We start from the raw sequence: 56,509 nt of genomic DNA on the forward strand, positions 1-56,509 counted from the left end.
CGGGGCCCACGCCGACCTTGATGCCGTCGACACCGGCGTCGATCAGGGCCTGGGCGCCGTCGCGCGTGGCGACGTTGCCGCCGATCACGTCGACGTGCACGCTCGACTTGATCTTCGACATCCAGCTGAGCGCGTTGCTGTTGTGGCCGTGCGAGGTGTCGACGACCAGGAAGTCCACACCGGCCTCGGCGAGCGCCTGGGCGCGCTCCAGCGCCTCGGGGCTGGCGCCCACGGCCGCACCGACGATGAGCCGGCCCTCGGAGTCCTTGGCCGCGTTCGGGTACTGCTCGGCCTTCACGAAGTCCTTGACCGTGATGAGGCCCTTGAGGATGCCCGCGTCGTCGACCAGCGGCAGCTTCTCGATCTTGTGGCGGCGCAGCAGCTCCATGGCGTCCGCGCCGGAGATGCCGACCTTGCCGGTGACCAGCGGCATCGGGGTCATGACCTCACGCACCTGGCGGGAGCGGTCGCTCTCGAAGGCCATGTCGCGGTTGGTGACGATGCCGAGCAGCTTGCCTGCCGGGTCGGTGACCGGGACACCGCTGATCCGGAACTTGGCGCACAGGGCGTCGGCCTCGACGAGGGTCGCCTCCGGGTGCACCGTGATCGGGTCGGTGACCATGCCGGACTCGGACCGCTTCACCAGGTCGACCTGGTTGACCTGGTCCTCGACGGAGAGGTTGCGGTGCAGCACGCCGACGCCGCCCTGGCGGGCCATCGCGATCGCCATGCGGGACTCGGTGACCTTGTCCATGGCCGCCGAGAGCAGCGGGATGTTCACACGGACATTGCGGGAGATACGGGACGAGGTGTCGACCGCGTTGGGGAGCACCTCGGATGCGCCCGGCAGCAGCAGCACGTCGTCGTAGGTCAGCCCGAGTGTCGCGAATTTTCCGGGCACTCCGTCGACGTTGGCAGTCATGACACCTTCCCCAAATGGCCTTGATCGGTGCGGATGTCCATGCTAACGGGAAGCATGGGTCGCAAATTCCACGGTCCTGGGTGACCCGGGGCTTCGTATGTTCGTACGGAGTGCAGGGGCCGTCTGCTCAAAAGGGTGCGGCCGAACGGGCTCCTACTGCTCGGCGAGTGCCCTCAGCCTGCTCAGCGCGCGGTGCTGCGCCACTCGGACCGCACCGGGTGACATTCCCAACATCTGACCCGTCTCCTCCGCAGTCAACCCCACGGCGATACGGAGCAGGAGCAGCTCCCGCTGGTTCTCCGGCAGGTTGGCCAGCAGTTTCTTCGCCCACTCGGCGTCGCTGCTCAGCAGCGCGCGCTCCTCCGGGCCCAGTGAGTCGTCCGGGCGCTCCGGCATTTCGTCGGACGGAACCGCCGTGGAGCCGGGGTGGCGCATGGCCGCCCGCTGGAGGTCGGCGACCTTGTGGGCGGCGATGGCGAAGACGAAGGCCTCGAAGGGGCGACCGGTGTCCTTGTAGCGCGGAAGGGCGAGGAGGACGGCGACACAGACCTCCTGCGCAAGGTCCTCGACGAAGTGCCGGGCGTCGCCCGGAAGGCGGGACAGACGCGTGCGGCAGTAGCGCAGGGCCAGCGGATGGACATGAGCGAGCAGGTCGTGAGTGGCCTGCTCGTCCCCGTCTACGGCGCGATGAACGAGCGCTCCGATCACCGTCGTTTCGTCATCGCGCATCGGTCCATGGTGCCTTGCGGCCGTGCGGTCCGTGGCACCGCGTCCGTTGTTGTGCACCGAAGCGTTATGAGCAGGTGCGCCGGAACTCATCCCCTGCGCCCTCCCCTTTTGCTCGACCGACTCGTCCCCGAGAGACTCCACACCTCAAGGATGCGGCATCCGCGGCGAAACAAGCAGCGGTCACCCGGCGGGCCCTGTTGCCGGCCCCGCCCACCATGAGGTAGGCGGGGATTTCAGGGGCCCCGCTACGACACACCCAACACGCCTAGCGAACCAGGCCCCACCGGAAGCCGAGCGCCACGGCGTGCGCCCGGTCCGAGGCGCCGAGCTTCTTGAACAGGCGTCGGGCGTGCGTCTTGACGGTGTCCTCGGAAAGGAACAGCTCGCGACCGATCTCGGCGTTGGACCGGCCGTGGCTCATGCCCTCGAGGACCTGGATCTCACGCGCGGTGAGCGTGGGCGCGGCGCCCATCTCGGCCGAACGGAGACGGCGAGGAGCGAGGCGCCAGGTCGGGTCGGCGAGGGCCTGGGTGACCGTCGCGCGCAGCTCGGCCCGGGAGGCGTCCTTGTGGAGATAGCCCCGGGCGCCGGCGGCGACCGCGAGGGCCACGCCGTCCAGGTCCTCGGCGACGGTGAGCATGATGATGCGCGCACCCGGGTCGGCGGACAGCAGCCGCCGGACGGTCTCGACGCCGCCCAGACCGGGCATGCGTACGTCCATCAGAATCAGGTCCGAGCGGTCGGCGCCCCAGCGGCGGAGGACTTCCTCGCCGTTGGCCGCGGTCGTCACGCGCTCGACGCCGGGCACGGTCGCAACCGCTCGGCGGAGCGCCTCTCGGGCAAGCGGGGAGTCGTCGCAGACGAGGACGGATGTCATGGCCGTCCTCCGCAGCTGATGCACGTCACCTTGAGCCTCCAGGCTGGTACGAAATCGTCACCTGTGCGGTCGACCGCCTCGGACGCCTGCCCGAGCGCTGGTTGGTTCAACCGCCTCCGCACTCTCAACGACGGTCACTCGAAAGAGTTACGGGGCCGTGCGCCGTCTTCGGCACTCTACGTGAGGGGGCGGACACGGTGCAGACGCGCGCAGCAGACCCACAACGTTTCATCACAACCATGCCCCATTTAGCCCTATTTCTTCCCATCAGCTGGCGTTTGAGGCTAGATTCGCAATGAGTCATATTTTCATCTTGTTAGATCGTAGATGTACGGTCGTGGACACCGTATCCGCCCAGAACGGCTACAAGGGGTCACGTAATGGCAGATTTCTCCCGCCTTCCCGGACCGAACGCGGACCTGTGGGACTGGCAGCTGCTGGCTGCCTGTCGCGGGGTGGACAGCTCCCTCTTCTTTCATCCGGAGGGTGAGCGCGGTGCGGCGCGGAGTGCTCGCGAGAACTCGGCCAAGGAGGTCTGCATGAGGTGCCCGGTCCGCGCGCAGTGCGCGGCACACGCCCTGGCGGTGCGCGAGCCGTACGGCGTGTGGGGCGGCCTGACCGAGGACGAGCGCGAAGAACTCATGGGGCGGGCACGCAACCGACTGGTGTCGGCATCACCGGCCGGCGGCCACGCCTCATCAAGCGGCTGACCACTCTGAAGGAACGTTTCTGCACAACTTCTGCACAAGTGCAGCCCGCACAACCCGGCACGCGCACGCGTGCCCCTACCTCTTGACCGCCCGCGCAAGCTGCTCAAGCGTCGCCGCCACCGCAGGCACCTGCGCGAGGTCGGGCAGCGTGAGCGCGACGATCTCCCGCCGGACCGCCGGTTCCAGCGTCACCGTGCGCGCCCCCCTGGGCCGTACGGACTCGATGGCGAGCTGGGGCAGGACGGCGACGCCCAGACCCGCGCCCACCAGGCCGACCACCGCCGGATAGTCGTCGGTCGCGAAGTCGATGCGGGGTGTGAAGCCCGCACCCTCGCACACCTCGACCAACTGGCCGCGGCAGCGCGGGCAGCCCGCGATCCAGGGCTCGGCGGCGAGTTCACCGATGGCGACGGAGTCCGCGCGCCCGAGCCGGTGGCGTTCCGGCACCAGCGCGACGAGCCGGTCGCGCAGCAGCGGTCGTACGACGAGGTCGTCCCACTCACCGGCGCCCGCCGCGCCCTCGTAGCGGAAGGCGAGGGCGATGTCGCAGTCGCCCTCGCGCAGCATCTCGACGGAGCGCGGCGGTTCGGCCTCCTCCAGGGAGACACGGGTGCCGGGGTGGGCGGCGCGCAGCGCGGCGAGGGCGGTGGGGACGAGGGTGGAACTGCCGCTGGGGAAGGAGACCAGGCGGACGCGGCCCGCGCGCAGGCCGGCGATCGCGGCGACCTCCTCCTCGGCGGCGGTGAGTCCGGCGAGGATGCCGGAGGCGTGCCGGACGAGGGCGTCGCCGGCCTGGGTCAGGCGCATCTCGCGGCCGGTGCGGATCAGCAGGGGGGTGCCGACCGACGCCTCCAGGGCCTTCATCTGCTGGCTCACCGCGGGCTGGGTGCAGCCCAGTTCACGGCCGGCCGCGGAGAAGGAACCGGTGGCGGCCACGGCGCGCAGGACTCGGAGATGACGGGCCTCGATCACCTCTTGAGCATAAGTGATCCTTGGACAAGGTGCCGAATACCCCGTCGACACTTTGGGTCCCGGTCGCCTAGCGTGCCGTCATGAAGATTCTGTCTGTGAATCTGGGCCGTCCGAAGTCCGTGCCGTACACGGACCAGGCGGAGGGCGTGACCGGAATCGACAAGCGGCCGGTGGACGGGCCGGTGCGGGTGGCGGCGCCCGGGCCCAAGGGAGTCGGGGCGAGCGGGGTGGCCGGGGACGCCGTGTGCGAGACCCGCCACCACGGCGGCGACGACCAGGCCGTCTACGCGGTGGCGCGCGAGGATCTCGACGACTGGGAACGGGAGTTGGGGCACCCGCTGGGCAACGGCGCCTTCGGCGAGAACCTCACGACGGTGGGCCTGGACGTGTCCGGGGCACTGATCGGTGAGCGCTGGCGCATCGGCGCCGAACTGGTGCTGGAGGTCACCTGCGGGCGGATTCCCTGCGAGACCTTCCAGGCCCACATGGGTGAGCGAAGGTGGGTGAAACGGTTCACGGCGAAGGGGGCGCCGGGCGCGTATCTGCGGGTGATCGAGCCCGGGGAGATCCGTGCGGGCGACCCGGTCGAGATCGTGCACCGGCCGGATCACGACGTGACCGTCGCCGTGCAGTTCCGGGCGGTGACGACCGAGCGGGAGCTGCTGCCCCGGTTGCTCGCGGCGGGCGCGGCCCTCCATCCGGAGTCGCTGGACAAGGCACGGACGTACGTGGAGAAGTACGGGGCCTGACGTGCTCTCACCGGCCTGTCCTTCGCCTGCGCTTCACCTTCCGGGAGGGGCTGTGCAGAGAGCGGACGGACATGCCCCGGGTGTTTAACCTTGCGCCATGACAACGGCTCTCATCACCGGATCCACCGCGGGCATCGGCGCCGCGTTCGCGCGGCGGCTGGCGGCCGACGGGCACAACCTCGTCCTGGTCGCGCGGGACACCAAGCGGCTCGCGGAGCAGGCGACGGAACTGCACGACCGGCACGGCATCGAGGCCGAGGTGCTGGCGGCCGACCTCGCCGAGGACGCCGGCATCGACGCGGTGGCCGCCCGACTCGCCGACCGCAAGAACTCCGTCGACCTGCTGATCAACAACGCGGGCTTCGGCAACAAGGGCCGCTATCTCGACGTATCCCTGGCCGACGAGCTGAAGATGCTCAAGGTGCACTGCGAGGCCGTGCTGCGGCTGACCTCCGCCGCTACGGAGGCGATGCGGGACCGCGGGCGGGGCGGTGTCGTCAACGTCGCCTCGGTCGCCGCCTTCGTGCCGCGCGGTACGTACGGGGCGTCCAAGGCGTGGGTCGTGCAGTTCACGCAGGGCGCGGCGCGTGATCTGGCGGGCAGCGGTGTGCGGTTGATGGCTCTCTGCCCCGGCTTCGTCCGTACGGAGTTCCATCAGCGGGCCGGGATGGGCACGGACAACGTTCCTGGCTGGATGTGGCTGGACGCCGACAAGCTGGTGACGTCGGCCCTCGCCGACCTGGCGCGGGGCAAGACGCTGTCGATTCCCGACCCCAGGTACAAGGTGCTGATGGGCATGGCGAAGGTGGCGCCGCGGGGGTTGCTCGGTGGGGTCACCTCGAAGTCGGGGCGCAAGTACGGGCCGCAGTAGGGCGCGCGTTCGCGCAACCGGAGGAGAATGGAGCTGTTCCACCGGACCTTCGGGGGACGGAGGCGGCGCCATGACGTTCGTACAGCTCATCGACTGCAGGACGAGCCGGTTCGACGAGATGAACCGGCTGATGGACACATGGGTCGAGCAGACCAAGGGGAAGCGGACCGCGACGCACAGTGTGATCGGCAAGGACCGGTCCGACGCGTCGCACTTCATCGAGATCGTGGAGTTCCCGTCGTACGAGGAGGCGATGCGGAACTCGAATCTGCCGGAGACCGACAAGGTGTTCCGGGAGATGGTCGCCCTCTGCGACGAGATGCCGACGTTCACGGATCTGGACGTGGTGCGCGACGAGCAGTTGTACGCGACCACCGCGCGGCGCTTCTTCGACATGGTGGCGGGGAAGGCCGATGCGCCCACGTTCAACGACGTGCTCATCGAGGACTACCACGACCACGATCCGAGCAACCCGCAGGACGTCATCGGGCTCGACGCGATCCGGCGTGAGGTGGAGATGTGGCGGGGTGGCTTCGACTTCTCGTTCACCGTCGAGGACCAGGTGGCCCAGGACGACCGGGTGTGCACCCGGTGGACGTGGAACGGCCTGCACAAGGGCGACTTCCTCGGGATCGCGGCCACCGGCAAGCGGATGTCCATGACCGGGACGACCATCCACCGGTGCACGGGGGACGGGAAGATCGCCGAGGGCTGGTGGCAGTACGACCGGCTGGGGCTGATGGAGCAGTTGGGCGCGCTGGACACACTGGAGCAGTAGGGCAACGCGAAGGCCCGGCACCCATGGGGTGCCGGGCCTCGGTGCTGACGTACGTCAGTGGGAGTGGCCGTGGCCGTGGCCCGCGGCGGCCGGCTCCTCCTCTTCCTTCTTCTCGACGACCAGGGTCTCGGTCGTGAGGAGGAGGGAGGCGATGGAGGCGGCGTTCTCCAGGGCGGAGCGGGTGACCTTGACCGGGTCGATGACGCCGGCCTTGACCAGGTCGCCGTACTCGCCGGTGGCGGCGTTGAAGCCCTGGCCCTTGTCGAGCTCCGCGACCTTGGCGGTGATGACGTAGCCCTCAAGGCCCGCGTTCTCGGCGATCCAGCGCAGCGGCTCGACGACCGCGCGGCGGACGACCGCGACACCGGTGGCCTCGTCGCCGGTCTTGTCGAGGTTGCCCTCGAGGACCTTGGCGGCGTGGACCAGCGCGGAGCCACCACCGGAGACGATGCCCTCCTCGACCGCGGCGCGGGTCGCGGAGATGGCGTCCTCCAGACGGTGCTTCTTCTCCTTCAGCTCCACCTCGGTGGCGGCGCCGACCTTGATCACGCACACGCCGCCGGCCAGCTTCGCGAGGCGCTCCTGGAGCTTCTCGCGGTCCCAGTCGGAGTCCGTGGCCTCGATCTCGGCCTTGATCTGCGCGACGCGTCCGGCGACGCCGCCCTTCTCACCGGCACCGTCGACGATCGTGGTGTCGTCCTTGGTGACGGTGACGCGGCGGGCGGAGCCGAGGACGTCCAGACCGGCCTGGTCGAGCTTGAGGCCGACCTCCTCGGAGATGACCGTGGCGCCGGTGAGGACCGCCATGTCCTCCAGCATCGCCTTGCGGCGGTCGCCGAAGCCGGGGGCCTTGACGGCCACCGCGTTGAAGGTGCCGCGGATCTTGTTCACGACGAGGGTGGAGAGGGCCTCGCCCTCCACGTCCTCGGCGATGATCAGCAGCGGCTTGGAGGAGTTGGACTGGATGACCTTCTCCAGCAGCGGCAACAGGTCCTGGATGGAGGAGACCTTGCCCTGGTTGATCAGGATGTACGGGTCGTCGAGGACGGCCTCCATACGCTCCTGGTCGGACACCATGTACGGCGACAGGTAGCCCTTGTCGAAGGCCATGCCCTCGGTGAAGTCCAGCTCCAGACCGAAGGTGTTGGACTCCTCGACGGTGATGACGCCGTCCTTGCCGACCTTGTCCATCGCCTCGGCGATCAGCTCGCCGACCTGCTGGTCCTGGGCGGACAGCGCGGCGACCGCGGCGATGTCGGACTTCTCCTCGATCGGACGGGCGGTCGCGAGCAGCTCCTCGGAGACCGCGGCGACAGCGGCGTCGATGCCCTTCTTCAGGGCGGCCGGGGAGGCGCCGGCGGCGACGTTCTTCAGGCCCTCGCGGACCAGCGCCTGGGCGAGCACGGTGGCGGTGGTGGTGCCGTCACCAGCGATGTCGTTGGTCTTGGTCGCCACCTCCTTCACCAGCTGGGCACCGAGGTTCTCGTACGGGTCCTCGATCTCGACCTCGCGGGCGATCGTGACACCGTCGTTGGTGATCGTAGGGGCGCCGAACTTCTTGTCGATGACGACGTTGCGGCCCTTGGGGCCGATCGTCACCTTGACCGTGTCGGCAAGCTTGTTGACGCCGCGCTCGAGGGCGCGACGGGCGTCCTCGTCGAACTTCAGGATCTTCGCCATGGGAGCGTGAGCCCTCTCGGGAATCTAGGTGAAATTAGCCGCGCCCCTGGCACCCGGCTCATTACGTCGCGGGGGGCCAGGGGCGCAGCTCAAAGCAATTTGCTTCGAAGTGGATTACTTCTCGATGATCGCGAGCACGTCGCGAGCCGAGAGGACGAGGTACTCCTCGCCGTTGTACTTCACTTCGGTGCCGCCGTACTTGCTGTACAGCACGATGTCGCCGACGGCGACGTCGAGCGGAAGACGGTTACCGTCCTCGAAACGGCCCGGGCCCACCGCAAGGACGACGCCCTCCTGGGGCTTCTCCTTCGCGGTGTCCGGGATGACCAGGCCAGAGGCCGTGGTCTGCTCGGCGTCGAGCGGCTGGACCACAATGCGGTCCTCGAGCGGCTTGATGGCAACCTTGGAGCTGGCGGTCGTCACGATCCGACCTCCCCCTTCGGAGATCTCACGGGGTTAACTGTCTGAGGTGGCGACCAGGTGGATCCGTCGTCGCGGGTGCCGGACCTGCCCGTCGCGTGTTGGCACTCTCCAGTGGGGAGTGCCAGAGCCGAGACTATGACCGGGATTAGCACTCGGTCAAGCGGAGTGCCAATGCCTGCGGCGCGTCGGCGGGTTTCCTGTGTACGTCCGCTGCCTGGAACCCGGCGTTTGCGCCTCCTGGGGGCTGCGCCCCCAGACCCCCGCTTCGGCCTGAACGGCCTCGTCCTCAAACGCCGGACGGGCTGGGATGCCTGGACCGGCATCGAGAAGCGGCCGCCCCTGAACAGGGTGGTCCCGCTACAGGTAATCCTCCAAGCGCCCCACCGACAGCCCCGCCTCCGCCACCCTGTGCAGCAGTTCCTCCGTTCGCTCCCACAGGGGTGGGCCGGTGGGGTCGTCGGGGGCGATCAGGATGATGTCGCCGGGGTGCAGGGGGGCGGCGTCGGTGTCGGTGGAGGTCCAGAGGACCACGGAGGAGAGGCCGCAGTCGGCGGCTGCGCGCAGGGTCGTCGTGTCGTAGCGGCCGTGGGGCGGGCGGAAGAGGCGGGGGCGGATGCCGAAGCGGGACTTGAGTTTGTCCTGCTGGCCGCAGATCTCGGCGCGCTGGCCGGCGTAGGGCAGGCCGGGCAGGGCGGCGTGGTCGAGGGTGTGGTTCTGGATGCTCGCGCCGACCGACTGGAGGCGCGCGAAGTGGCCGTAGCCCGGGCCAACGACGCTGTCCGTGAGGAACATGCTGACGGGGAGGCGCCGTTCGCGGACCAGGTCGACGAGGTGGGGGTCCTTCTCCGCGCCGTCGTCGTAGGTCAGGAAGACGACCTTGTCCCTGGTCCGGACCCGGTCCACCACGGGCGCCGGACTCCGGTCCGCCCCGGGGCCGTGCAGGCTCACCCGGCCGGCCGCCTTCATGCCGAGGCGTTCGATGGGGTCGACGGACTGGGCGCAGCCGGTGAGCAGCGCGGCGGTCAGCGCGAGCGCCCCGGCCGCCCGCAGCCTCACAGGTAGTCCTCCAGCCGTGCCACCGCGTACCCCTTCGCCGTGACCTTCTCCAGGAACCGTCGGACCATGTCGGGCATCGTGCCCTTCCAGTCCTCCTTGCCGCGGAAGTGGCTGAGCACGATGTCGCCGGGATGCAGGTCCCGGTCCCACTCGCGGTACTCCCAGTGGTCGGCGAAGACCTCCTCGTTCCAGAGCGGCGCGTACTTGATGCCGCAGGCCCGCGCGGCGTACAGGGTGTCCGCGTTGTAGTTGCCGTAGGGCGGGCGGAAGAGGACCGGGCGTTTGCCGTAGTGCTTCTCGATCACGTTCTGCATGCCGCAGATCTCGCGCTTCTGGCGGTAGTACGACAGGCCCGGGAGGTAGGGGTGGTGGAGGGTGTGGTTGTTCAGGGCCACGCCCTCCCGCTGCATGCGCTTGAAGTAGGTGTAGTCCTCCTTCACCAGGTAGTCGCTGAGGAACGCGGTGTACGGGATCCGCAGCTCGCGCATCATGCGCAGGAACGCCGGGTCCTTCTCGGCTCCGTCGTCGATGGTGAGGAAGACGACCCGCTGCTTGGTCGGGATCGTGGTGAAGATCGGGGGGAGGTCCTCATGGCCGTCCACCTCGAAGCCCTCGCGGGTCTCGATCTTCGGTTTCGTGACCGGCGGCGGTGGGGCCGTCAGGGGGACCTTGGACAGGCCCCAGCGTTTCGCGGCGGCGACGCGGGCGGCCTGCAGTGCGGCGCGCTTGGCGCGCTGGTCATGGGCCTTGGCGCCGGGTGCCTCGCGTGGCTGCTGGCCGGCGGCGGGCGGTGCCGTGGAGGCGTCGTCCGCGCAGCCCGAGGCGATGGCCGTGGCGGCGAGCACGGCGATTCCGGCACGGATCCGCCGCTTCCGATACGCCCCACATTTGTCATTTTGTACGACTACTCGCATGGGGTCGGATCCTCCCAGCCACCCGCCCCGAACCCGGGCCGACACCGCCGCGACGCGTGCACCATCCACCGACTGGCCCACAATGAACCGGTGAACGACCTCGCCCCTCTCCTCACCCCCGAAGGCCGCGCCCTCCTCGACGAGGTGCGCGGCACCGACCCCGCGCAGGAGCTCGCCGTCGCCACCCGGCTGCGCCGTGAGCACCCGGCCGAGCTGGTGTCGGCGGCGCTCGGACAGGCGCGGCTGCGGCAGCGGGCGGTGGCGAAGTTCGGGGCCGAGGACGCCGGGCGGATGTTCTTCACGCCGAACGGGGTCGAGCAGTCGACCCGGGCGAGCGTGGCGACGTATCGGGCCGAGCGCTTCGGGGCGATGGGGATCCGGTCGGTCGCGGACCTGTGCTGCGGTATCGGCGGTGACGCGATCGCGTTCGCCCGCGCCGGGATCCGGGTGCTGGCCGTCGACCGTGATCCGCTGACCTGCGAGGTGGCCCGCGCCAACGCGGCCGCCCTCGGCCTCGCCGACCTCATCGAGGTGCGCGAGACGGACGTCACGGAGGTCGACACGGCCGGGTACGACGCCGTGTTCGTCGACCCCGCCCGGCGTGGCGGCCGGGGCCGGATCTTCGATCCCGAGGCCTACTCGCCGCCCCTGTCCTGGGCGGTCGCCACGGCCCTCAAGGCACCTCGCGCCGCCCTGAAGATCGCGCCCGGAATCCCCCATGACGCCATCCCGTCGGAGGCCGGGGCCGAGTGGATCTCGGACGGCGGGGACGTGAAGGAGGCCGTGCTGTGGTTCGGCACGGAGCCGGGCGCGGTACGCGCGACGCTGCTGCCGGGGCCGCGGACCCTCCTCGGAAGGGGGCTGCCGGATCCCCGGGTCCGGCCCGTCGGGCGGTACTTGTACGAGCCCGACGGCGCCGTCATCCGCGCCCATCTGGTCGCGGAGGTCGCCGAGGACCTGGAGGGCGGCCTGATCGACCCCACCATCGCGTACATCACCGCCGACGACCATCACGTGACCCCCTACGCGACGGCGTACGAGATCACCGATCAACTCCCCTTCAACGTGAAGAAGTTGAAGGCGCTGCTGCGGGAGCGGGGGGTCGGGACGCTGACCGTGAAGAAGCGGGGGTCGGCCGTGGAACCGGAGGAGCTGCGCAAGAAGGTCAAGCCGCAGGGACCGGGCGCCGCCACGGTGTTCCTCACCCGGGTCGCGGGGGCGCCGACCATGCTCGTCGGCGCCCCCCCACGGCCGCCTGCTACTGCCGGTGGACCGTCTTGAGCGGGTCCAGATGGGGGTCGGCGCCGACCGGGCCGGTCCGGGCCACAGTGGCGGGCTGACCGCCGTTCATACGGGCCGAGAAGGTGCTCGCCTGCGCGCTCGTGGGCACCACGCCGTTGTAGAAGTCGCGGTACACGAACTGGGTGCCGCTCGCGCTGATCGAGGAGCCCGCCGTGTTCAGCGCGCCCACGGTGACCGAGGCGGTGGGACCGAACGCGACCGCGGTGTTCGTGCTCGCGGATTCACGCAGCAGGTAGCTCTTGGTCTCGTCCGACAGGGCGGGACGTGAGGTCCACAGGACGGGCCCGAAGATGTTCATCGCCCCTGCGGCGGACAGGCCGTCGCGCCAGGCGCCGGCGTAGGCGAGGGCCACGTTGCTCGGCGCCGTCCACCAGAACTTGGCTACGGCAACCGACAGCGCCGCGTCGGTGGTTCCCGTGATCGGGTAGTAGTAGTACGTCGACGGCCACCTGGAGAAGCCGGTGTGGGTCAGCGCGTACTTGGCGTCCGAACCGACCGTGATGACCATGGTCTTGTCGGGGTTCAGGCTGTTGAGATACGACTTCACGGACGCGCTCATCGTCCTGCCGCTGGTGAGCACCAGGCTGCCCGCGCTGCCCGTTCCGTCGGCGCCGGCCGCGGCGGCGGCCGGGAGGGCGGCGCGGTAGTCGGTGCCCGAGGCCAGGAACACGTACTTCGGGGCGCCGCTGACGACCTTCGCCACCTTGACCGACGTCTCGTAGCGGTCGGTGCCGGACACCCGCTTGGGGACGTAGCCGAGCGTCCGCAGCTGGGCGGCGACGTTGCTGCTGAGGATGGAGGTGCCGCCGACGAGGTACACATTGGCGTTCGGCTTCAGCGCCCGCTTCAGCTCGTTCTTCACGGCCGTGGACAGCCCGCTCTTCGGGGTCGTGAGCACCGGCCCCTGCTTCTTGCCGGCCAGGGCGGGCGCGGTGAGCGAGTACGCCGCGTCGTCCTGGTTGACCAGCACGGCCGCCTTGGCGTCCAGCAGGCCGGGCACGCTGGTGCCGACCTTGTTCCAGGTCCAGCGGGAGGAGGCGACGTTGGTGTTGTAGGCGTCGCTGCCCCAGACCCGGCCGGTGGTGTTCTTGCGCAGCGGCTGCCAGCTCGGGTTGCTGCCCTGCGGAGTGCTCGGCACCCGGGTGAGCTCACCGGTGGCCAGGTCGACGTACTCGGTGGTGTGTACGTCGTCGCTGTTCGGCGAGGTGTGGGCGTCGAAGACGATCCGCTCGCCGGTGGGCGACCAGGACGGGTTGGCGTACCTGCGGGGGCCGTAGGTGTGCTGTTGGACGTCGGTGCCGTCGGCGTTCGCCGTGAGGATCTGCGGGTTGCCCTCGGCATCCTTGCGGACGAAGGCCAGCTTGGTGCCGTCGGGCGAGAAGGCGGGCTGCTCGGCGTTGGCCAGGACGCGCTTGAGCGTGTTCGTGGTCCCGTCGTAGGAGTAGATCCACGCGCTGTCGGAGCAGCCGTTGATACGACGGGAGAAGGCGACCAGGCCGGACGGGCTCACCGTGGGGTCCTCGTCGCAGACCTGGGCCGGCTCCAGGGCGTTGGACAGCAGCGGGACGGGTGCCCACGAGCCGTCGGAGGGCCCGTAGGCGAGCTGGCCGCCGGAGGCGAAGACGACGTAGCGGCCGCCCCACCAGAACGCGAGGTCCTCGTACGCGGCACTGGACCGCATGCCCTCCGCCCAGGGCAGGGTGATCTTGGCGGAGCCGCTGGGCCGGACGCTGGAGATCTGGCCCGCGGCGGTGACCAGACGGCTGCCGTCCGGCGCCCAGGCGGCGTGGTCCCCGAAGGTGCCCGGGATCTGGCTGCCCTGTCCCGTGGCCGGGTCGACGAGTACCGGGCCGTCGGTGAGGATCTTGCCCTCGGTGCCCGGCCAGGGTCCTGCCTCGTCGGCGGTGGCGCCCGGCGCGGTGGCCAGGGTGCCCACGGCGGCGAGCACCGCCGAGGTCGCGAGCGCCGCGGCACGGCGGCGCGTGAACATTCTCAAGGTCGATCCCCCCATGGATCTTCACAGCCTCTGCACAGAGGCCGAGTCACTGTAGTGGGCAACGAGCCCTGGAGGGAACAGAGTTACGAGTGAACAGATGTGTGCGATCAGATTACGGACGGCACTCTTCCGCCCGGGCCAGCAGCAGCTCCCGCTCGCGTTCGTTGCGCGCGAGACCGGCCGCCCGTACGAACTCCTCGCGGGCCTGCGCCGTACGCCCCAGGCGGGCCAGCAGGTCGCCGCGGACGCTGGGCAGCAAGTGGTAGTCGCGCAGGGCGGGTTCGGCGGCCAAGGCGTCGACGATGGCGAGCGCCGGCTCCGGGCCGTCCGCCATCGATACGGCGACCGCGCGGTTGAGTTCGACGACCGGGGAGGGGGCGCGGGCGGCGAGCAGGCCGTACAGCGTGGCGATCGTGCGCCAGTCGGTCTCCTCGTAGGTGTACGCGTGCGCATGGCAGGCGGCGATCGCGGCCTGGAGGGCGTACGGACCGGGGGTGCCGGTGCCCGTGGCGTCCGCGCGGCCCAGCGCGGTGATGCCGCGGGCGATGAGGGGGCGGTTCCAGCGGCCGCGGTTCTGGTCCTTGAGCAGGACGGGCGCGCCGTCCGGACCGGTGCGCGCGGCCATACGGGACGCCTGGAACTCCAACAGCGAGGCCACCCCGTGCACTTCGGGCTCCTTGGGCATCAGGCCGGCCAGCTGCCGGGCCAGCCGGAGCGCATCCTCGCACAGGGACGGGCGCAGCCAGTCGTCGCCGGCCGTGGCGGCGTAACCCTCGTTGAAGATCAGGTAGATGACATCGAGGACCGAGCCGAGCCGGGCCTCGCGGTCCGGGCCGTACGGCACCTCGAAGGCGACGTTCCTCGTGGCGAGCGTGCGTTTCGCACGGACGATGCGCTGGGCGACGGTGGCCTCGGGGACGAGGAACGCACGGGCGATCTCGGGCGTGGTCAGGCCCCCGAGAAGGCGCAGGGTGAGGGCGATACGGGCCTCGGCGGACAGGACCGGGTGGCAGGCGGTGAAGACCAGACGGAGCAGGTCGTCGTCGATGTCGTCGGGGTGCGCGGGCTCCTCGGGCTCGACCACCGTCGACAGGTCCCGGCCGATCTCCGCCAGCTTGCGGGCGTAGTTCTCCTTGCGGCGGATCAGGTCGACGGCACGGTGCCTGGCGGTCGCCATCAGCCAGGCGCCCGGGTTGTCCGGGACCCCGTCCCGCGGCCACTGCTCCAGCGCGGCGACCAGCGCGTCCTGGGCCAGCTCCTCCGCGATGCCGACGTCGCGGACGATACGGGCGACGGCGGCGATCACGCGGGGCGACTCGATACGGAAAACGGTCTCGACGGTGGCGCGCGGGTCGGCGGAGGGCTGCGAGCTGCTCACAGCCCCCCATTGGACACCCGTACCGCCGCGCCACCAAAGACCGGAGGCTCAGCCCTCCATGATCTCCCGGACCTCGCAGGTCACCGTCCAGAAGTCCTCGTGCACCTTCAGGAACCGCTTGGTCCACTCCAGCGCCTCGGCCAGGTCCTTGCACTGCGTGATCGCATACCCGCCGACGGCCTCCTTGGTCTCGGTGAACGGACCGTCGGTCACGGAGATCTTCCCGCCCTCCCAGTGCACCCGGGTGCCCTGCGCGGTGGGTGTCAGCCCCGCGGTGTCGAGCATCACCCCGGCCTTGGTCATCTCCTCGATCAACTCCCCCATCCGCTGCATCAACTCCGGGCTGGGGCCTCCGGCCGCCTGGCCCTCTTCGATCTTCACCAGCGACAGGTAGCGGGGCATGGTGACTCCTCGGGGTCGAACGAGCCGGGTCCTTCCCGGCCTCTCAACCCTGTGTCGATCGGGAGACGGCCGGATCGACATGCTCGCCGAATTTCTTCGAGGAATCTTCTCCGGCGGGCTCTGCGGCATACGTTTCGGCCGACCGACGTGCTCCGACCGCCGACACCCTCACCGCAACGACTCCCACAACTCCCCCGCCTCCGGCTCCTCGGCCACCACCCGGTTGGCGTTCGAGGGGGCTGTCACCACCGGCATGGTCACGGTCGTCGTGTCGTCGGCCGAGAGGCCCTTCAGGCTCTGGCCCAGTGAGATGAGTTCGGTCAGTGAGTCCAGGCCGGTGTCCGTGGTGAGGCTGGCGGTCACGGCGTCGGCGACGGAGTAGAGGCGGGTGGGGCTGATGTCGGAGAGCTGGTCCAGCAGGGCCTTCACCAGGGTCTGTTGGAGGCCGATGCGGCCGAGGTCGCTGCCGTCGCCGATGCCGTGCCGGGTGCGGGCGAGGGCCAGGGCCTGTTCGCCGTCGAGGTGGTGGGTGCCGGCTGCCAGGGTCAGGTGGCTGTCCTCGTCGTCGATGTCCTCGTCCGTGGTGACGGTGACCCCGCCGAGCGCGTCCACCAGCTTTGCGAAGCCGGAGAAGTCGATCTCGATGTAGTGGTCCATGCGGACGTTCGTCATCGACTCGACGGTCTTCACGGCGCAGGCCGGACCGCCCACCGCGTACGCGCTGTTGAACATCACGCCGTACGCCTCCTCCGTCGACTCCCCGGACGACAGCGGGCAGGACGGCCGGGTGACGAGCGTGTCGCGCGGGATGCTGACGACGGTGGCCTCGGTGCGGCCGGCGTCGAGGTGGACGACCATCGCCGTGTCGGAGCGGGCGCCGCCGCTGTCACCGCCGCCGAGTTTCTGGTTCTCCTCGCCCTCTCGCGAGTCCGAGCCCAGGACCAGGATGTTCAGGGCCTCGGTGGGCAGCGGGGACGCGGACACCGAACCGTCGGGCGTCGTCATCGACTTGGCCGGTCGGTCGTCGCCGAGCGCGCTGTCGATGTCGACGCTCTTGATGTTGTCGTTGAGATGCCAGTAGACCCAGCCCGTCCCTGCGGCGCCGAGCGCCAGGAGCCCGGCCACGGCGAAGCCGACGGCCTTCAGCGGGCCGGACCGCCGGCGTATGTGTCTGTCGGTTCCCCCGTTGTCGTCCCCGTGCTCGTCTTCTCCAGTCACGGAGAGGAACGTAAGTCCGAATTATTACGGGGAACGCCTCCGGGGCCGTTTTCTGCGGAAAATCTAAGACTTCTCAGCCCTGCCTCAGCCCGCAGGCACCGTAGACACCGGATTCGAGGCGGATCCGCGGCGGATCCAAGGTCCGACCATCGGGCATTCGAAAGTTTCGGGCGCGCTACCGACTCGCTTCGGAGGGCGCCGCCGTACTGCTGCGCACCACCAGGCTGGTCGCCAGCTCCACCCGCGTCGCCGTCGACGCCCCGTCCTCGCGCGCGAGATCGAGGACGAGCCTGGCCGCCGCCTCGGCCATCTCGGTCAGCGGCTGTCGTACGGTCGTCAGCGGCGGCCCCACCCAGCGCGCCACCGGCAGATCGTCGAACCCGACGACGCTCAGGTCCTCCGGGATGCGCAGCCCCAGTTCGCGCGCCGCCTCGTACAGGCCGAGCGCCTGGAGGTCGTTGCCGGCGAAGACCGCGGTGGGCCGGTCGGGGGCGCGCAGCAGTTCCAGGCCGCGCCGGTAGCCCGCCTCGTGATGGAAGTCGCCGTTCTTGATCAGCTCGGGGTCGACCGGCAGCCCGGCGGTCTCCAGCGCCGCCCGGTAACCGTCCACCCGGGCGCGGCTGCACATCATCCGGGACGGTCCGCTGATCGCGCCGATCCGGGTGTGCCCCAGCTCGACGAGATGGCGCGTGGCGGCAAGCCCGCCCTGCCAGTTGGTGGCGCCGATGGACGGCACGTCGGCGCCCGGGTCGCCCGCCGGGTCCATCACCACGAACGGGATGGAGCGGCTGGTCAGCAGAGCACGCTGGGACTCGTCGAGGCCGGACAGCACGAGGATCACGCCGTGCGGGCGGCGGGCGGCGACCTGGTCGGCCCAGGTGCGGCCGGGCGTGAGCCGACCGGCGCTCTCGCTCAGCACCACGCTCAGCCCGGCGTCCCGCGCCACGTTCTCCACACCCCGGATGACCTCCATCGCCCACGCGCTCTCCAGTTCGTGGAAGACGAGGTCGATCAGGGGGGAGCGGCTCGCCTCGGCACGGCGGCGCCGGTAGCCGTGGGCGCGCAGCAGTTCCTCGACGCGGGTGCGGGTCGACGGGGCGACATCGGCCCGGCCGTTGAGGACCTTCGAAACAGTCGGCGCGGACACGCCGGCCTCGCGGGCGATCTCGGCGAGCGTCGCGGTCTGCGTCGAGCGTCCTGCCGTCCTGGTTTGAGCGGGCTCGGAGGGTGTCATGGCGGCGATCGTATCCCTGCACCCCCTCTTGACGAACCCTTCCGAGCGCCATAGCGTCCCGGAACATTCGATATGCGCATCGAAACATTCGTGAGACACCCGACAGGAGTTTCATGACCACCGCCCCCTGGCGCGACCCCGCCCTGCCCGCCGCCGCCCGCGTCGACGACCTCCTTGCCCGGATGACCCTGGAGGAGAAGACCGCCCAGCTGTACGGCGTCTGGGTGGGCGCCGCCACGGACGGCGACGGAGTCGCCCCGCACCAGCACGACATGACCTTGGGCTCCGCCGACGATTTCGTCGAGCTGATCACCCACGGCCTGGGCCAGCTCACCCGCTCCTACGGCACCGCCCCCGTGGACCCGGCGTTGGGCGCGCAGGCACTGGCCCGCGCCCAGCGCCGGATCAGCGCGGCCGGCCGCTTCGGCATCCCGGCCGTCGCCCACGAGGAGTGCCTCGCCGGCTTCACGGCCTGGGGCGCGACGGCCTACCCGGTCCCCCTCGCCTGGGGCGCGACCTTCGACCCGCCCCTGGTCGAGGAGATGGCCCGCCACATCGGCCGCGACCTCCGCGCGGCCGGCGTCCACCAGGGCCTCGCGCCCGTCCTGGACGTCGTACGCGATCCGCGCTGGGGCCGGGTCGAGGAGACGATCGGCGAGGACCCGTACCTGGTCGGCACGGTCGGCGCCGCCTACGTCCGGGGCCTGGAGTCGGCCGGGATCGTCGCCACGCTCAAGCACTTCGCCGGGTACGCCTCCTCGGTGGGCGCCCGCAATCAGGCCCCCGTGCGGGCGGGCGTCCGCGAGATCGCGGACGTGATCCTCCCGCCCTTCGAGATGGCGCTGCGCGAGGGCGGAGCCCGCTCGGTGATGGCGGCCTACAACGAGACGGACGGCGTCCCGGCCTCCGCGGACACCGCCCTGCTGACCGAACTCCTGCGGCAGGACTGGGGGTTCACCGGCACGGTCGTCTCCGACTACTTCGGCATCACCTTCCTCGAGACCCTGCACCGGGTCGCGGGCTCCCCCGCCGAGGCGGCGCACGCGGCGCTCGCCGCGGGCATCGACGTGGAGCTGCCGACGCTGAAGTGCTACGGCCGTCCGCTGCCGGAGGCGGTGCGGAAGGGCCGCGTCCCGGAGGAGCTGGTGGACCGGGCGGCCCGCCGCGTCCTGCTCCAGAAGTGCGAACTCGGTCTCCTGGACGCCGACTGGAACCCGGAGCCGAACGGCCCGATCGACCTCGACTCGACGGCCAACCGTGCCCTCGCCCGCCGGCTGGCCGAGGAGTCGGTGGTCCTGCTGGACAACCCGGACGGCGTGCTGCCGCTGGCCCCGGACGCGCGGATCGCGGTCGTGGGCCCGAGGGCGGCGGACGCGCTGGCGATGCTCGGCTGCTACTCGTTCCCGTCCCATGTGCTGACGCACCACCCCGAGGTCCCGATGGGCATCGAGATCCCACCGGTCCTCCAGGCCCTGCGCGACGAACTCCCGGACGCCAAGGTGACGTTCGCGGAGGGCTGCGACACCTCGGACCCGGACACCGCGGGCTTCGAGGAGGCGGTGGCCCGGGCATCCGAGGCGGATGTGTGCGTGGCGGTACTCGGCGACCGGGCGGGCCTCTTCGGCCGCGGCACGTCGGGCGAGGGCTGCGATGTGACGGACCTCCGACTACCAGGCGTACAGGGTGAATTGCTCGACGCACTGATCGGGACGGGCGTCCCGGTGGTCCTCGTCCTCCTCACCGGCCGCCCCTACGCGCTCGGCCGCTGGCACGGGCGACTGGGCGCCACCGTCCAGGCGTTCTTCCCCGGAGAGGAGGGCGGCCCGGCGGTGGCGGGAGTGCTGTCGGGCCGCGTCAACCCCTCCGGCCGGCTCCCGGTGAGCGTCCCCCACCTGCCCGGCGGCCAGCCGTGGACCTACCTCCAGCCACCGCTGGGCCTGGCCGGCGAGGTCAGCAACCTGGACCCGACACCCCTGTACCCCTTCGGCCACGGCCGCTCGTACACGACGTTCACCTGGGAGTCCTTCGAGGACACCCGACCGACCATCGACACGGACGGCTCCTACGACATCTCAGTCCTCGTCCGCAACACGGGCGACCGCGCGGGCACGGAGGTCGTCCAGCTCTACCTGCACGACCCGGTGGCCTCCGTGACCCGCCCCGACGTCCGCCTGATCGGCTACCGACGACTGGACCTGGCACCGGGAGACGCGGCACGCGTGACATTCCACTTCCACACGGACCTGTCATCCTTCACCGACCGCTCCGGCCAAAGGGTCGTCGAACCGGGCGCACTGGAACTGCGCCTGGGCCCATCCAGCGCACACACACGGCACGCGGCACACCTACAACTGACGGGCCCAAAACGCACACTCGGCCCCGACCGACGGCTTCGGTGCGAGACGACGGTGGAGTGAAGAGGACAACCAGCCGGAGCGACGGATTCGGCCACGCCCCGCGTCAGGCGTCCGGCACCGCCTCGAACCGCCAGCGGTGTACCGCACGGGTCACCAACTCGCCGTCCGGCTCCGGCAGTTCGGGGACTTGGTCGTCGTAGGACCTCTCCCACCACGTGATGACCAGGACCCGGTCGTCGGGCGCGCGGAAGGTCTCCCGGCGGAGGGGCTCCTCGGGGAGCCGCTGCTCGGACACCCAGGCGAGCAGATCCTCCCCCCGTCCGGGAACCGCGCGTGCCTCCCACATCAACGCCACCGTCATGAGTACAGGTTGTCCTTGCTGACCTCGTGGACGTGGTCGTGCCCCGGCACATGCGGATCGGTCACCGGCAGCGAGGAATCCGCCGACAGGTCCCAGCTCGACGCCGACCGCCCCCGCGCCACCATTTCGGAGCCCAGCGCCGCGACCATCGCGCCGTTGTCGGTGCACAACTTGGGCCGCGGGAGCCGCAGTTCGATGCCGGCGGCCTCGCAGCGGTGCAACGCCAGAGCCCGCAGCCGTGAATTCGCGGCCACCCCGCCGCCGATCATCAGATGGTCGACGCCCTCGTCCTTGCAGGCGCGTACGGCCTTGCGGGTCAGCACGTCCACGACCGCCTCCTGGAAGGAGGCCGCCACATCGCGCACCGGCACCTCCTCCCCCGCCGCCCGCTTGGCCTCGATCCAGCGGGCCACGGCGGTCTTCAGGCCGGAGAAGGAGAAGTCGTACGCCGGGTCGCGGGGCCCGGTCAGCCCGCGTGGGAAGGCGATGGCCTGCGGGTCGCCCTCCTTCGCGTACCGGTCGATGACCGGGCCGCCGGGGAAGCCGAGGTTCAGCACCCGCGCGATCTTGTCGAAGGCCTCGCCGGCCGCGTCGTCGATGGTCGCGCCCATGGGCCGTACGTCCGATGTGATGTCCGACGACAGCAGCAAGGACGAGTGCCCGCCGGACACCAGCAGCGCCATCGTCGGCTCGGGCAGCGCGCCGTGCTCCAGCTGGTCGACGCAGATGTGGGAGGCGAGATGGTTCACGCCGTACAGCGGCTTGCCCAGCGCATAGGCGTACGCCTTCGCCGCCGAGACGCCGACCAGCAGGGCGCCCGCGAGTCCGGGACCGGCGGTGACGGCGATCCCGTCGAGGTCCCTGGCGCTCACCCCGGCTTCCTTCAGCGCGCGGTCGATGGTCGGGACCATCGCCTCCAGATGCGCCCGGGACGCGACCTCCGGCACCACTCCGCCGAAGCGGGCGTGCTCGTCGACGCTGGACGCGATGGCGTCCGCCAGCAGGGTCGTACCGCGCACGATGCCGACGCCGGTCTCGTCGCAGGAGGTCTCGATCCCCAGGACCAGAGGTTCGTCAGCCATTGATTTCGGTTCCTTGTACGGAGGTTGAAGGGTCGTTCAGTCGCATCACGAGGGCATCCACGTTCCCCGGCTGGTAGTAGCCGCGCCTGAAGCCGATGGCCTCGAAGCCGTACCGCTCGTACAGCTTCTGGGCCCGGACGTTGTCGATCCGGCACTCCAGCATCACTTCGGCGCATTCGAAGGCCGTGGCCGCCCGCAGCAGCTCGGTCAGCAGCCGGCCGCCGAGGCCGGTACCCCAGTGGTCGCGGGTCACGGCGATGGTCTGTATGTCGGCCACCGCGGCGAAGCCGCTATCGGATGCAGTGCCGGAGGCGGCGAGGCCCGCGTACCCGACCAGCCGGTCGCCCTCGACGGCGACGACATACCGCTTGGTCGCCTCGGGACCGCGCGCGTGGGCGAGCTCGGACCAGAACATGCCCCGCGACCAGGCGTCCTCGGGGAACAGGTCCTTCTCCAGCTCGAGCACGGGATCGATGTCCCACCAGCGCATCTCGCGCAGCACCGCTGTCACTTGGGGGTGACCACCTTGTAGTTCTTGGGGACCTGGGCGTCGGGACGGCGCAGGTACAGCGGCCGGGGCGCGGGGAGTTCCTCGCCGGCCGCCAGCTTCTCGGCGGCGAGGCTCGCGAGCGCGGCGGCCGACACATGCTCCGGCTCGTGCGCGCTGGGGAAGGTGTCCGGGTACAGCAGCGCGCCCGCGCCGACGGCAGGCAGGCCGGCGACCCGGTCGGCGATGTCTGCGGGCCGGTCGACGGCGGGGTCGGTGAGGCGCGTGCGGGAGTCCGCGTAGCGCGCCCAGTAGACCTCCTTGCGCCGGGCGTCGGTGGCCACGACGAAGGGACTCTCCAGGTCGGAGGCGTACGCGAGGCCGTCGAGCGTGCACAGTCCGTGCACGGGAACGCCGAGCGCGAGCCCGAAGGTGTCCGCGGTCATCAGACCGACCCGCAGCCCGGTGTACGGGCCCGGACCGATCCCTACGACGATTCCGGTGACGGCGTCGAGCTTCAGCCCCGCCTCGGTCAGTACACGGTCGACGGCCGGCAGCAGCAGCTCTCCGTGCCGGCGCGCGTCGACCTGACTCGACGAGGCGATGACGTCCGTGCCGTCGTGCAGGGCGACGGTGACGGCGGGGGTGGCGGTATCCAGAGCGAGCAAGAGCACGCAAACAGCCTACGGCTCCCCGCGCCCACGCACGGCCGCCGCGGTCGGGCGGTCACCTGCTGCTACCTTCGCTACGAAGCGCGATGTACGACGATGAGGTGGGCGACCGTGGGAAGCAGCAGCGCCGGGTTCGTGGCCGGGCTGACCGCGGTGGCGGTCGCGACTGTCGGCTTCCTCGGTTTCCAGGCGTCGGCGACCGTCCCGGCGGATCTGGCCAGACCTCAGGCGGGCGCGTCGGCGGCCCCGTCGAAGGCGCCGCGGGACGGCGAGCACCCCAAGGCGCTGCCTGCCGCGTCCGGCATCGGTGAACGGGTCGTGTACTCGGTGGACGACGACCGCGTGTGGCTGGTCGCCCAGGGCGACAAGGTCACCCACACCTTCAAGGTCACCCCGAGCACCGTCGACCCGCTCCCGGGCACCTACACCGTCACCTCCCGCTCGAACACCGCCACCGGCTCCGACGGCACCCTCATCGAACACGTCGTCCGCTTCACCACCGTCGACGGCGTCGCCATCGGCTTCAGCGCAGCAGTCGACGGCTCGACCCCGACCCCCGACCCGACCGTCCAAACAGGCGGCATCCGCGAGTCCCGCGCCGACGGCGACGCCCTGTGGCTTTTCGCAACAATCGGCCACACGGTCGTCGTAATCCACTAGGCAGGCCGGGTGACGCCGGCTGCGGTTCGGCAGCGCCCCGAAGGGGCGCGGGGAACTGCGCGACCAGCCACGACGCACCCGCAGCCGACGAACCGCCCTCCCCGCGGAGCGCTACGCCGCTTCGCGGTGACCCGTCTCGTACGGCTCCGGCGCCCGCGGCGGTGTGGAGATCGCGTTCGCGGCGGCGCACGAGGCCAGCAGATCCTGCATCGACACCGCACCCACCGCATACGACTGCGACTGCTGTGGCCGGACCTTGTGCTGTGCGCTCTCCGCGCTGTGCTCCGAAGCCGACATGGACGCCTCCTGGGGGGCGGGGGCGGACGTAGTTAGGTAGACCTAACTACGGACTGGATACCATGTGACCACGCACGACACCCCGAAAGCAATAACTTGCCGACGTCTTGTCGGAACGTCCGCCGCCGCTCACGCCGACAGCACGCTCAGGTCGGCCCTCGTCCAGCGCTCCCCCAGCCCGGTCAGCGTCACATGCCGCACCTCGTCCGTCGTATCGCCGACGGCCCGGTGGATGACGACCTGCAACCGGTCGTCGGTCAGCTCCTCGACCTTGCCCTCGCCCCACTCCACGACGATCACCGAGTCGGTCAGCGAGACATCGAGGTCGAGGTCCTCCATCTCGTCGAGGCCGCCGCCCAGGCGGTACGCGTCGACGTGGACCAGCGGCGGCCCGTCCCCCAGCGACGGATGCACGCGCGCGATCACGAACGTAGGCGAGGTGACGGCACCCCGGACCCCGAGCCCTTCTCCCAGCCCCCGGGTCAGCGTCGTCTTGCCCGCGCCGAGCTCCCCGCTGAGCATCACGAGGTCACCGGCGCGCAGCAGCTTGGCGAGGCGGCGGCCGAGTTCCTTCATCTGGTCGGGGGAGGTGATGGTGAGGTGCTGGCTGCTCGGCTCAGCCGGGTTGTGCGGTGCTGCTTCCATAGCCACTTACGGTAGCCCCTGCCGGGACGGCACCCGCGCGGGTGAGCAGGTCCGCGAGACGGTCGGTGACCACCTCCGGGTGCTCCAGCATCACCAGGTGCCCGGCGTCCGGGACGAGGACGAGTTCGGCGTCGGGCAGCAGGTCGGCGATGGCCTCGCTGTGCTCACTGGGCGTGACGAGGTCCTTGACCCCGGCCAGCACCAGCACCGGTAGATCCGCGAACAGGGCGAGCGCCTCGGTCTTGTCGTGGTCGGCGAAGGCCGGGTAGAACTCGGCGACCACGTCGATCGGCGTGCCCTCGATCATCCGCTCGGCGAACCGCGCGACCGCCGGGTCGACGTCCCGGGACGCGAACGAGTACCGCTTGATGATCCCGGCGAACAGATCGGCGGTGGCCCGCCGTCCCCGCTCCACCAGCGCCGCCTGCTGCCCCAGCGCTTTCAGCACTCCGGGGAGCACCCGACGTACGGCGTTGACGCCCGCGACGGGCAGCCCGAAGTTGACTTCGCCGAGCTTCCCCGACGACGTACCGACCAGCGCGACGGCGGTGACCCGGTCACGGACCAGCTCCGGGAACTGCGCGGCCAGCGCCATGACGGTCATCCCGCCCATGGAGTGCCCGACCAGCACGATCGGCCCCTCGGGCACGGCCGCGTCGATGACCGCCTTCAGATCGCGGCCCAGCTGGTCGATGCTGACCGGAATGCCGTCCTCGACCTGGGACGCCCCGCGCGCGGACCGGCCGTGGCTGCGCTGGTCCCAGTGCACCGTCCGTACGACACCCCGCAGCGCCGCGCGCTGGAAGTGCCAGGAGTCCTGGCTGAGGCAGTAGCCGTGGCTGAAGACGACGGTGACGGGAGCCGGGGCCTTACGGCCGAACAGCCGTCGGCGACGCGGGCTGAGCCCCTCCTCGGATTCGACGTCGTCGACCTCGTAGTACAGCTCGGTGCCGTCGTCGGCGACCGCCTTGCCGGGCATGCCGCGCAGCGCGCCGTACGGCCCCGCCGAGTCCAGCGCGAGGCGGGCCTTCTGCCGCATCCCGCGCCCGACCGTCATTCGTTCTATGGCGACGCCGGCCGCCGCACCCGCGGCGACCACACCTATCGCGGCGCCCGCGATACCGGTCACTCTGCGCCAGTTCCCGGCCGCCCCCGTGGCGGAGGCGACGGCCGCCGAGGCGGCGTTCGCTACGACCTCCGCGCTGCTCTCGCTCACGAATCGCTCCTCTTCGCCGGACTGCCGGACTACTGGTCGCCTGATGGGCTGCTGCTGACAGTGGTGCGCCTCCTGGCGTCTACCCCACTTGTTCCTCATTCACATAGACGCGAGGAACGCGCGTTCCGATGCGGGTGACGATTTCGTACGCGATGGTGCCCGCGGCCTGCGCCCAGTCCTCGGCGGTGGGCTCACCGCGGTCGCCTGGCCCGAAGAGAACCGCCTCGGTCCCGGCCGGGGGCTCGTCTCCGCCCAGATCCACGACGAACTGATCCATCGCGACCCGCCCGGCGACCGTACGCCACTTGCCGCCGATCATGACCGGCCCGGTTCCCGAGGCGTGCCGCGGGATGCCGTCCGCGTAGCCCACCGGCACCAGGCCGAGGGTCGTCTCGCCGGGGGTGGTGTAGTGATGCCCGTAACTGACGCCGTGGCCCCCGGGTACGTGCTTCACCAACGCGACCGCCGCGGACAGCGTCATCACCGGCCGCAGTCCGAAGTCGGCCGGGCCGCCGATCTCCGGGCTGGGCGAGATGCCGTAGACGGCGATCCCCGTGCGGACGAGGTCGAAGTGGCTCTCGGGGAGAGTGAGGGTCGCGGGCGAGTTGGCGATGTGCCGCACCTCGGGCCGCACGCCCTGCTCCTCCGCGTACGACACCATCTCCCGGAAACGGGTGAGCTGGGCGTCGATGGAGGGATGCCCGGGCTCGTCGGCGCAGGCGAAGTGCGACCAGAGTCCGGTGATGCGGATGATTCCGTCCCGCTCGGCGCGCAGGGCCGCGCCGACCAGTTGGGCCCAGTCGTCGCCGGGCTGGCAGCCGCCCCGCCCGAGGCCGGTGTCGGCCTTGAGCTGGACACGGGCGGGCGTTCGGGGCGTCGTCTGCTGAGCGGCAGCGGTCACCTCATCGAGAGCCCACATCCCGCTGACGGATACATCGAGGTCGGCCTCGATGGCCTCGCGCCAGGGCCCGCCGGGGGTCCACAGCCAGCACATGATCCGCCCGGAGAGACCGGCGGCCCGCAGCGCGAGGGCCTCCTCGGGAGTGGCGGTTCCCAGCCAGGTCGCCCCCGCCTCGACGGCGGCGCGTGCGCACGGCAGCGCGCCATGGCCGTAGGCGTCGGACTTGACCACGGCCATGAGCTGCGCACCAGGTGCGAGGGCACGCAGGGTTCGCACGTTGGCCCGTAGCGCGGCCAGGTCGATCTCGGCGCGGGCACGCAGCGGGGCGGTCGGCGGTGGTGCAGTCTCAGTCATGGCGCCCCCAGTGTCGCAGAGGGGTCCGTGCGTCGAGTCCTCCGGCCGCCGGGTCACCGCCGCGGCAACGCACGGGTCAGATACGGAGACCGTGCCGGGCCAGATATTTCACCGGGTCGATGTCCGAGCCGTACCCGCGGCGGGCGCGGACCTCGAAGTGCAGATGCGGCCCGGTGGCATGTCCGGTGCTGCCGACGCTGCCGATGCGGGTGCCGGGCCGGACCTTGGCGCCCCGCGCCACGGAAATCCGCGACAGGTGGGCGTAGAGGACATACCGGGAGTCGTGCATCTTCACCGTGACGGCCTTGCCGTACGCCCCCGACCAGCGGGCCAGGACGACAACGCCGGAGCCCACCGCGTAGACCGGGGTTCCCTGCGGTACGCCGAGGTCGATTCCGGTGTGATACCCGGTCAGTGAATTCGCCCGCACCCGGTAGCGGTTCGTGACCGTTTTCCGGCGCCGTATCGGCCGGCTCCACTTCTCCCCCGTGAGGAGGCGGTCATCGTCCTCCTCCACCCAGTCCTCGGGTTCCTCGGCGGCCTCCAGCAGGCCCTCGTACTCCTCGTCGTATTCGCCGCTGCACGTCCCGCCGGATTCCTCGCCCGAAGCGTCCGGAGCACCGGCGTGAACCCCAAGTACGGCTCCCCCCAATACGACAGCCGCCCCTCCCAACACCTCACGCCGCGTAGCGCGGCCTATATCCGATTCATCCATGCCGTCAGAGAACCATCGCCTTTTCGGCCCCGCACATGCCGCCGACCGGGATTACTCCCAACGGCTGTTTCTTCCCCCGGTACGGCGGCGGCACCGGCCTCCCGACAGGCACCGGCCCACGCCCCTCACTCGCACACGTCCCGCCACGCCCCCGTCACTCGCACACATCCCGCCACGCCCCAGGAATCGCCGCGGCTACGTCATGCGCCCCCACCGGCGCCCCGTCCGCCGCGAACCGCCCCGCCAGCCCATGCAGATACGCCGCCGCACTCCCGGCGTCGACGGCCGAGAGCCCCGAAGCCAGCAGCGACCCCGCCAGCCCGGACAGCACGTCCCCACTGCCCGCCGTGGCCAACCAGGCCGTCCCCGTCGGATTCACCCGCACCGCCCCGCCCCCGGAATCGGCAACCAGCGTCGTCGACCCCTTCAGCAACACCGTCGCCGCATACCGCCCCGCCAACTCCCGCGCGAAGAACAGCCGAGCCCCCTCGACCTCCTCCCGCGAGACCCCGAGCAGTGCGGCCGCTTCCCCGGCATGGGGGGTCATCAAGGTCGGCGCGGTACGACGACGTACGGCTTCCGGATCCGCCAGCCGCAACCCGTCCGCGTCCACCAGCACCGGCACATCCGCCGCCAGCACCTCCCGCACCGCCGACGCATCGTCCCCGGCCCCGGGCCCCACGACCCACGACTGCACCCGCCCCGCGTGCTTGGGCCCCTTGTCCGACACCAGCGTCTCGGGGAAGCGGGAGATCACCGCGTCCCCGGCCGGACCGACGTACCGCACGGCCCCGGCCCCGCCCCGCAGCGCCCCGGCCACGGCCAGCACCGCCGCTCCCGGATACCGCCCGGACCCGGCGGCGATCCCGACGACGCCCCGCCGGTACTTGTCGCTCTCACCGCCCGGCACCGGCAGCAGCGCCGCCACATCAGCGTGCTGCAAGGCCTCCAACTCGGCCTCGACGGGCAGTTCGAGGCCGATGTCGACGAGCCGCACCGACCCGGCGTACTCCCGCGCCGGATCGATGAGCAGCCCCGGCTTGTGCGTCCCGAAGGTCACCGTCAGGTCGGCCCGGATCGCGGCTCCCCGCACCTCACCGGTGTCGGCCTCGACGCCGCTGGGCAGATCGACGGCGACCACGGCGGCCCGGGTGTCCGCGACCAGCGAGGCAAGTGGCGCCGCGTCCGCCCGCAGCCCGCCCTTGCCGCCGATCCCGACGATGCCGTCGACGACGAGGTCGGCGGTCCCGATCAACTCCTCGGCGTCACCCGGGCTCACGGCCCGACCGCCCGCCCGGCGCAGGGCCTCAAGTCCCCCGGCGTGCGTCCGCTCGGGCGAGAGCAGCACCGCCGCAACCCCCGCACCACGCCGGGCAAGCCTCGCCCCCGCATACAGCGCGTCGCCGCCGTTGTCCCCGCTGCCGATCAGCAGCACCACCCGGCTGCCGTACACCCGCCCCAGCAACTGCCCGCAGGCGGCGGCGAGTCCGGCCGCCGCCCGCTGCATCAACGCACCCTCCGGCAGCCGTGCCATCAGCTCCCGCTCGGCGGCCCTGACCGTCTCCACGCTGTACGCAGTACGCATGGAGTCGAGTCTCTCTCGAAACCGCTACTTTCCGGGCTTGCGCCCCCACACGTACACCCGGTCGCCCTTCTTCAGCACGCTCCACAGCTTGCGGGCGTCCTCGGCGCGCAGGGTGACGCAGCCCATGGAGCCCTGGGGGTTGTAGATCGTGCCGTAGACGGCGTGGAAGGCCTGTCCGCCGCTGAAGAACTGGGCGTACGGCATGGGGGTGTCGTAGAGCGTGGACACATGGTCCTTGTGCCGCCAGTAGATCGCGTGCCACCCGGTACGCGTCCCGTACCCGGCGCGCCCGGTCCGCATCGGCACAGGCCCGAAGACGACGTCCTTCCCCCACTGCACCCAGGTCAGCTGCCGGTTGAGATCGACACACGTGACGCGATATGTCCGCACCGGGCACTTCTTCGCGGCATTGGGCTTCTTCCCCGCGGCGACGAGCTGCGTCCGCGACCAGGTGATGGGCCCGGCGATCCCGTCGGGCTCCAGCCCGTGCTTCTCCTGAAACGCCTGGATGACCTTGCAGTCGCTCGGGGACTGCTTCCCGTCCACCTTCAGCTTCAGCGCCTGCTCGACCTGTCGCTGATAGGGCCCGGTCTCCTCGCTGCAGTCGGCCGGCTCGACGCGGCTGAAGAGGGGAAGATCCTCGACGCGCACACGCATCTCTTCCGCGGATTCGACCGGCCCGTCACTGTACGGCTCCCCCGACGACACCGCCTCGGCCTCGGCATCGGCGGCGGAGGCGGCCGGCACGGGTTCGGCGGAGGCGCTCCCCACGGGGAAGACGGCGGCAACGGCCAGCAGAACCGCGGCACTCCGACACACAAGACGTCCACTGAACATGGGCTCACATAAGCGTGGAGGGCCGACTGCGCCGGGGAGCCGCGCGGTGAGAATCACCCGTACGCTGCGATGCCTCAGCCATGCCTCGGCTACGCCTCAGCGACGACGACAGCCGAGGCCACCCCCGCGTCATGGCTCAGCGACACATGCCAGGACCGCACGCCCAGCTCCGCCGCCCGCGCCGCCACCGTCCCCGTCACCCGCAGCCGCGGCTGCCCGCTGTCCTCGACGTACACCTCCGCGTCCGTCCAGTGCAGCCCGCCCGGCGCGCCCAGCGCCTTGGCCACCGCCTCCTTCGCCGCGAACCGCGCCGCGAGCGAGGCGACACCGCGCCGCTCCCCGCTGGGCAACAACAACTCACTCTCCAGAAACAGCCGTTCGGCCAGCCCCGGCGTCCGCTTCAGCGAAGCCTCGAACCGCTCGATCTCGGCAACGTCGATCCCGACGCCGATGATGCTCATGCGGGCACTTTACGATCCGCCGGGGGACCGTTCGGCGAACAGGTCCTCGGCCGCTGTGGCCGTCAGGGAACGGTCGAACCAGAGGGTGAGGGTGTCGAGGTCGGTGCAGGTGGTGATGCGTTCCCGCACTCCGTCCGGTACGGGGATGCCACGCACCTCCAGCACAGACAGGATCCCCTTGGCTTCACTTTTGGCCAGGCCTTCGGTGTACCCGCGGGCCCACTCCTCGGCGTATCCCGGCGGCCACCTCTCGACCTTGCCCCGCAGATACGCGATCTCCCAAGGAGACAGGTCCTTCCGCTTGAGGATCTCCTTGTACCTTCCGTCGAGTTCGGCCCTGGCCTGGTCGATCGGGAGCCCTATGACCACGGCCGCCATGAGCGACATGGCGATGCCTGAGACTTCCTCTTGCAGCTCCGGGCTCAGGCTCCGCTGATTGCCTTGCAGGTCGGTCAAGGCTCACGCCTGTTCAGGACTGGTCCCGGGAATCTCCGGGTCCTCGACAAACAGGTCCCCAGCCGCTGTGGCCGTCAGGGAACGGTCGAACCAGAGGGTGAGGGTGTCGAGGTCAGTGCACGCGGTGACGCGCTCCTGTGTGTCCTTGGGGACGCTGATGCCGCGCTTCTCCAGCACGCGCAGAATCATCGCGGAGCGGTCTTCAGCCTGGCCTTTCAGGTACAACGTCTCGCGGAGTGTCCCCCGGCCGGGGAAGTAGCTGACGAACGTCGACATGATTTCCATCCATTTCTCTCCGGCTGGAGTCTTACCCAGGGTGACGTCCAGGAAGTCAAAGACGTACTCGGCGCTGTCAGGATCGGTTTGTTGGATCTCCAGAAGGGCGCTGCTGATGGCTTCCAGTATGTCGCCACACTCAGAGCTGCGGGCGTGAGCCAAGGCAGAGAACGCAGCCAGTGCGAGGTTCTTCGCCGCGGTCCTGGCATCGGTGATCACCGGCAGGTTGTCCGGCCCGGCGACCAGCGGATACGTCCGCAGAGCCGTCCATCCGCGCGCGCCGCAGTCGAAGGGACCTGCCGCCCATTTGGCCGTGGCCCTGTCCTGACAGACCACGAGCAGCAAGACGGGCAGGCCGAACTTCGCCTGGAGGTAGGCGATGTAATACGCCCAACTGGCCTCCTTGCTCGGGACCTTGCCCGACTGCGCCTCAACAGCAAGCAGGAAGTCCTCGCCGTCGGACGGACCGACGCGCAACACGGTGTCCACGCGACGTTCCAGCGGCCGGGCCTCCGTCACGTCCGTCGTGACGGCGTCCACGGTCGCCTTCGCGGATAACGGGACACCCAGCACCCCGAAGACGGGAGCCAGGATCTCGGGCCGCTCCTGGAAGATGCGGTGCATGCCCTCGTGAGCTGATGTGACCATGTGCGCAACCTTGATGCCGTGATGGACTGAAGATCCAGATGATTGGGATACGTTCACTCTTTCGAGCGGCGAGAAAACGTTCACGCCGCCGAAGTCAGCTCGCACCACACGTACTTGCCCCGGTTGCCGTCCCTGGTCAGCGGCTGCCAGCCCCACACATCGGCGCAGGCCCGTACGAGGGCCAGCCCCCGTCCCTCTTCAACCTCCCCGAGCCTTTCCAACTCCCCCGGCGGCTCAGGCGGCTCGGGATCCGCATCCCACGCCCCGATCCGCAGCACGCCCGCCGACCAGCGCACCCGCAGAGCGGCGGGCCCTTTCGTGTGCCGTACGGCGTTGGCGACCAGCTCGGTCGCGAGGAGTTCGGCGGTGTCGACGAGGCAGATGAGGCCGTGGATGGTGAGGATCAGCCGGAGGGTGCGGCGGCTGACGGTGACGGCTCGGACGTCGTTCGGGATGTAGAGCGTGTACTCCCAGGGTTCGGTTTCGGGCATGGGTGAACTCCGTTCGGATGGTGGGGAGTTGTGCGGTGGCAGTGCCGCAGCCGTCACGGCAGGGCGAAGCGGTGCGCTTCCGCAGTGTGTGCATCGCGTCACCGACGGTAGACCTCAATTTATACGTCCAGCAAGTCGATCGCGTAATCTGCCCCAGAACGAGTCGCGCTCACAGGCGCGTTGAACCGGGGAGCAGTCCATGGCGGGGTTGAGGCGCGAACCAACAGCACGTCAGCTGCGCCTTGGCATCGAACTGCGCAGGCTTCGCGATGCAGCAGGCCTCACCGGCCGAGAGGCGGCAGCATCGCTCGGGGCGAGTTCCTCTCAGATCAACCACATCGAGTCCGGCCTCACCGGCGTGAGCGAGGAGCGCCTGCGCCGCCTAGCGGCGAACTACGCCTGCACGGATGAGGCGCTGATCTCGGCGCTGGCGGACATGGCAACCAACCGAACCAAAGGCTGGTGGGAGGAATTCCGAGGGGCGCTGCCCTCCCCCTTCCTCGACCTGGCGGAGCTGGAGCATCACGCCACGTCCCTACGAGAGATCCAGTTCCTGTACATCCCCGGCCCGCTCCAGACGGAGGACTACGCCCGCTCGATCTTCTCCGACCGAATTCCGGAACTCCCAAACCATGAGCGGGAGTTGCGCGTACGCCACCGCATGCAGCGCAAGGCAATCCTCGAAGGCCCCGACCCCACACCGTATGAAGCGGTCATCCACGAAGCGGCGTTGCGTATCCGCGTCGGAGACCGTGCCGCGTCCCGGGCCCAGCTCGCTACCCTCCTCGAACTGTCCGAGGCGGACCACGTCACTTTGCGGGTCATCCCCTTCGACCTGGACGGCTTCGGTGGATCCTGGACGGCCATGATGCTGGCGGGCGGCGCTGTACCCAGGTTGGACACCGCCGTACGCGACTCGCCTCACGCCGCGGCCTTCATCGACTCGGAAGCCCAGCTGGGCGTCCTTCGAACGCTCTTCCGTAGGGTAGAAGCGGCGTCACTCGAACCCGAGCGGTCGCGCGACCTCATCCACAGGCTGGCCAAAGAGCTGTGAGGCACTCCTCATGAACACCCTCGACGATTGGCGCAAGTCGTCCTACTCCGGTGCCGGAGACGGCAACTCCTGCGTAGAGATAGCGCACTCCCCCACTCACATCGCCGTCCGCGACACGAAAACCCCGGCCAGGGCAACCCTCACCTTCCCGGCCGGAGCCTTCGCAGCCTTCCTCGACGGCGTGAAGGACGAGGACGCCTACTCCACCGTCACCGACTTCGCCAGGTTCCGAGGCTGATCCACCTCGTTGCCCCGGGCAGTGGCCAACTCACACGCAAAGACCTGAAGCGGCACCGTGGCCACCATGGGCTGAAGCAGGGTCGGAGTCGCCGGAATCCAGATCAGGTGATCCGCATACGGCACGACCGCCTCGTCCCCCTCCTCCGCGATCACGATCGTCCGCGCCCCCCGCGCCCGGATCTCCTGGATGTTGGACACGATCTTGTCGTGCAACACGGACCGCCCCCGAGGCGAAGGCACGACCACGACCACCGGCAGATCCTCTTCGATCAACGCGATCGGCCCATGCTTCAACTCCCCCGCCGCAAACCCCTCGGCGTGCATGTACGCCAGCTCCTTGAGCTTCAACGCCCCCTCCAGCGCAACCGGATACCCCACATGCCGCCCAAGAAAGAGCACCGTGTTCTTGTGAGCGAGGCTCCTCGCCAGCGCCCGCACCGGCTCCATGGTCTCCAGGACCCGCTCGACGTCACGACCGATGTGCGACAGATCCCGGATCACGGCCCCGATCTCGTCACCCCACTTGGTGCCCCGCACCTGCCCCAGATACAGCGCGACGAGATAGCAGGCCACCAACTGCGTCAGAAACGCCTTGGTGGAAGCAACCGCAACCTCAGGCCCGGCATGCGTATAGAGCACCGCATCCGACTCACGCGGAATCGTCGAGCCGTTGGTGTTGCAGATCGCCAGGACCTTCGAGCCCTGTTCCCTCGCATGCCGTAGGGCCATGAGCGTGTCCATGGTCTCGCCGGACTGCGAAATGGCGATCACCAGACTCTGCTGATCCAGAATGGGATCCCGGTACCGGAATTCACTCGCCAGCTCCACCTCGCACGGGATCCGCGTCCAGTGCTCGATGGCGTACTTGGCGATCAACCCGGCGTGAAAGGCCGTACCGCACGCGACAATCACGACCTTGTCGATTTCCCGCAGCTCGGAAGCGCTGATACGAACCTCGTCGAGCGTCAGCGAGCCGCCGGCATCGATGCGCCCGAGCAACGTATCGGCGACGGCCTTGGGCTGTTCGGCGATCTCCTTGAGCATGAAGTAGTCATAGCCGCCCTTTTCCGCGGCGGCGGCGTCCCAGTCGACGCGATAGGACCGCACATCCGCCGGACGCCCGTCGAACCCGGTGACGGTCACCCCATCACGCCGCAACTCCACGACCTGGTCCTGCCCCAGCTCGATCGCCGAGCGCGTATGGGCGATGAACGCGGCGACATCCGAGGCGAGAAAGGCCTCGCCCTCCCCGACGCCCACCACGAGCGGCGAGTTCCGCCGCGCCCCCACCACCACATCCGGCTCGTCCGCATGCACCGCGACCAGCGTGAACGCCCCCTCCAGCCGCCGGCACACCAGCCGCATCGCCTCCGCAAGATCGGCGGTCACCGAGAACTCCTCGGCGAGCAGATGCGCGACGACCTCGGTGTCGGTCTCGGAGGCGAGATCGTGTCCTCGCTCCTCCAACTCGGCCCGCAGACAAGCGAAGTTCTCGATGATCCCGTTGTGCACGACGGCGACCCGACCGGCGTTGTCGAGGTGCGGATGCGCGTTCGCATCGGTCGGCCCGCCGTGCGTGGCCCACCGGGTGTGCCCGATGCCCGTCGTCCCGGTCGGCAACGGCCGGTCGACCAGCTCCTTCTCCAGATTGACCAGCTTCCCGGCCTTCTTCGCGGCGGCCATCCCCCCGTCCGCGAGCACCGCAACCCCCGCCGAGTCGTACCCCCGGTACTCCAGCCGCTTCAGCCCGGCCATCACCACATCAAGCGCCGACTGCGACCCCACGTATCCCACGATTCCGCACATGGCCGCAGCCTAAAGGCCGACGCCCTCCCGATCACGGCACTCCGTGCCCGATATCGGAACTTCCACCCGAAGTCGAAAACCGGCCATCCTCAACCAGGGCACACCATCACTCCATGCCGCCTTCACACAGAAACCACACAGAAGCGCCTTGGATGTGAGGGAATCCCGCACTTCGCGACACCCTCCACTGGCAGGCGATTTCGCGCCAACTCCGAACGACATCCCAAAAAACGCCCCTTTGTTCGAAGCTCAAGCCCTGCCTATGGTGACCCGGCGCGTCTGCCGGATCCTGACCAGTCCGTCTTCGCGCACGTCAATCAGCGACCGGGGGAACGGTGTCGCCACGGGGGGTATGAGGGGGTGCGTCGTCATGCCCTTCCTGACGCCGAAGCGGACCCAGGTGTTCCCCTTTCACGAAGGGATGCGCACTTGCGTTCCAGACCACCGGTCTTCCCGTCACCACCATCGGGAAGACGCAGACTCCTGGCCCGTATCACCCTTCTCCTGGGTGCGTTCGCGGTCCTGGCCACTCTCGTCGTACGGCCCGAACTCGCAGGGCTCCCCGCGGGGACAAGTACGGCTCGCTCCAGCGACCGGCCGGACGACTGGTACGAGACCACCGCCGACGAACAACTGCGGTTCGACCAGTGCCTGATGTCCGACGCGGTGCGCCTGGGCGCCCCGGGCATGTACGGCTTCGCCCAGGACGCTCTCAACCAGACTCCGCAGAAGCTGCGCGAGCTGGCCACTCTGGACGGCGCGCTCGACGGACCGCTGCGCCGGGCCCACGAAAAGGACAGGGCAGACTGGAAGGCCACATGGGAGCGCCTTCACGCCCGCAGGGACGCATGGGAGAAGCCCCTCGACGGCCTGGAGACCCCGGGTGGGTTCACCGTCACCGGGTTCCAGTGGGTGCCCGGCGTCCACGAAGGCGACGACTTCTACGACCAGACCGGTCTGGGCAAGTGGGCCGGCGGCCTTCCCGACTGGAATGAGAAGTTCAACTTCTACGACCCGACCCCGGAGGCCGACGACAAGACCGCCAAGGCCGTCCAGGAGCTCGGCACTCCGCTCTACGGTCCGGACCCCAAGCCTGACCCGTCGAACCCGCAGGACGACTGGGATCGGAGGTACTACGAACACCAGGCGTTCGAGGCGCTGTTCGACACCTTCCACGGCGACGGCGCGGATGACGCCCGCCTCTTCCTGGCCTCCGGCGGCTTCCCTCGCACCGCCCCCCAGCCGGGGACGGCCGAGTACCGCATCGCCGTCGAGGACATGAAGACCCGGTTCGCGTCCTGCGCCTGGCGGGACCCGATCGACCCGAACAAGGCCCTGCGCGACGTGGCGGACACCGCCGCGCAGGAGTGGCAGCAGGAGATCGCCTCCCAGGCCGCTCAGCGCAACCAGATCCTCAACGCCAACCGCGACGCCACGACAGCGCTGACCAAGGGCGCCGAGTCGATGGCCGATCTGCTCGGCCAGTCGTGGATCGCCGACCACCTGGCCCGCTGGCAGGAGTATTGGTCACCTGGAGGCATCGGCTGGATCGGCGATTCCCCGGCGGTCATCCAGGTCGAGGCGGCCCAGGGCAAGTGCCTCGACGTCGCCGGGGGGAAGAAGGACAACGGCACTCCCGTACAGCTCTACACCTGCAACAACACCGCCGCGCAGCAGTGGCAGCTCCACGGATACGGCGACGGCTACGCCCTGTACAACCTCAACGCGCAAAAGTGCCTTGACGTGCAGAGCAGCAACAACGCCAACGGTACGAAGATCCAGATCTGGGCGTGCAACGGCAGCAAGGCCCAGCAGTGGGACTTCGACGTCCGCGCGGCGGGCGAACTGCGCAACGTGGCCACGGACAAGTGCCTGGATCTGCACACGTACGACAACGGCCAGGACTCGTGGCTGTGGACGTGCAACGGCACCAACCCGCAGAAGTTCCGGATCGTCCCCAAGGGACACGAGGGTGCGGAGGGCCTTGACTACCCGGACAAGGCCCAGTTCGACAAGGCCAAGGCGGGCATCACCGCGGCCCGGACCCAGGCGAAGAAGCAACTCGACGCCGTCAAGGCGCAGTTGGCGCTGGCGCAGAAGGCCGCCACCGCGAACGACACCGCCGAGCAGGCCGCGTACCGGATCGCGGACACGAACGGCGCCCCGCGTGGCCGAGGTCTGCTGGTCGGCCAGCAGAAGGCCCAGGTCACGAAGGGTGCAGTGGCTGGCCTGGAGGCCTTGGTGAAGGCCGCTGAGACCGCCGAGGCCGCCACCCGGGCCTCCGCCGGGGACAGCCAGACGATCACGCAGCGCGCACTGGCTCAGGCGGCGCAGTCGAAGGCCGAGTTCCGCAAGGCCGCCGCAGCTGTGGCCGAGGCGCAGGCCAAGGCCGCGGCCGACGCGGCAAAGGTGCACCGCGACAACGCCAAGAAGGACAAGGAGACCGCGGAGGCCAAACTCGCCGTGGCCCTGAAGGCGGAGGGCGACGCCAAGGCAGCCGCCGCCGATGCCCACGCCAAGCGGCTTGCGGCGGAGGCCGAGGAGAAGACGGCCAAGGCGGAGAAGGCAACTGCCGCCGCCAGGCAGGCCGAGGCCGCACAACACAAGAAGAACGCCGAGGCCGAGGCGACGAAGGCGAAGGACGCCAAGAGCAAGGCCGAAGCGTCCGAGACCACCGCGGTGGAACAGAGGGACGCCGCCGTCACGGCCCGCGACAACGCCATGGCCAAACGGGACGGCGCCTGGGAGGCCGAACAGAAGGCCGACGCCGCCCGCGCCAAGGCGGACGCGAAGGGGGCGTACGCCGATTCCCTCGAAGCGGGCGAGGCCGCGGACGCGGCGCGCGCGGCGGCGAACGACGCCGACAGACACGCCGACGACGCAGAAGCTGCCGCTGCCCGGGCCCGATCCGAGGCGGACGCGGCTACGCGGGCGGCAGCGGAAGCCGATGCCGCGGCCACCCAGGCGGAGGCCGCCGCCAAGCGGGCCCGCGCGCACGCCGATGGCGCACAGGCGGCGAAGCTGAAGGCCGACGCCGCGGTGAAGACCGCGACCGCCGCCGTGGCGGACGCCATCGACGCCGCCGAGCACGCCGCGTCGGAGGCGAAGGCGGCGGTCGCCCTGGCCGCCGAGGCCGAGAAACAGGCCAGGACCGCCAAGAGCCAAGGGGACGCGGCCGGGAAGGAGGCGGCCAAGGCTCTCGCCGCCTCAGCGAAGGCCGCCGGGTTCGCGTACGTCACCGCGCAGGCGGCGGCCGACGCGCACGCCGCTGCCGCACAGGTCGCCCAGCCGGCCAACGACGCGATCCAGATCGGCTCGCAGTACGTCGACGCCGACTCGGCGGCCTCCCTGGTCGTGCTGACCGGGCAGGCGTCGAAGTCGATCGCCGAGCAGCAGAAGGCCGTCGCCGACGCGCACGCCAAGAACGCGCAGGCTGAGGCCGCCGCCGCCAAGTCCCTCGCCGAGCAGGCACAGGGCGACGCGAAGCAGGCCTACGTACACGCAGCGAACGCCGCCGCGCACGCGGCGACCGCCCGCGGCTACGCCAAGGAGGCCCTCGGCTACGCGGCGGATGCCGCGACGGCCGCCTCCAAGGCGGCAGCGTCCTTGGCCCGCACGGTCGAGTACGACCGCCAGGCCACGGAAGACGCGGCCGCGGCCGACAAGGCAGCAGGCCGAGCCGAGGGCTACGCCATCGAAGCCCGCGACAGCGCCGACCAGGCGGCCCTGGACGCCGAAGCCGCCCGCACGGCCGCCTCGGAAGCCGAACAGGCCGCCAAGGACGCCCGCGCCGCAGCCAACCGGGCTGACGCCGCCGCCACCGAGGCCGAACAGGCGGCGAAGGACGCCGAGAGGTACGCCAAGGAAGCCCAGGAGGCAGCAGACAGGGCCGAGCGGCAGGCCAACGGGGAGCAGATCGACACCGGAACCGTCGTTGATGAGAACGGTGCCGCCATCGGCAACATGTTCTATGTCGTCGACCATGTCGAGAAGATCGGCGATCCGGAGACCGTAAAGAAGACGGACGGCTGCGACGGCTGGATCGACAAGCTCTTCTACAAGGGCGACTGCACGATCACCGCGAAGATCCGGTTCAAAGCGGTCCTCGACCTATACCTGTGCACCGCACAAGACCTGGATCCGTCGAAGTTCACGTGTCCCTCCGGCGCGACGGTCTACCTGGGCCAGCACCCGACCAAGGAACTCTCCACCGAGGTCACGCACAACATCACGATCGCCGAGTACCAGAAGAACATCGACCCGATCGACATCCTCTTCGGCAGCTGGATCAAGTGCGCCCAGAAGCTCACCCCGGGCGGCGCGGGAGGCAGTTGGGGCGGATGCGCCTGGGCAGCCGTGGACGTCGCGTCCTTGTTCGCGGGCAAGATCCTCAGGCCCATCGCGGACGCGGTCAGGGCGGTGGACGCCGCCGCACGAACCGGCATCGGTTTCGCCGACGCCTACAAGGCCCTGCGTTCTCTCGGCCTGGCCGACGACGTCGTTCTCGCGGTCGGGATCAAGGGGCTCGACGGAATCGTCAAGACCTGTATCAAGGCCGGCCGCACGCCCATGGCCTCACAAGCGGTCATGGCCGCCGAGGGATGCGCCATGGCGTTGATCCGCTACAACAGCGACGAGTTGAGCCGGTTGGCCTACCAGTTCAGGAAGGATTCCGGGTTCTACGAGGGGGATCACAACGTCGCTGTCGCGAAGGTACCGGGATGGAACGACCCCAAGACCGGTGACTTCATAGTCGCCAGCAGCGGCTTCAACGGCCACTCGGAGACAACGATTCTGGCGAAGCTGAAGGAAAAGGGATTCAAGCCCGAGGACATCAAGGCTCTGTACACTGAGCGACAACCCTGCCCCAAATGTGCCGACGAGTTGACCGATAACCTCAAACCGGGCACACCAGTCACCTATTCAGTGCCTTACCACCCTGACTTTGCGGACGCGGCGAGGGAACTGCTGGACAGATACGTCAGGCAGGCCGACGGGAGGCGTGCAGCACGCGCTGCACGGACCAATCAGCAGGGCGAGGAACGAGGAACCCATGCCTGAACCCGAATTCGACCTGCCCCCGAAAGCCCCGCCGGAGGTCATCGAGGAGCGCCAGGCGCTGGCCGAGCGGGTGTGTCGCGAACTGCAACGTGCCGGTCTTCCTGTGTACCGGGGCGACCTCGGCGGCGGTCCGCGCAGTCGGCCTGGCGTGGACGTGCACGTGGCGCCCTTCATCGAAGGTGGGGTGTACGTCGACTGGAGCACGGAAGCGGAGCTGAGGGATGCCGCTCTCGATCTCTTCGCGCAAGGGATCGACTACTCGAACCCGCCTCCGGTCGTCCGCCACCACAAAGCGGTTCTCAATCACATGCAGGCTGCTCTTCTGGGGATTCTCACCTCAGCAGGATTCGAGGTCGAAGAACCAGACAGACACGGGCACGGGAGCATGGTCCACGTGAAGGGTTTCCGACCCTGATCCACCCGCTTGCCAGGCCCCGCCAAAGCCGAGCTGTGCCGGCTTCGGCGGGGCCTGATTCCATACGGAGGCATCGTGCGGTTGCTGCCATCCGCCTTGCTTTCAACATTCCATTGCCCGTACTGCAGCGCGCTCAAGCGTGGCAGCGCTTCCGCTGGGGAGGTACGACAATTTCTGACGAAGAGTTTTCTGCCATCCTTTCGCCTTGGCTCGCGAAGCAGTGACCCAACCTGGGCTCGCAGGTTCTCGGGCAGCGAGGCCTGCGAGCCTCCCCCCGCGAGCGACCACCCTCGGCCGGGTCCAGGCCCCGCCTCGACGAAGTGCTCACGCCTTCGCCCGATAAGCCCGCATAGCCAACGGATAAAACACCACCGCAATCCCCGCCGCCCAGACCAACGACCACAACACCGGCTCCGCCACCGCCCCACCCAGCAGCAACCCCCGGAACGCGTCGGACAGATGCGTCACCGGATTGACGTCGCTCCACGCCTGCAGCCACCCCGGCATGGTGTCCACCATGACGAAGGCACTGCTGGTGAAGGTGATCGGGAAGATGATGGTGAAGGCGAACGCCTGGACCTTCTCGGCGTCGCCGGCGAGCATTCCGATCAGGACCGCGCTCCAGGACACCGCCGCCGCGAACACCACCAGCAGCAGCGCCCCGAGCAGGAAGCCGTCCAGCCCGCCGGTGATACGGAAGCCGAGGGCCACGCCGAGGCCGATCATCAGCAGCATCGCCCACACGTGCTTGGCCAGATCCGCGGTGATCCGACCGATGAGCGGGGCGGAGCGGGCTATCGGCAGGCTGCGCAGGCGGTCGAAGACGCCCTTGGTGAGGTCGGTGTTGAGTGCCATCGCCGTGTACATGGTCATGAACAGGGTGTTCTGCACGATGATCCCGGGCAACGCGTACTTCAGATACGCCTCGGGCGACCCGGCCATCTGCCCGCCCAGTACATAGGTGAAGAGGAACACGAACATGATCGGCGTGATGCTGTAGTCGACCAGTTCGAGCGGGTTGTGCTTCACCGCGACCAGGCTCCGCCAGGCCATCGTGAACGTCTGCTGCAACCCGGCCAGTGGCGGCACCCGGCCCGACTTGGTGATCGGGGCCGTGACAGTGGTCGCGGTCATGACCGGCTCACCGCCTTCTCCAACCCGCTGTCGGAGTCCCGTACGGCCGCCCCGCCGTTGCCCTCCGGCTCGCCGGGCTCGGCGCGGTGGCCGGTCAGGGCCAGGAACACCTCGTCGAGCGAGGAGCGGCGCAGCGCCAGCTCGCGCACCGCGATGCCCTCACGGTCGAGCGTGCGCACCACGGCCGGCATCAGCGCGGGGTCCTTCACCGGGGCCGTCACCGTCCCGCCCTCGATCTGCGTCTGCGGACCGGCCGCCTCGGCGACCAGAAGATGCGCCCGCGCAAGGTCCTGCGCCAGCACCGGCCGCAGTTGCAGCACCTGGCCGCCGACCTGCGACTTCAGCTGGTCCGGCGTGCCCTCGGCGATCACCCGGCCCTTGTCGATCACCACTATGTCGTCGGCGAGTACATCGGCCTCGTTCAGATACTGCGTGGTCAGCAGGGCGGTCGCGCCGTCCGCGACCAGGCCGCGCAGCAGGTCCCAGAGCTCACCGCGGCTGTGCGGGTCGAGGCCCGTGGTCGGCTCGTCCAGGAAGAGGATGCTGGGCCGGCCCACGAGACTGGCCGCCAGGTCCAGCCGCCTGCGCATACCCCCGGAGAACGTCTTCACGGCCCGTCCGGCCGCGTCCGTCAGCTGAAAGCGCTCCAGCAGCTCACCCGCCCTCGCCTTGGCCTCGCGCCGCGGCATACCGAGCAGGCGGCCGATGAGCAGCAGATTCTCGGTGCCGGTCAGGTTCTCGTCCACCGCCGCGTACTGCCCGGTCAGCCCGACCAGGGCGCGGACGACCCCGGCCTCCCGGACCACGTCGTGACCGGCCACATGAGCCCGGCCGGCGTCAGGGCGCAGCAGGGTCGCGAAGATCCGCACGGCCGTCGTCTTCCCCGCGCCGTTGGGACCCAGCAGCCCGAGCACCGAGCCCTTGCGGGCCCCCAGATCGACCCCGGCCAGCGCCTCGGTCTCCTTGAACCGCTTGACCAGGCCTTCCGCCTCGATCGCATACGTCATGGGTCACCCCTCGGGGTTCGTGGACCCCGGCCTGGGCCCACCCTTCCCACAACTGTGACGCACGCCACTGACATTCCCTGCCTTGCACGGGTTCGTACCGAAAAGCGGCCACGTGACGGACCCCACCCCGCCATCCGTTCGTACGCCCGTAACAATGGACTGTGATCTCTCCGGTCTCCTCGATGCCCCGGAGCGCCCACCGGCACAGGCCGGAGGCGACTCCCTACGTCGACCTCACCCGCACGGAGTGGAGCGCGTTGCGCAACAAGACGCCGCTCCCGCTCACCGCCGAGGAGGTCGAGAAGCTGCGCGGCCTCGGCGATGTCATCGACCTCGACGAGGTGCGGGACATCTACCTCCCGCTGTCCCGGCTCCTCAACCTCTACATCGGCGCCACCGACGGCCTCAGAAACGCCCTGAACACGTTCCTCGGCGACACCGGCGAAAAGGGCTCCCAGTCCGGCACCCCATTCGTCATAGGCGTCGCCGGCTCCGTCGCCGTAGGAAAGTCCACGGTCGCCCGCCTCCTCCAGGCGCTGCTCTCCCGCTGGCCCGAGCATCCGCGCGTCGAGCTGGTGACGACGGACGGTTTCCTCCTGCCCACCAAGGAGCTTCAGGACCGCGGCCTGATGTCGCGGAAAGGCTTCCCCGAGTCGTACGACCGCCGCGCCCTCACCCGCTTCGTCGCCGACATCAAGGCGGGCAAGGACGAGGTCACGGCGCCCGTCTACTCCCACCTCATCTACGACATCGTCCCGGGCCGGAAGCTCACCGTCCGCCGCCCGGACATCCTGATCGTCGAGGGCCTGAACGTCCTCCAGCCCGCCCTCCCCGGCAAGGACGGCCGCACCAGGGTCGGTCTCGCCGACTACTTCGACTTCAGCGTGTACGTCGACGCCCGCCCCGAGGACATCGAGCGCTGGTATCTGAACCGGTTCCGCAAACTCCGCGACACCGCCTTCCAGAACCCGTCCTCGTACTTCCGCAAGTACACCCAGGTCTCCGAGGAGGAGGCCCTCGACTACGCCCGCACCACCTGGCGCACGATCAACAGGCCGAACCTCATCGAGAACGTGGCCCCCACCCGGGGCCGCGCCACCCTGATCATCCGCAAGGGCCCGGACCACAAGGTGCAGCGGCTGAGCCTGCGCAAGCTGTGACCGTTACGCTGCCGCCATGCTGCACCTGCGCCTGATCACCCCGGCCGAGAAGACCGACGACGTGGTCCTACTGATCGAGAGGACGGTCGGCACCACGCACCTCGTGGTGATGCCGGGTGCCGCCCGCAACCCCGCGGGGGACGTCGTGATGTGCGACGTCGCGCGCGAGGCGGGCGACGAACTCATCGGTGCGCTGCGACAGTTGGACCTCGACAAGAGCGGCTCGATCGCCGTCGAGAACATCGACCTGTCACTCTCCAAGCGCGCCGACAAGGCCGAGGACGAGGCACCCGGCGAGGGCGCGGACGCGGTCCTGTGGGAGCACCTCGCGGACGCGACGCACGAGGAGTCGACGCTGTCGATCACGTACGTCGCCTTCATCACGCTCGCCACGATGATCGCGGCCTGCGGCGTGGTCCTGGACAACGCGATCCTGATCGTGGGCGCGATGGCGGTCGGCCCGGAGTTCGGCCCGCTGGCGGGCTTCTGCACGGCGATCGTCCAACGCCATCCACGCCTGGCCATGCGCTCCCTGATCGCGCTGCTGGTCGGCTTCGCGGTGGCGATGGCGGTGACGGTCGGTTTCAGCCTTTTCATGGACTGGCTCGACCTGTTCCACAAGTCCGACCTGGAGGGCGACCGCCCCAACACAGCCTTCGTCTACGCCCCCGACGAGTTCTCCTTCATCGTGGCGGTCCTGGCCGGCATCGCCGGCACCCTCTCCCTGACCTCGTCCAAGTCGGGCGCCCTGGTGGGCGTCGCCATCTCCGTGACAACGGTCCCGGCAGCAGCCAACGCAGCGGTCGCCCTCAGCTACGGCGACACCAAGCAAACCTGGGGCTCCACAGAGCAACTCCTGCTGAACCTGCTGGGAATCATCCTCGCCGGCACCCTCACGCTCCTGGCCCAGAAGTGGCTGTGGACAACACAACGCCGGAGCAACAACGCCCTTTAGGGGCGCGGGGAACTGCTCGACAAGCCACAGCAAACCCGCAGCCCGCAACGACCCAGAACCCCCCACCCCTACCCGGCAATTCAACCCAACGCCGACTTCACAGCATCCGCAAGCCGCCCGGCCACAGACCGAGCCTGTTCGATGTCCGCAGCCTCGACCATCACCCGAACCAACGGCTCGGTACCGGACGGCCGCAGCAACACGCGCCCAGTCGCCCCCAACTCCCGCTCCGCCTCAGCAACGGCAACGGCAAGCTCGGCCGAGTTCCCAACCCGGGACCTGTCGACATCCGGCACATTGATCAGAACCTGCGGCAGCCGCTCCATCACGGACGCAAGATCCTTGAGCGTACGACCCGTGCGGGCAACCTCGGCCGCCAACAACAAGCCGGTCAGCGTGCCGTCACCGGTCGTGGCGTGATCGAGGATGATGACATGCCCGGACTGCTCGCCACCGAGGGCGTATCCGTGCTGCTTCATCTCCTCCAGCACGTACCGGTCGCCGACGGCGGTCTGAATGAGCGTCAGCCCCTCGCGTTCCAGGGCCAGTTTGAAGCCCAGGTTCGACATGACCGTCGCGACAACGGTGTGGGAGCGCAGTGCGGAACGCTCCCGCATCGCAAGCGCGAGTACGGCCAGGATCTGGTCGCCGTCAACCTCCTCACCGGCGTGGTCGACGGCCAGGCAGCGGTCGGCGTCACCGTCGTGGGCGATACCGAGGGCGGCCCCGTGCTCGATGACGGCGGCCTTCAAGAGGTCCAGATGCGTGGAGCCGCAGCCGTCGTTGATGTTGAGCCCGTCCGGCTCGGCGCCGATGGTGATCACTTCGGCGCCGGCCTGCGTGAACGCCTCGGGCGACACCCGCGCGGCAGCACCGTGCGCCTCGTCGAGGACGATCTTCAGCCCGTCGAGGCGGTTCGGCAGTGCGGAGAGGAGGTGGGCGACGTACTGGTCGGCCCCTTCCTCGTACGTGCGCACCCGCCCGACACCCGCACCCGTGGGCCGGTCCCAGGGAGCGCCGGTGCGGTGCTCCTCGTAGACGGACTCAATACGGTCCTCCAGCTCGTCGGCGAGCTTGTGGCCGCCGCGGGCGAAGAACTTGATGCCGTTGTCGGGCATGGCGTTGTGGCTGGCGGAGAGCATCACGCCGAGATCCGCGCCGAGCGCGCCGGTGAGGTGGGCGACCGCGGGCGTCGGCAGCACACCGACGCGCAGGACGTCCACACCCGCGCTGGCCAGGCCTGCGACCACGGCGGCCTCCAGGAACTCCCCGGACGCGCGCGGGTCACGGCCGACCACGGCGGTCGGCCGGTGCCCCTCGAACGTGCCGGCCTCGGCCAGTACGTGCGCCGCGGCGACGGAGAGGCCGAGCGCCATCTCGGCCGTCAGATCCGCGTTGGCGACACCGCGCACGCCGTCCGTGCCGAAGAGTCGTCCCACTTGTCCTCCATACGTTCACAGTTCCCGGAAGGGGCTCAAGCTTGAAGCCCTCTAAGAATCTGATGAAACCCCTGTTTGGAAAGCATCCGATCACGCCAGCCTTTGAGCGTCTTGTGTCGTTATACGCCCATGGCTGTGATAAACGAACGCCCCGACGGCACTATGGCGTGCCGCCGGGGCGTTCGGAGTACGAGCAGACGCCGCGGTGATTAGCGCTTGCTGTACTGCGGGGCCTTGCGGGCCTTCTTCAGACCGGCCTTCTTGCGCTCGACCGCACGGTCGTCGCGACGGAGGAAGCCGGCCTTCTTCAGGGCGCCGCGGTTGTTGTCCACGTCGGCCTCGTTCAGAGCGCGGGCCACGCCGAGGCGCAGGGCGCCGGCCTGACCGGAGACGCCGCCACCCGCGATACGGGCGATGACGTCGTAGCGGCCCTCGAGCTCGAGGACCTTGAACGGCTCGTTGACTTCCTGCTGGTGCACCTTGTTCGGGAAGTAGTCCTCGAGGGTGCGACCGTTGATCTTCCACTTGCCGGTGCCCGGGACGATCCGGACGCGGGCGATGGCGTTCTTACGGCGACCCAGGCCGGCGGCCGGCTGGGCCTCGCCGAAGCGGGAAGCCACGGACTCCGAGGTGTACTCGCCCTCGACGGGCACCTCGGACTCGGTGGTGTAGCTCTCGATGTCGACGATCTCTTCGCCCTCGACGGGCGTCTCGACGGTGGTCTCGGCCACGATTCTCCTCAGATTCTCTTCAGTCTTAGGGGGTGGCCGGACTTACTGCGCGACCTGGGTGATCTCGAACGGAACCGGCTGCTGCGCAGCGTGCGGGTGGTTCTCGCCCGAGTAGACCTTCAGCTTCGTGAGCATCTGACGGCCCAGGGTGTTCTTGGGGAGCATGCCCTTGACGGCCTTCTCGATGGCCTTCTCGGGGTTCTTGTCGAGCAGCTCGTCGTAGCGGACGGAGCGCAGACCACCCGGGTAACCGGAGTGGCGGTACGCCATCTTCTGGGTCCGCTTGTTGCCGGACAGGTGCACCTTGTCGGCGTTGATGATGATGACGAAGTCACCGGTGTCGACGTGGGGCGCGTAGATCGGCTTGTGCTTGCCGCGCAGGATGGACGCCGCAGTGGAGGCCAGACGGCCCAGGACGATGTCCTGCGCGTCGATGACGAGCCACTGGCGGGTCACATCGCCGGGCTTGGGGCTGTACGTACGCACTTCGCAGCCTTCTTCTTCAGTGGATGGGTGCTGACACATGGCATCACTGAAGCGATCGTGCAGCTGGGGACGACAGTGCCGGGAACGATGCCCGTATGCCGCCCACTGGTAACTGCTCCAGGGAACCTACGTAAGGGCCTCTCGCCTGAGAGCGACCAAGCCAATACGCATAACGAACTGCAAGGGTACCCGCGCCGCCCCGGACGGGTCAAAACGGCGTCGGGCCTGCGATGCCGCGGTGACCCGTGAGACTGGGCGACACGCGGGTTGCGACCCCGTCTAAGATGCGGCCCATGAGCTTTGGGCAGGGGGGTCCTCAGTCCCAGTGGGACCCCTGGAAACCGAATTCGCAGCAGCAGCCGTGGAGCGACGGCGACACCCGGACACCGGACTGGGCTGCGCTCGCCGAGGCGTCGGAGTCGCGCAACAAGCGTCGCAGACTGCTGCTCGTCGGCGGCGGCGCGCTGGCCACCGTCGCGATAGGTGCCGCGGTCGCCGTGGCCGTGGTGTCGGCGAACGGCGACAGCGAGGCGTCCGGCAACCCGTCCTCCCAGCTGCCGTCGACCGCGGACATCCCGAGCGCCTCCGGCGCGACGGACCCGTCGTTCGCGCCGACCAGCGCGCCGCCGCCGCTGGATCCGAAGGACTTCATCGCCACCAAGAGCAAGGACACCGCTCCGCTCGGTGCGCAGATCCTCTTCCCCGGCACGCAGCTGACCATGGGCGAGACGGTGTACAAGAAGGGCCCGACGGCCGACACGAAGAACTGCGCGTCGGCCGTCAACGATCAGGGCACCCTCGGCAAGGTCCTCACCGCCAACGGCTGCACCCGCATGCTGCGCGTCACCTACCTCAAGGACGGTGTCGCGGTGACGGTCGGCGTGGCCGTCTTCGACACCGAGGCGAAGGCGACGAAGGCCAAGGGACAGGCCGACGACAAGAGCATCATCGCGTCCCTGTCGGGCGGTGGCGTCAAGCCCTTCTGCAATTCCGCCCTGTGCCGCACGACCACCAACTCCTACGGCCGTTACGCCTACTTCACCGTCGCCGGCTTCTTCAACGGCAAGGACGTCACGACGAAGGACACGAAGGTCTTCCAGATCGGCGACGACCTGGCCGAGTTCACGTTCCGCCAGATCCGGCGGCGGGGCGAGGCGCAGGCTTCGGCGGCGGCGAACGAGTAGCGCTTCTCCCTCTCCCCCGCCCGCAGGAGCCTCCGGCGTCGGGGGACAATCACCGCACGTCGTGTCGGGGAGGGGGCGGGGGCCGTGCGGATGCGAGGCCGGATCGGGCTGCTCGGGGCCGCGGCGGGCAGCGCACTGCTGGCCCCGCTGGGAGTGTGGGCCTGGCGTGACCGGGAGGCACCTGCCGGGCCCCGCGCGGTGCCGACCGATCTGCGGGACCGGGACCCCGGGGCGACCCCCGAGGCGCGCCGGGTGTACGCCATGCTCGCCCACCTGGAGAACACCGCGCGCCGCGGCCGCCCGAGCCGCACGGTGATCGGCCAGCACGTCGAGCTGCACAACGAGCGGTACAACGCGCGGTACGGCGACTACCGCGGCACCAAGCCGCCGGGCTACTACTACCGCAAGGCCCGTGACATCACCGGCCGCCTGCCCGGCTTCGTGGAGCTGGACCTGGGCCCCGGTTACGGCCGGCCCGGCTGGGCGGTGGGCCAGAGCCGCTCCTACTCCCGCTCCTGGCCCGGCTGCCGCCCGTCCTGGGGGTACGTCGAGGACGCCGTGGACCTCGCCGTCGGCGTGTGGGCGGGACTGCCCAGGGCGGCCGACGGCTCGTACCGCCCCTCCGGCACGCACCGGGAGTGCGCGTCCGGAACCGAGGTCGCCCTGCCGCACAACGGGGGCGCTCCGGCGGGCCTGGTCGGGTTCTCCTTCCACCAGCCGTACCCGGGCAGCCCCGTCAAGGGCTTCGAGCAGACCCTCCTGCGCAACTCACCCGCGGCGAAGGACCCCCGCTGGTTCGCCAGGGTCGTGAGCCGGGGCACCGCCGAGCACCGGGACCTGCTGCGCGACCTCGCCTTCCTCGCGGACCACCTGGGCTACCTCGCCGACCATGGCGTACCGGTGCTGCTGCGGCCGTACCACGAGATGAACACCGCGCCCGGCCGCGGCTTCTGGTGGGCGGGCCAGGACCCGGCCGTGTTCCGGACGCTGTGGCGGCTGACGTACGACTACCTCGTGCACCGTCGCGGCCTGCACAACCTGATCTTCGTGTGGGCGCCGAACTCCTGGGACGGCACCTACGGCCGGGAACCCGGGGCGTACTACCCGGGCGGCCGCTATGTCGACATCGTCGGTGTCGACGACTACAGCGACACCCCGGCCGAGCCGTTCGGCGGCGGAGCCTGGACCGAGGTGTGGCATCGCGGCCTGGAGGAGTTCCGCAGGCCCCGGATCGTCTCGGAGTCCTTCCATGTACCGCTCAACGCGGCGCAGCCGAAGACTTTGACCAGGACGCCGTGGGTGCTGTGGACGGTGTGGGGGCAGGCGCTGTCGTACGACAACATCTCCACGCCCCGGAGGAAGAACACCGCAGACGACGTGAAACGGACGTACTACTCGTCCCGCGTGATCACGGCGCAAGACTTCACTTGATTAACTTTTGAACACATCTCCCTCACACCTGTTCCATGCACCCGACACGCATGCGAGTATCGTGCCCTTGTTCGGCCAATTTTGTTTGGGCGCCTGGGGGGGCATCTGAGCGGCGAATGGCCGGCTGACGCCAATGAGGCGTTGAGGGGTGGGGATCCCAGAGTGAACGTGCCGTGCTGCGCTCCGGCGTGCCACGGCTGAGATCTGTCGCTGCCTCAACGCACCACCGATCTCACGGGAGTTCCGCAGTCGTCATGGCATCGACACTGGTTGACGGGGGTGTGCCGCATTCGCGGCACAATCAGAAACTGGCCAAACGCACGGCTGCGTGGCGGCCGGGGATTATGCCGTTCCTCATTCCACTGGTAGGGCTGCTCGTCTTCAGCCTCTGGTCGTACACACCGTCCGAGTCACCGCTGGCCTGGCTGATCACCATCTGCTGGGCGCTGCCGGTCCCGGGTGTACTCGTGTCCATTCAGGGCTTCATCCTGATCCGCCGCCGGAACCGCAAGGCGCATCTGATGACCCCGCCCGCCCCGGTGGAGCAGGATTTCCTGATCACGCTGGTGCCCACCATCGGCCGGCACGACACCTACCCGGCGCTGGAACGTTCCGTCCTGTCCTACGTGGAGCACCTCCCCGAGTGGTTCCCGTACATGCGGGTGGACGTCCTCACCGAGGAGGGCTGCGAGGCCGCCGACCGGATCGACGCGCTGGCGGCGACCAGCCCCCTGATCCGTGTGGTCACGGTCCCGAAGGTCTACGAGACCAGGAACGGCACCCGGTTCAAGGCCCGCGCCAACAACTACGCCCACGAGCTGCGCATCGAGGAGGGCGAGGCGCTGGAGAACGTCTGGGTGCTGCACATGGACGACGACACCGGCGTGGGCCCCGACACCGCGGCGTCGCTCGCCCAGTTCATCAACCGCCAGCGCCGGGCCACGCCCGACGAGGTCAAGCACATGGCGCAGGGCATCCTGACGTACCCGCGGGAGAACGCGGTCAGCATGTTCACGTGGTTCGCCGACGCCATTCGCCCGGCGGACGACATCGCACGCTTCCGCGCCTTCACGGGACTCGGCACGCCGGCCGCCGGCGTGCACGGCGAGCTCCTCGTCATCCGCGCGTCCATCGAGGCCGAGATCGGCTGGGACTTCGGCCCCAAGGAGATCGTCGAGGACGCCCGGCTGGCCCTGACCTTCTGCCGTATCTATCCGGGCCGCAGCGACTGGTTCAACGGCCGCTGCTACGGCGCCTCGCCGGCCAACTCCAAGGACTTCATCAAGCAGCGTGAGCGCTGGGCCTGGGGCCTGGTCGCCCTCTGCTTCAACCGCAAGGTGCCGCTCCGCTACCGCTGGTTCCTGACCATCTGCGTGACGAGCTGGATCCTGGGCCCGCTCCAGCACGTCGGCACCGTGGTCTTCGTGGCCTGGTTCATCGGCGACATGAACACCTCCCCCGTGACCCAGTCGGTCGTCGTGCTGTGGTCGATCAGCTTCGCCTATGTGATCTGGGCGTACTGGGAAGGGCTGCGGCTCAACGCGATCGCCTCGGCCAACGGCCGGCGCAAGTGGTGGGAGCCCTTCGCGGTGATCCTCATGCTGCCCCTGTTCTCCCTCATCGAGGGGATCGGCGGCATCAAGGGTCTGTGGAAGTTCATCCGCCGCGAGGAGAACAAGTTCGTCGTCATCGCCAAGCCCGCCTGACCCGGAAGAGACAGACACCTCATGAAGCGCGCCCGCTTGCCTCTGCTTGCCGTGCTGCCCGTAACCGTCATCTCCTTCGTGATCGCGGTCCCCTTCGTCGCCGGTGACCATCCGCTGCGCTGGGAGTCGGGCTCGGTCCTGCCCGACCTCGTCCTCAAGGGCGAGGACACCGGGCGGACGGATGCCCCCTCCGACGGCACCACCGACCCGGACTCCTCGACCCCGGCCACCGCGGACATCGCCAAGGTGGACAAGGAGTGGAAGGAGGGCATGCCGCAGTGGGGCGTCCAGCTCTACTGGGAGGACAACCCCAAGCACTCCACCGAGTACGTCGAGAAGCAGGCCAGACTGCACTCCGACTACCTGGTCGGCCTGCACGCCAACTCCGTCAGCGTGAGCTTCCCCTTCTTCACCGGCGACCTAGACTCCACCAGGATCAGCGGGGGCGGCAAGACGCCCACCCCCGAGCGGCTCGCCAGTGTCCTGCGGATCTTCCACGAGGCCGGGCTGCGCACGACCGTACGGCCGCTGATGGACGAGACGTCCCTCGATGTGGACAACGGCGGCTGGCGCGGAAAGATCGACCCGGCCGACCGTGACGCCTGGTTCGCGTCGTACAAGAAGTTCCTGACGCCGTACCTCAAGGCGGCGCACAGTGAGCAGGCGGCGACCTTCGTCATCGGCACCGAGCTGAACTCGATGGAGGGCGACAGCCGCTGGGACGCCCTGGTCGCCTCCGCCGAGAAGACCTTCGCCGGCGAGGTCGCCTACGACGCCAACTGGGACAACTACGTCTCCGGCCGCATCAACATGCCGGTCAGCCACCTCGGCGTGGACGCCTACTTCCCCGTGAAGGTGGCCGACACCGCGCCCGTCGAGACGCTGGTCGACGGCTGGAACGACTGGCTGGACAAGAAGGCCACCGGCCCGCTGCCCAACATCACCGTCGCCGAGGCCGGCATCGGCGCGATGAAGGGCGCCTACAAGGCGCCCGGCGACTTCTACACCAAACGCGCGGTCAACCCCCAGGTGCAGGCCAACTGGTACACCGCCGTCTGCCAGGTCGTCCAGGAACGGCAGATGAGCGGCGTCTATTGGTGGTCGATCTACTTCGACGACGACCCGAACTCGAAGCCGGACGACAAGGTCGCCTCCCGGCTCGACTTCGCCGGGCGCCCTCTCACCGAGAAGGCCATCAAGTCCTGCTTCTCCTCTGATTACGCAGGCCCTGGGACCGACACCGCCAACTGACCGAGCGAGGCAATCATGCAAGAAGCCATCATTTTGGTGGGCGGCAAGGGAACCCGCCTGCGCCCCCTGACGAACCACACCCCGAAGCCGCTGCTGAACGTCGCGGGCTCGTCCTTCATCCGGCACCAGATCGCCAAGCTGATGGACGCCGGGGTCGAGCATGTGGTGTTCGCCACCTCATATCTCGCCAGTCTCTTCGAGGAGGAGTTCAAGGACTTCTCCCAGGAGCTTCAGATCTCCTACGCCGTCGAGAGCGTCCCGCTCGGCACGGGCGGCGCCATCCGCAACGCGGCCCGTCTGCTGCGCGGCACGTCGGACGCGCCTGTTCTGATCCTCAACGGCGACATCCTGTCCGGCGTCGACCTGCGCGCCATCCTGGAGCACCACGAGGCGCACGCAGCGGATGTGACCCTGCATCTCACCCGGGTCGCCGACCCGCGCGCCTTCGGCCTGGTCCCCACCGACGAGTCCGGAAGGGTGCTGTCCTTCCTGGAGAAGCCCAAGACGGCCGAGGAGTGCGTCACCGATCAGATCAACGCCGGCTGCTATGTGTTCAGCCGGTCCGTGCTGGACGCCATTCCGGCCGACCGCGAGGTCTCGGTCGAGCAGGAGACCTTCCCGCAGCTCGTCGCCCAGGGCCGTCGTGTGTTCGGCCACACCACGGCCGACTACTGGCGGGACCTCGGCACACCGCTGGCCTTCGTCCACGGGTCCGCCGACCTGATCACCGGCAAGGCGACCTCTCCCCTGGTCGGTCGCCCCGCCGAGGCCCTGATCCATCCCACGGCCACCGTCGACCCGACCGCCCGCGTCACCGGCGGCTCGACGATCGGTCCGCACGCCGTCATCGGCGCACATGTGGTCGTCGACCGCTCCATCATCGGCGGGAAGGTCACCGTGGCCGGCGGCGCCCGGATCCATGAGTCCGTGGTGGACCACGACTCCTCGATCGGCAGTGAATCGTTCCTGCACGAGGTCGTGGTGGGCTGCCACGCCCACGTCGGCGCCCAGAACGAGCTTCCCGCCCGGCTTCGGCTGTCGTGCGGCATCCGCATTCCTGCCCAGGGTGTGCGCGTCAGCGGTACGGCTGTCGCCTGCCCGACGGTCCACTGAAGTCGCCGGCCCGCCCGGACAGTTACTGGAGAACCGTGACCCGCCATCGTTCAACGGCCGCGCAGACAGAGCCTCTTCGCAAGTACCGGCCGGACATTCAGGGCCTGCGTGCCGTCGCCATCATGATGGTCGTCAGCATGCACGTCGGCATCCTCGACATCCACGGCGGCGTGGACGTCAGCTTCGTCCTGAGCGGCTTCCTCATCGGCAGCCAGCTCCTCGCCGAGATCGACAAGACGGGCAAGGTGTCACTGAGCAAGTTCTGGGCGCGTCGCTTCCGACGACTCGCCCCGGGCGCCGCCATCACCATCATCGCCACGGCCGTCCTGTCATGGATCTACGCAAGCCCGTTCGTCTTCCGTGACTACATGTCCGACGGGTTCGCCGCCTCGCTGAGCATCATCAACTGGCGCCTCGCCGAGAACGGCACCGACTACTTCGCCAACGACGGCAGCCAGTCCCCGTACCAGCACTTCTGGTCGCTGGGCATCGAGGAACAGTTCTACGTCATCGCCCCGATCGCCCTCGTCGCCGTGGCCTGGATCAGTCGCCTCATCTTCCGCAACCGCTTCCTGGTCGCGGTGTTCCTGATGGCCGTGGTGGGCGGATCGTTCTACCTGGGCTACACACAGACCGAGACGAACCAGCCCCTCGCCTACTTCAGCACCCCCAGCCGTATCTGGGAGATCGCGTTCGGCGTCCTGCTCGCACTCAGCGCCAGATTCCTGTCCCGCATGCCCGTGGGGCTGGCGGGGGTCGTCTCCTGGCTGGGCCTCGGTACCCTCCTCGTCACCTCGATGCTGATCACGGACGAGACCCCGCTGCCGGGATATGCCGTAGCCGGCCCGGTGCTCGGCGCCTCGATGATCATCGCCGGCGGTTGCGCCAACCCGGGCTTCGGCGCGGAGAAGCTCCTGGACAACCCCGTCTTCAACTTCATCGGTAACGTCAGCTACGGCTGGTACCTCTGGCACTGGCCGGTTCTGATCCTCTGGCCGCACGTTCTCGATCGGAAGTTCACGTACTCGGACCGTTTCCGGGTGGCGTTCCTCTCCTTCTTCCTGGCGATCGCGATGCACTACATCGTCGAGAAGCGCTTCAGGGACAACGTGAAGCTCGTCCTCAGCCCCTGGCGGGGCATCCTCACCGGCGGAACGCTGACGGCCACCGCCGCCGTCGCCACGACACTCGCCCTGCAAGTGCCGCTCAACCTCTCGCTCGCGACCTCCGGCAGCGCCGCCGCCGCGGGCTTCGGCGGCATCGGGTCGGTGGAGCAGGCCGTGACCAAGGTGAATCGGCCCGAAATCAGCGAGAAGGCACTGCTGAGCGCTCCGGACGACCGAGGCGACCACGGCTGCATCGACGACCTGCTGATCACCGGCTACTCCCTGCGCGACGAGTGCGTCATGGGCGACAAGGAAGCCGACAGGACCATGGTGCTGCTGGGTGACTCGCACGCCTATCAGTGGGGCAACGCGTTCAACGCGCTCGGCCTCAAGCTGCACGTCAAGGTCATCACGGTGATCAAGAGCGGCTGCACCCCCGAGGTCTACAAGATCACTCGTGAGGACCTCGGGCGGGAGTACACCGAGTGCACGAGCTGGCGGAAGACCGCCCTCGACAAG

General features: G+C 69.4%; 53 protein-coding genes (2 of these 53 cut by a window edge). 19 read left to right on the forward strand and 34 right to left on the reverse strand.

Going from position 1 to position 56,509, the window contains the following annotated elements; genetic code table 11:
- The 3 genes from guaB to ACIHFB_RS35395 all read right to left on the reverse strand — a co-directional run.
- Positions 1-922: the 5' portion of an IMP dehydrogenase gene (gene guaB / locus ACIHFB_RS35385; RefSeq protein WP_365280948.1), read on the reverse strand. 584 nt of this gene lie to the left of the window's left edge; the window shows 922 of its 1,506 coding nt (coding positions 1-922); it begins with the start codon at positions 920-922; its stop codon lies off the left edge, out of view.
- A gap of 153 nt (positions 923-1,075) precedes the next feature.
- Positions 1,076-1,651 carry a sigma-70 family RNA polymerase sigma factor gene (locus ACIHFB_RS35390; RefSeq protein WP_060901477.1) on the reverse strand — a complete coding sequence of 192 codons (576 nt, stop codon included), beginning with the start codon at positions 1,649-1,651 and terminating at the stop codon, positions 1,076-1,078.
- Positions 1,652-1,916: 265 nt separating this feature from the next.
- Positions 1,917-2,528, reverse strand: coding sequence for a response regulator transcription factor (locus ACIHFB_RS35395; protein ID WP_003948568.1), 612 nt, complete (start codon positions 2,526-2,528; stop codon positions 1,917-1,919).
- 380 nt (positions 2,529-2,908) lie between these two features.
- On the opposite strand from ACIHFB_RS35395, the gene ACIHFB_RS35400 reads away from it, so the two are divergent.
- Complete coding sequence (locus tag ACIHFB_RS35400; RefSeq protein WP_365280952.1) at positions 2,909-3,238, forward strand: WhiB family transcriptional regulator; 330 nt, start codon at positions 2,909-2,911, stop codon at positions 3,236-3,238.
- A gap of 75 nt (positions 3,239-3,313) precedes the next feature.
- Here ACIHFB_RS35400 and ACIHFB_RS35405 read toward each other — a convergent pair whose 3' ends face one another.
- Complete coding sequence (locus tag ACIHFB_RS35405) at positions 3,314-4,210, reverse strand: LysR family transcriptional regulator (protein ID WP_400129058.1); 897 nt, start codon at positions 4,208-4,210, stop codon at positions 3,314-3,316.
- 80 nt (positions 4,211-4,290) lie between these two features.
- On the opposite strand from ACIHFB_RS35405, the gene ACIHFB_RS35410 reads away from it, so the two are divergent.
- The 3 genes from ACIHFB_RS35410 to ACIHFB_RS35420 all read left to right on the forward strand — a co-directional run bounded on the left by ACIHFB_RS35410 (position 4,291) and on the right by ACIHFB_RS35420 (position 6,608).
- Positions 4,291-4,959 carry an MOSC domain-containing protein gene (locus ACIHFB_RS35410; protein ID WP_400129059.1) on the forward strand — a complete coding sequence of 223 codons (669 nt, stop codon included), beginning with the start codon at positions 4,291-4,293 and terminating at the stop codon, positions 4,957-4,959.
- A 97-nt stretch (positions 4,960-5,056) separates the two neighbouring features.
- Positions 5,057-5,830 (forward strand): SDR family oxidoreductase, encoded by a 774-nt coding sequence (locus ACIHFB_RS35415; RefSeq protein ID WP_365280960.1) that lies wholly within the window; start codon positions 5,057-5,059, stop codon positions 5,828-5,830.
- A 70-nt stretch (positions 5,831-5,900) separates the two neighbouring features.
- The gene (locus tag ACIHFB_RS35420) at positions 5,901-6,608 is read left to right on the forward strand and encodes an ester cyclase (protein ID WP_400129060.1); all 708 of its coding nucleotides are present in this window, start codon (positions 5,901-5,903) and stop codon (positions 6,606-6,608) included.
- A 54-nt stretch (positions 6,609-6,662) separates the two neighbouring features.
- Here ACIHFB_RS35420 and groL read toward each other — a convergent pair whose 3' ends face one another.
- From groL to ACIHFB_RS35440, 4 genes are all read right to left on the reverse strand, one after another.
- Complete coding sequence (groL, locus tag ACIHFB_RS35425) at positions 6,663-8,288, reverse strand: chaperonin GroEL (protein WP_365280965.1); 1,626 nt, start codon at positions 8,286-8,288, stop codon at positions 6,663-6,665.
- A gap of 114 nt (positions 8,289-8,402) precedes the next feature.
- A complete protein-coding gene (gene groES, locus ACIHFB_RS35430) occupies positions 8,403-8,711 on the reverse strand; it encodes a co-chaperone GroES (protein ID WP_004927089.1) in 309 nt (102 codons plus the stop codon).
- A 357-nt stretch (positions 8,712-9,068) separates the two neighbouring features.
- A complete protein-coding gene (locus ACIHFB_RS35435; RefSeq protein ID WP_365280969.1) occupies positions 9,069-9,767 on the reverse strand; it encodes a polysaccharide deacetylase family protein in 699 nt (232 codons plus the stop codon).
- Positions 9,764-10,681 (reverse strand): polysaccharide deacetylase family protein, encoded by a 918-nt coding sequence (locus tag ACIHFB_RS35440; protein ID WP_365280972.1) that lies wholly within the window; start codon positions 10,679-10,681, stop codon positions 9,764-9,766. The genes ACIHFB_RS35435 and ACIHFB_RS35440 overlap by 4 nt, the downstream gene beginning before the upstream one ends.
- A gap of 90 nt (positions 10,682-10,771) precedes the next feature.
- Here ACIHFB_RS35440 and ACIHFB_RS35445 point away from each other — a divergent pair, with 90 nt between their 5' ends.
- Positions 10,772-11,962, forward strand: coding sequence for a methyltransferase domain-containing protein (locus ACIHFB_RS35445; protein WP_400129061.1), 1,191 nt, complete (start codon positions 10,772-10,774; stop codon positions 11,960-11,962).
- Here the strand turns inward: ACIHFB_RS35445 and ACIHFB_RS35450 are convergent.
- The 5 genes from ACIHFB_RS35450 to ACIHFB_RS35470 all read right to left on the reverse strand — a co-directional run bounded on the left by ACIHFB_RS35450 (position 11,940) and on the right by ACIHFB_RS35470 (position 18,211).
- Positions 11,940-13,973: a cell wall-binding repeat-containing protein gene (locus ACIHFB_RS35450; protein ID WP_400129183.1), complete on the reverse strand. Its 2,034-nt coding sequence runs from the start codon at positions 13,971-13,973 to the stop codon at positions 11,940-11,942. The two genes, ACIHFB_RS35445 and ACIHFB_RS35450, sit on opposite strands and share 23 nt — an antisense overlap.
- Positions 13,974-14,091: 118 nt before the next feature.
- Entirely contained in the window at positions 14,092-15,357 is a 1,266-nt protein-coding gene (locus ACIHFB_RS35455) for a sigma-70 family RNA polymerase sigma factor (protein WP_365280978.1), read from the reverse strand.
- A 48-nt stretch (positions 15,358-15,405) separates the two neighbouring features.
- Complete coding sequence (locus tag ACIHFB_RS35460) at positions 15,406-15,759, reverse strand: YciI family protein (RefSeq protein WP_365280981.1); 354 nt, start codon at positions 15,757-15,759, stop codon at positions 15,406-15,408.
- A gap of 168 nt (positions 15,760-15,927) precedes the next feature.
- The gene (locus tag ACIHFB_RS35465; protein ID WP_400129062.1) at positions 15,928-16,977 is read right to left on the reverse strand and encodes an LCP family protein; all 1,050 of its coding nucleotides are present in this window, start codon (positions 16,975-16,977) and stop codon (positions 15,928-15,930) included.
- A gap of 175 nt (positions 16,978-17,152) precedes the next feature.
- Positions 17,153-18,211, reverse strand: a complete 1,059-nt coding sequence (locus ACIHFB_RS35470; protein ID WP_365280987.1) for a LacI family DNA-binding transcriptional regulator — start codon at positions 18,209-18,211, stop codon at positions 17,153-17,155.
- 113 nt (positions 18,212-18,324) lie between these two features.
- Here ACIHFB_RS35470 and ACIHFB_RS35475 point away from each other — a divergent pair, with 113 nt between their 5' ends.
- Entirely contained in the window at positions 18,325-20,628 is a 2,304-nt protein-coding gene (locus ACIHFB_RS35475) for a glycoside hydrolase family 3 N-terminal domain-containing protein (RefSeq protein WP_400129063.1), read from the forward strand.
- Positions 20,629-20,671: 43 nt separating this feature from the next.
- On the opposite strand, the gene ACIHFB_RS35480 is transcribed toward ACIHFB_RS35475, so the two are convergent.
- Genes ACIHFB_RS35480 through tsaB form a run of 4 tightly spaced genes read right to left on the reverse strand, consistent with a single transcriptional unit; the run spans position 20,672 to position 23,172 of the window.
- Positions 20,672-20,929 carry a hypothetical protein gene (locus tag ACIHFB_RS35480; RefSeq protein WP_400129064.1) on the reverse strand — a complete coding sequence of 86 codons (258 nt, stop codon included), beginning with the start codon at positions 20,927-20,929 and terminating at the stop codon, positions 20,672-20,674.
- The gene (tsaD, locus tag ACIHFB_RS35485; protein ID WP_400129065.1) at positions 20,926-22,011 is read right to left on the reverse strand and encodes a tRNA (adenosine(37)-N6)-threonylcarbamoyltransferase complex transferase subunit TsaD; all 1,086 of its coding nucleotides are present in this window, start codon (positions 22,009-22,011) and stop codon (positions 20,926-20,928) included. Before tsaD ends, ACIHFB_RS35480 begins: the two co-directional genes overlap by 4 nt.
- Positions 22,004-22,501: a ribosomal protein S18-alanine N-acetyltransferase gene (rimI, locus tag ACIHFB_RS35490; protein WP_365281645.1), complete on the reverse strand. Its 498-nt coding sequence runs from the start codon at positions 22,499-22,501 to the stop codon at positions 22,004-22,006. Before rimI ends, tsaD begins: the two co-directional genes overlap by 8 nt.
- A gap of 17 nt (positions 22,502-22,518) precedes the next feature.
- Positions 22,519-23,172: a tRNA (adenosine(37)-N6)-threonylcarbamoyltransferase complex dimerization subunit type 1 TsaB gene (gene tsaB, locus ACIHFB_RS35495; RefSeq protein WP_400129066.1), complete on the reverse strand. Its 654-nt coding sequence runs from the start codon at positions 23,170-23,172 to the stop codon at positions 22,519-22,521.
- Between the two features lie 108 nt (positions 23,173-23,280).
- On the opposite strand from tsaB, the gene ACIHFB_RS35500 reads away from it, so the two are divergent.
- Entirely contained in the window at positions 23,281-23,829 is a 549-nt protein-coding gene (locus ACIHFB_RS35500) for a hypothetical protein (protein WP_365281002.1), read from the forward strand.
- 111 nt (positions 23,830-23,940) lie between these two features.
- On the opposite strand, the gene ACIHFB_RS35505 is transcribed toward ACIHFB_RS35500, so the two are convergent.
- The 11 genes from ACIHFB_RS35505 to ACIHFB_RS35555 all read right to left on the reverse strand — a co-directional run bounded on the left by ACIHFB_RS35505 (position 23,941) and on the right by ACIHFB_RS35555 (position 32,711).
- Positions 23,941-24,126 carry a hypothetical protein gene (locus ACIHFB_RS35505; protein WP_365281004.1) on the reverse strand — a complete coding sequence of 62 codons (186 nt, stop codon included), beginning with the start codon at positions 24,124-24,126 and terminating at the stop codon, positions 23,941-23,943.
- Between the two features lie 129 nt (positions 24,127-24,255).
- Positions 24,256-24,771 carry a tRNA (adenosine(37)-N6)-threonylcarbamoyltransferase complex ATPase subunit type 1 TsaE gene (gene tsaE, locus ACIHFB_RS35510; protein WP_400129067.1) on the reverse strand — a complete coding sequence of 172 codons (516 nt, stop codon included), beginning with the start codon at positions 24,769-24,771 and terminating at the stop codon, positions 24,256-24,258.
- The gene (locus tag ACIHFB_RS35515) at positions 24,743-25,987 is read right to left on the reverse strand and encodes an alpha/beta hydrolase (protein ID WP_365281009.1); all 1,245 of its coding nucleotides are present in this window, start codon (positions 25,985-25,987) and stop codon (positions 24,743-24,745) included. Before ACIHFB_RS35515 ends, tsaE begins: the two co-directional genes overlap by 29 nt.
- Before the next feature lie 79 nt (positions 25,988-26,066).
- Complete coding sequence (gene alr / locus ACIHFB_RS35520) at positions 26,067-27,242, reverse strand: alanine racemase (RefSeq protein WP_400129068.1); 1,176 nt, start codon at positions 27,240-27,242, stop codon at positions 26,067-26,069.
- Positions 27,243-27,318: 76 nt separating this feature from the next.
- The gene (locus ACIHFB_RS35525; RefSeq protein ID WP_400129069.1) at positions 27,319-27,957 is read right to left on the reverse strand and encodes a M23 family metallopeptidase; all 639 of its coding nucleotides are present in this window, start codon (positions 27,955-27,957) and stop codon (positions 27,319-27,321) included.
- A gap of 154 nt (positions 27,958-28,111) precedes the next feature.
- The gene (locus ACIHFB_RS35530; RefSeq protein WP_400129070.1) at positions 28,112-29,542 is read right to left on the reverse strand and encodes an NAD(P)H-hydrate dehydratase; all 1,431 of its coding nucleotides are present in this window, start codon (positions 29,540-29,542) and stop codon (positions 28,112-28,114) included.
- A gap of 24 nt (positions 29,543-29,566) precedes the next feature.
- Positions 29,567-30,313, reverse strand: a complete 747-nt coding sequence (locus tag ACIHFB_RS35535) for a L,D-transpeptidase family protein (protein WP_400129071.1) — start codon at positions 30,311-30,313, stop codon at positions 29,567-29,569.
- Positions 30,314-30,468: 155 nt separating this feature from the next.
- Complete coding sequence (locus ACIHFB_RS35540) at positions 30,469-30,840, reverse strand: holo-ACP synthase (RefSeq protein ID WP_365281022.1); 372 nt, start codon at positions 30,838-30,840, stop codon at positions 30,469-30,471.
- Positions 30,841-30,849: 9 nt separating this feature from the next.
- Complete coding sequence (locus ACIHFB_RS35545; protein ID WP_400129072.1) at positions 30,850-31,296, reverse strand: hypothetical protein; 447 nt, start codon at positions 31,294-31,296, stop codon at positions 30,850-30,852.
- A gap of 3 nt (positions 31,297-31,299) precedes the next feature.
- Complete coding sequence (locus ACIHFB_RS35550) at positions 31,300-32,220, reverse strand: hypothetical protein (protein ID WP_400129073.1); 921 nt, start codon at positions 32,218-32,220, stop codon at positions 31,300-31,302.
- Between the two features lie 80 nt (positions 32,221-32,300).
- Positions 32,301-32,711 (reverse strand): ATP-binding protein, encoded by a 411-nt coding sequence (locus ACIHFB_RS35555; protein WP_365281028.1) that lies wholly within the window; start codon positions 32,709-32,711, stop codon positions 32,301-32,303.
- Positions 32,712-32,910: 199 nt separating this feature from the next.
- Between ACIHFB_RS35555 and ACIHFB_RS35560 the strand changes: the two genes are divergently transcribed.
- Together ACIHFB_RS35560 and ACIHFB_RS35565 are read left to right on the forward strand one after the other, a co-directional pair.
- A complete protein-coding gene (locus tag ACIHFB_RS35560) occupies positions 32,911-33,765 on the forward strand; it encodes a helix-turn-helix transcriptional regulator (protein WP_365281030.1) in 855 nt (284 codons plus the stop codon).
- 10 nt (positions 33,766-33,775) lie between these two features.
- Positions 33,776-34,003, forward strand: a complete 228-nt coding sequence (locus ACIHFB_RS35565) for a DUF397 domain-containing protein (RefSeq protein ID WP_365281033.1) — start codon at positions 33,776-33,778, stop codon at positions 34,001-34,003.
- On the opposite strand, the gene glmS is transcribed toward ACIHFB_RS35565, so the two are convergent.
- Positions 33,964-35,811 (reverse strand): glutamine--fructose-6-phosphate transaminase (isomerizing), encoded by a 1,848-nt coding sequence (gene glmS / locus ACIHFB_RS35570; protein ID WP_365281035.1) that lies wholly within the window; start codon positions 35,809-35,811, stop codon positions 33,964-33,966. The two genes, ACIHFB_RS35565 and glmS, sit on opposite strands and share 40 nt — an antisense overlap.
- 654 nt (positions 35,812-36,465) lie before the next feature.
- Between glmS and ACIHFB_RS35575 the strand changes: the two genes are divergently transcribed.
- Entirely contained in the window at positions 36,466-40,872 is a 4,407-nt protein-coding gene (locus tag ACIHFB_RS35575) for a ricin-type beta-trefoil lectin domain protein (protein WP_365281648.1), read from the forward strand.
- Positions 40,865-41,287: a hypothetical protein gene (locus ACIHFB_RS35580; RefSeq protein ID WP_365281037.1), complete on the forward strand. Its 423-nt coding sequence runs from the start codon at positions 40,865-40,867 to the stop codon at positions 41,285-41,287. The genes ACIHFB_RS35575 and ACIHFB_RS35580 overlap by 8 nt, the downstream gene beginning before the upstream one ends.
- 324 nt (positions 41,288-41,611) lie before the next feature.
- On the opposite strand, the gene ACIHFB_RS35585 is transcribed toward ACIHFB_RS35580, so the two are convergent.
- The gene (locus tag ACIHFB_RS35585) at positions 41,612-42,421 is read right to left on the reverse strand and encodes an ABC transporter permease (protein ID WP_365281040.1); all 810 of its coding nucleotides are present in this window, start codon (positions 42,419-42,421) and stop codon (positions 41,612-41,614) included.
- Positions 42,418-43,428, reverse strand: a complete 1,011-nt coding sequence (locus tag ACIHFB_RS35590; RefSeq protein ID WP_365281043.1) for an ATP-binding cassette domain-containing protein — start codon at positions 43,426-43,428, stop codon at positions 42,418-42,420. Before ACIHFB_RS35590 ends, ACIHFB_RS35585 begins: the two co-directional genes overlap by 4 nt.
- A 182-nt stretch (positions 43,429-43,610) precedes the next feature.
- Here ACIHFB_RS35590 and coaA point away from each other — a divergent pair, with 182 nt between their 5' ends.
- Together coaA and ACIHFB_RS35600 are read left to right on the forward strand one after the other, a co-directional pair.
- Positions 43,611-44,588: a type I pantothenate kinase gene (coaA, locus tag ACIHFB_RS35595; protein WP_365281046.1), complete on the forward strand. Its 978-nt coding sequence runs from the start codon at positions 43,611-43,613 to the stop codon at positions 44,586-44,588.
- Between the two features lie 16 nt (positions 44,589-44,604).
- Positions 44,605-45,543, forward strand: a complete 939-nt coding sequence (locus tag ACIHFB_RS35600; protein WP_400129074.1) for a DUF389 domain-containing protein — start codon at positions 44,605-44,607, stop codon at positions 45,541-45,543.
- Between the two features lie 80 nt (positions 45,544-45,623).
- Here the strand turns inward: ACIHFB_RS35600 and glmM are convergent, their stop codons facing one another.
- The 3 genes from glmM to rplM all read right to left on the reverse strand — a co-directional run bounded on the left by glmM (position 45,624) and on the right by rplM (position 48,199).
- The gene (glmM, locus tag ACIHFB_RS35605; protein ID WP_400129075.1) at positions 45,624-46,982 is read right to left on the reverse strand and encodes a phosphoglucosamine mutase; all 1,359 of its coding nucleotides are present in this window, start codon (positions 46,980-46,982) and stop codon (positions 45,624-45,626) included.
- Between the two features lie 209 nt (positions 46,983-47,191).
- Positions 47,192-47,713, reverse strand: coding sequence for a 30S ribosomal protein S9 (rpsI, locus tag ACIHFB_RS35610; protein ID WP_365281055.1), 522 nt, complete (start codon positions 47,711-47,713; stop codon positions 47,192-47,194).
- Positions 47,714-47,755: 42 nt separating this feature from the next.
- Complete coding sequence (rplM, locus tag ACIHFB_RS35615) at positions 47,756-48,199, reverse strand: 50S ribosomal protein L13 (RefSeq protein ID WP_365281058.1); 444 nt, start codon at positions 48,197-48,199, stop codon at positions 47,756-47,758.
- A 293-nt stretch (positions 48,200-48,492) separates the two neighbouring features.
- Between rplM and ACIHFB_RS35620 the strand changes: the two genes are divergently transcribed.
- The 6 genes from ACIHFB_RS35620 to ACIHFB_RS35645 all read left to right on the forward strand — a co-directional run.
- Entirely contained in the window at positions 48,493-49,383 is an 891-nt protein-coding gene (locus ACIHFB_RS35620) for a hypothetical protein (RefSeq protein ID WP_365281061.1), read from the forward strand.
- 90 nt (positions 49,384-49,473) lie between these two features.
- Positions 49,474-50,814, forward strand: a complete 1,341-nt coding sequence (locus ACIHFB_RS35625) for a glycoside hydrolase family 26 protein (protein ID WP_400129184.1) — start codon at positions 49,474-49,476, stop codon at positions 50,812-50,814.
- A 344-nt stretch (positions 50,815-51,158) separates the two neighbouring features.
- Positions 51,159-52,520 carry a glycosyltransferase family 2 protein gene (locus ACIHFB_RS35630; RefSeq protein ID WP_400129076.1) on the forward strand — a complete coding sequence of 454 codons (1,362 nt, stop codon included), beginning with the start codon at positions 51,159-51,161 and terminating at the stop codon, positions 52,518-52,520.
- Between the two features lie 21 nt (positions 52,521-52,541).
- On the forward strand, positions 52,542-53,771 hold the full coding sequence (locus ACIHFB_RS35635) for a glycoside hydrolase family 113 (RefSeq protein ID WP_365281067.1): 1,230 nt from the start codon (positions 52,542-52,544) through the stop codon (positions 53,769-53,771).
- A 15-nt stretch (positions 53,772-53,786) separates the two neighbouring features.
- Complete coding sequence (locus ACIHFB_RS35640) at positions 53,787-54,884, forward strand: sugar phosphate nucleotidyltransferase (RefSeq protein ID WP_400129077.1); 1,098 nt, start codon at positions 53,787-53,789, stop codon at positions 54,882-54,884.
- 35 nt (positions 54,885-54,919) lie between these two features.
- Positions 54,920-56,509, forward strand: partial view of an acyltransferase family protein gene (locus ACIHFB_RS35645; protein WP_365281073.1) — the 5' portion only. It continues 435 nt past the right edge of the window; only the first 1,590 of its 2,025 coding nucleotides appear in the window; it begins with the start codon at positions 54,920-54,922; its stop codon lies beyond the right edge, outside the window.

The organism is Streptomyces sp. NPDC051963, from assembly GCF_044593495.1.
In the GTDB taxonomy this organism is placed as follows: domain Bacteria; phylum Actinomycetota; class Actinomycetes; order Streptomycetales; family Streptomycetaceae; genus Streptomyces.

Bases quoted from the DNA above. Each gene is read 5' to 3' on its own strand.
- ACIHFB_RS35390 (WP_060901477.1), bottom strand. From the start codon at position 1,651: ATGCGCGATGACGAAACGACGGTGATCGGAGCGCTCGTTCATCGCGCC.
- ACIHFB_RS35395 (WP_003948568.1), bottom strand. From the start codon at position 2,528: ATGACATCCGTCCTCGTCTGCGACGACTCCCCGCTTGCCCGAGAGGCG.
- ACIHFB_RS35400 (WP_365280952.1), top strand. From the start codon at position 2,909: ATGGCAGATTTCTCCCGCCTTCCCGGACCGAACGCGGACCTGTGGGAC.
- ACIHFB_RS35410 (WP_400129059.1), top strand. From the start codon at position 4,291: ATGAAGATTCTGTCTGTGAATCTGGGCCGTCCGAAGTCCGTGCCGTAC.
- ACIHFB_RS35415 (WP_365280960.1), top strand. From the start codon at position 5,057: ATGACAACGGCTCTCATCACCGGATCCACCGCGGGCATCGGCGCCGCG.
- ACIHFB_RS35420 (WP_400129060.1), top strand. From the start codon at position 5,901: ATGACGTTCGTACAGCTCATCGACTGCAGGACGAGCCGGTTCGACGAG.
- groL (WP_365280965.1), bottom strand. From the start codon at position 8,288: ATGGCGAAGATCCTGAAGTTCGACGAGGACGCCCGTCGCGCCCTCGAG.
- ACIHFB_RS35440 (WP_365280972.1), bottom strand. From the start codon at position 10,681: ATGCGAGTAGTCGTACAAAATGACAAATGTGGGGCGTATCGGAAGCGG.
- ACIHFB_RS35450 (WP_400129183.1), bottom strand. From the start codon at position 13,973: ATGTTCACGCGCCGCCGTGCCGCGGCGCTCGCGACCTCGGCGGTGCTC.
- ACIHFB_RS35460 (WP_365280981.1), bottom strand. From the start codon at position 15,759: ATGCCCCGCTACCTGTCGCTGGTGAAGATCGAAGAGGGCCAGGCGGCC.
- ACIHFB_RS35470 (WP_365280987.1), bottom strand. From the start codon at position 18,211: ATGACACCCTCCGAGCCCGCTCAAACCAGGACGGCAGGACGCTCGACG.
- ACIHFB_RS35475 (WP_400129063.1), top strand. From the start codon at position 18,325: ATGACCACCGCCCCCTGGCGCGACCCCGCCCTGCCCGCCGCCGCCCGC.
- ACIHFB_RS35480 (WP_400129064.1), bottom strand. From the start codon at position 20,929: ATGACGGTGGCGTTGATGTGGGAGGCACGCGCGGTTCCCGGACGGGGG.
- tsaD (WP_400129065.1), bottom strand. From the start codon at position 22,011: ATGGCTGACGAACCTCTGGTCCTGGGGATCGAGACCTCCTGCGACGAG.
- rimI (WP_365281645.1), bottom strand. From the start codon at position 22,501: ATGCGCTGGTGGGACATCGATCCCGTGCTCGAGCTGGAGAAGGACCTG.
- ACIHFB_RS35505 (WP_365281004.1), bottom strand. From the start codon at position 24,126: ATGTCGGCTTCGGAGCACAGCGCGGAGAGCGCACAGCACAAGGTCCGG.
- tsaE (WP_400129067.1), bottom strand. From the start codon at position 24,771: ATGGAAGCAGCACCGCACAACCCGGCTGAGCCGAGCAGCCAGCACCTC.
- alr (WP_400129068.1), bottom strand. From the start codon at position 27,242: ATGACTGAGACTGCACCACCGCCGACCGCCCCGCTGCGTGCCCGCGCC.
- ACIHFB_RS35525 (WP_400129069.1), bottom strand. From the start codon at position 27,957: ATGGATGAATCGGATATAGGCCGCGCTACGCGGCGTGAGGTGTTGGGA.
- ACIHFB_RS35530 (WP_400129070.1), bottom strand. From the start codon at position 29,542: ATGCGTACTGCGTACAGCGTGGAGACGGTCAGGGCCGCCGAGCGGGAG.
- ACIHFB_RS35540 (WP_365281022.1), bottom strand. From the start codon at position 30,840: ATGAGCATCATCGGCGTCGGGATCGACGTTGCCGAGATCGAGCGGTTC.
- ACIHFB_RS35550 (WP_400129073.1), bottom strand. From the start codon at position 32,220: ATGGTCACATCAGCTCACGAGGGCATGCACCGCATCTTCCAGGAGCGG.
- ACIHFB_RS35555 (WP_365281028.1), bottom strand. From the start codon at position 32,711: ATGCCCGAAACCGAACCCTGGGAGTACACGCTCTACATCCCGAACGAC.
- ACIHFB_RS35560 (WP_365281030.1), top strand. From the start codon at position 32,911: ATGGCGGGGTTGAGGCGCGAACCAACAGCACGTCAGCTGCGCCTTGGC.
- ACIHFB_RS35565 (WP_365281033.1), top strand. From the start codon at position 33,776: ATGAACACCCTCGACGATTGGCGCAAGTCGTCCTACTCCGGTGCCGGA.
- glmS (WP_365281035.1), bottom strand. From the start codon at position 35,811: ATGTGCGGAATCGTGGGATACGTGGGGTCGCAGTCGGCGCTTGATGTG.
- ACIHFB_RS35575 (WP_365281648.1), top strand. From the start codon at position 36,466: ATGTCCGACGCGGTGCGCCTGGGCGCCCCGGGCATGTACGGCTTCGCC.
- ACIHFB_RS35580 (WP_365281037.1), top strand. From the start codon at position 40,865: ATGCCTGAACCCGAATTCGACCTGCCCCCGAAAGCCCCGCCGGAGGTC.
- ACIHFB_RS35585 (WP_365281040.1), bottom strand. From the start codon at position 42,421: ATGACCGCGACCACTGTCACGGCCCCGATCACCAAGTCGGGCCGGGTG.
- ACIHFB_RS35590 (WP_365281043.1), bottom strand. From the start codon at position 43,428: ATGACGTATGCGATCGAGGCGGAAGGCCTGGTCAAGCGGTTCAAGGAG.
- coaA (WP_365281046.1), top strand. From the start codon at position 43,611: ATGCCCCGGAGCGCCCACCGGCACAGGCCGGAGGCGACTCCCTACGTC.
- ACIHFB_RS35600 (WP_400129074.1), top strand. From the start codon at position 44,605: ATGCTGCACCTGCGCCTGATCACCCCGGCCGAGAAGACCGACGACGTG.
- ACIHFB_RS35620 (WP_365281061.1), top strand. From the start codon at position 48,493: ATGAGCTTTGGGCAGGGGGGTCCTCAGTCCCAGTGGGACCCCTGGAAA.
- ACIHFB_RS35625 (WP_400129184.1), top strand. From the start codon at position 49,474: ATGCGAGGCCGGATCGGGCTGCTCGGGGCCGCGGCGGGCAGCGCACTG.
- ACIHFB_RS35630 (WP_400129076.1), top strand. From the start codon at position 51,159: ATGCCGTTCCTCATTCCACTGGTAGGGCTGCTCGTCTTCAGCCTCTGG.
- ACIHFB_RS35635 (WP_365281067.1), top strand. From the start codon at position 52,542: ATGAAGCGCGCCCGCTTGCCTCTGCTTGCCGTGCTGCCCGTAACCGTC.
- ACIHFB_RS35640 (WP_400129077.1), top strand. From the start codon at position 53,787: ATGCAAGAAGCCATCATTTTGGTGGGCGGCAAGGGAACCCGCCTGCGC.